The 57,671-nt window shown below is 60.3% G+C and carries 47 protein-coding genes and 1 pseudogene (2 of these 48 running past the window's edge); 23 read left to right on the top strand and 25 right to left on the bottom strand.

The features are described from left to right. Both D3Z90_RS09355 and D3Z90_RS09350 read right to left on the bottom strand, forming a co-directional pair. Nucleotides 1-2,695, bottom strand: partial view of a non-ribosomal peptide synthetase gene (locus tag D3Z90_RS09355; protein ID WP_136475473.1) — the beginning only. 7,562 nt of this gene lie to the left of the window's left edge; only the first 2,695 of its 10,257 coding nucleotides appear in the window; its start codon is at nt 2,693-2,695; its stop codon lies off the left edge, out of view. Further along, nucleotides 2,688-9,284, bottom strand: a complete 6,597-nt coding sequence (locus D3Z90_RS09350) for a non-ribosomal peptide synthetase (protein WP_136475472.1) — start codon at nt 9,282-9,284, stop codon at nt 2,688-2,690. Before D3Z90_RS09350 ends, D3Z90_RS09355 begins: the two co-directional genes overlap by 8 nt. A gap of 224 nt (nt 9,285-9,508) precedes the next feature. Here D3Z90_RS09350 and D3Z90_RS09345 point away from each other — a divergent pair, with 224 nt between their 5' ends. From D3Z90_RS09345 to D3Z90_RS09310, 8 genes are read left to right on the top strand one after another with little or no spacing between them, the layout of a single operon-like run. Further along, nucleotides 9,509-10,714 (top strand): PepSY domain-containing protein, encoded by a 1,206-nt coding sequence (locus tag D3Z90_RS09345; protein WP_136475471.1) that lies wholly within the window; start codon nt 9,509-9,511, stop codon nt 10,712-10,714. Further along, nucleotides 10,711-11,247, top strand: a complete 537-nt coding sequence (locus tag D3Z90_RS09340; protein WP_136475470.1) for a thiamine pyrophosphate-binding protein — start codon at nt 10,711-10,713, stop codon at nt 11,245-11,247. The genes D3Z90_RS09345 and D3Z90_RS09340 overlap by 4 nt, the downstream gene beginning before the upstream one ends. Further along, complete coding sequence (locus tag D3Z90_RS09335) at nt 11,244-11,567, top strand: hypothetical protein (RefSeq protein WP_136475469.1); 324 nt, start codon at nt 11,244-11,246, stop codon at nt 11,565-11,567. Before D3Z90_RS09340 ends, D3Z90_RS09335 begins: the two co-directional genes overlap by 4 nt. Continuing rightward, nucleotides 11,564-12,133 carry a DUF6162 family protein gene (locus D3Z90_RS09330; RefSeq protein WP_136475468.1) on the top strand — a complete coding sequence of 190 codons (570 nt, stop codon included), beginning with the start codon at nt 11,564-11,566 and terminating at the stop codon, nt 12,131-12,133. Before D3Z90_RS09335 ends, D3Z90_RS09330 begins: the two co-directional genes overlap by 4 nt. 14 nt (nt 12,134-12,147) lie before the next feature. Then, complete coding sequence (locus D3Z90_RS09325; RefSeq protein WP_136475467.1) at nt 12,148-13,068, top strand: metal ABC transporter substrate-binding protein; 921 nt, start codon at nt 12,148-12,150, stop codon at nt 13,066-13,068. Then, entirely contained in the window at nt 13,065-13,814 is a 750-nt protein-coding gene (locus D3Z90_RS09320; protein WP_136475466.1) for a metal ABC transporter ATP-binding protein, read from the top strand. The genes D3Z90_RS09325 and D3Z90_RS09320 overlap by 4 nt, the downstream gene beginning before the upstream one ends. Beyond that, a complete protein-coding gene (locus D3Z90_RS09315; protein WP_136475465.1) occupies nt 13,814-14,713 on the top strand; it encodes a metal ABC transporter permease in 900 nt (299 codons plus the stop codon). The genes D3Z90_RS09320 and D3Z90_RS09315 overlap by 1 nt, the downstream gene beginning before the upstream one ends. Next, on the top strand, nt 14,710-15,627 hold the full coding sequence (locus D3Z90_RS09310) for a metal ABC transporter solute-binding protein, Zn/Mn family (protein ID WP_136475464.1): 918 nt from the start codon (nt 14,710-14,712) through the stop codon (nt 15,625-15,627). The genes D3Z90_RS09315 and D3Z90_RS09310 overlap by 4 nt, the downstream gene beginning before the upstream one ends. 44 nt (nt 15,628-15,671) lie before the next feature. Here the strand turns inward: D3Z90_RS09310 and D3Z90_RS09305 are convergent, their stop codons facing one another. The 4 genes from D3Z90_RS09305 to D3Z90_RS09290 form a co-directional block, all read right to left on the bottom strand. After that, nucleotides 15,672-16,751, bottom strand: a complete 1,080-nt coding sequence (locus D3Z90_RS09305) for a DUF1615 domain-containing protein (protein ID WP_136475463.1) — start codon at nt 16,749-16,751, stop codon at nt 15,672-15,674. 68 nt (nt 16,752-16,819) lie between these two features. Then, nucleotides 16,820-17,371, bottom strand: coding sequence for a hydrolase (locus D3Z90_RS09300; RefSeq protein ID WP_136475462.1), 552 nt, complete (start codon nt 17,369-17,371; stop codon nt 16,820-16,822). 82 nt (nt 17,372-17,453) lie between these two features. Next, nucleotides 17,454-18,173 carry a thioesterase II family protein gene (locus D3Z90_RS09295; protein WP_136475461.1) on the bottom strand — a complete coding sequence of 240 codons (720 nt, stop codon included), beginning with the start codon at nt 18,171-18,173 and terminating at the stop codon, nt 17,454-17,456. Nucleotides 18,174-18,183: 10 nt separating this feature from the next. After that, nucleotides 18,184-18,408 (bottom strand): MbtH family protein, encoded by a 225-nt coding sequence (locus tag D3Z90_RS09290; RefSeq protein ID WP_136475460.1) that lies wholly within the window; start codon nt 18,406-18,408, stop codon nt 18,184-18,186. A gap of 215 nt (nt 18,409-18,623) precedes the next feature. On the opposite strand from D3Z90_RS09290, the gene D3Z90_RS09285 reads away from it, so the two are divergent. From D3Z90_RS09285 to D3Z90_RS09275, 3 genes are all read left to right on the top strand, one after another. Further along, nucleotides 18,624-19,178 (top strand): UPF0149 family protein, encoded by a 555-nt coding sequence (locus D3Z90_RS09285; protein WP_136475459.1) that lies wholly within the window; start codon nt 18,624-18,626, stop codon nt 19,176-19,178. A gap of 153 nt (nt 19,179-19,331) precedes the next feature. Continuing rightward, a complete protein-coding gene (locus tag D3Z90_RS09280) occupies nt 19,332-19,721 on the top strand; it encodes a hypothetical protein (RefSeq protein WP_136475458.1) in 390 nt (129 codons plus the stop codon). 45 nt (nt 19,722-19,766) lie between these two features. Continuing rightward, nucleotides 19,767-20,216: an NUDIX domain-containing protein gene (locus D3Z90_RS09275; RefSeq protein WP_136475457.1), complete on the top strand. Its 450-nt coding sequence runs from the start codon at nt 19,767-19,769 to the stop codon at nt 20,214-20,216. A gap of 10 nt (nt 20,217-20,226) precedes the next feature. Here the strand turns inward: D3Z90_RS09275 and D3Z90_RS09270 are convergent, their stop codons facing one another. From D3Z90_RS09270 to D3Z90_RS09205, 14 genes and pseudogenes are all read right to left on the bottom strand, one after another. Next, nucleotides 20,227-21,090, bottom strand: a complete 864-nt coding sequence (locus D3Z90_RS09270; protein ID WP_136475456.1) for a sensor domain-containing diguanylate cyclase — start codon at nt 21,088-21,090, stop codon at nt 20,227-20,229. Between the two features lie 87 nt (nt 21,091-21,177). Then, on the bottom strand, nt 21,178-22,170 hold the full coding sequence (gene lipA / locus D3Z90_RS09265) for a lipoyl synthase (RefSeq protein ID WP_136475455.1): 993 nt from the start codon (nt 22,168-22,170) through the stop codon (nt 21,178-21,180). 23 nt (nt 22,171-22,193) lie between these two features. Beyond that, entirely contained in the window at nt 22,194-23,315 is a 1,122-nt protein-coding gene (gene gcvT / locus D3Z90_RS09260; RefSeq protein WP_136475454.1) for a glycine cleavage system aminomethyltransferase GcvT, read from the bottom strand. A 9-nt stretch (nt 23,316-23,324) separates the two neighbouring features. Further along, nucleotides 23,325-24,701, bottom strand: a complete 1,377-nt coding sequence (locus D3Z90_RS09255) for an L-serine ammonia-lyase (RefSeq protein WP_136475453.1) — start codon at nt 24,699-24,701, stop codon at nt 23,325-23,327. A 25-nt stretch (nt 24,702-24,726) separates the two neighbouring features. Further along, complete coding sequence (gene glyA, locus D3Z90_RS09250; protein WP_136475452.1) at nt 24,727-25,980, bottom strand: serine hydroxymethyltransferase; 1,254 nt, start codon at nt 25,978-25,980, stop codon at nt 24,727-24,729. Between the two features lie 46 nt (nt 25,981-26,026). Next, on the bottom strand, nt 26,027-28,918 hold the full coding sequence (gene gcvP / locus D3Z90_RS09245; protein WP_371922261.1) for an aminomethyl-transferring glycine dehydrogenase: 2,892 nt from the start codon (nt 28,916-28,918) through the stop codon (nt 26,027-26,029). Next, a complete protein-coding gene (gene gcvH, locus D3Z90_RS09240) occupies nt 28,911-29,288 on the bottom strand; it encodes a glycine cleavage system protein GcvH (protein WP_136475450.1) in 378 nt (125 codons plus the stop codon). The genes gcvP and gcvH overlap by 8 nt, the downstream gene beginning before the upstream one ends. 258 nt (nt 29,289-29,546) lie before the next feature. Next, on the bottom strand, nt 29,547-31,079 hold the full coding sequence (locus tag D3Z90_RS09235) for a sigma-54-dependent transcriptional regulator (protein WP_136475449.1): 1,533 nt from the start codon (nt 31,077-31,079) through the stop codon (nt 29,547-29,549). 77 nt (nt 31,080-31,156) lie between these two features. Further along, the gene (cycA, locus tag D3Z90_RS09230; protein WP_136475448.1) at nt 31,157-32,581 is read right to left on the bottom strand and encodes a D-serine/D-alanine/glycine transporter; all 1,425 of its coding nucleotides are present in this window, start codon (nt 32,579-32,581) and stop codon (nt 31,157-31,159) included. A 361-nt stretch (nt 32,582-32,942) separates the two neighbouring features. Beyond that, nucleotides 32,943-34,583 carry a BCCT family transporter gene (locus D3Z90_RS09225; protein ID WP_136475447.1) on the bottom strand — a complete coding sequence of 547 codons (1,641 nt, stop codon included), beginning with the start codon at nt 34,581-34,583 and terminating at the stop codon, nt 32,943-32,945. A 105-nt stretch (nt 34,584-34,688) separates the two neighbouring features. Continuing rightward, nucleotides 34,689-35,825, bottom strand: coding sequence for a M20 family metallopeptidase (locus tag D3Z90_RS09220; protein WP_136475446.1), 1,137 nt, complete (start codon nt 35,823-35,825; stop codon nt 34,689-34,691). Further along, nucleotides 35,822-37,060 (bottom strand): RidA family protein, encoded by a 1,239-nt coding sequence (locus D3Z90_RS09215; RefSeq protein ID WP_136475445.1) that lies wholly within the window; start codon nt 37,058-37,060, stop codon nt 35,822-35,824. The genes D3Z90_RS09220 and D3Z90_RS09215 overlap by 4 nt, the downstream gene beginning before the upstream one ends. Nucleotides 37,061-37,225: 165 nt before the next feature. Further along, on the bottom strand, nt 37,226-38,128 hold the full coding sequence (locus D3Z90_RS09210; protein ID WP_136475444.1) for a LysR family transcriptional regulator: 903 nt from the start codon (nt 38,126-38,128) through the stop codon (nt 37,226-37,228). Between the two features lie 58 nt (nt 38,129-38,186). Then, nucleotides 38,187-38,342, bottom strand: a pseudogene (locus D3Z90_RS09205) (SDR family oxidoreductase); the annotation flags it as partial. Between the two features lie 111 nt (nt 38,343-38,453). Here D3Z90_RS09205 and D3Z90_RS09200 point away from each other — a divergent pair. The 8 genes from D3Z90_RS09200 (at nt 38,454) to D3Z90_RS09165 (ending at nt 48,434) form a co-directional block, all read left to right on the top strand. Beyond that, a complete protein-coding gene (locus tag D3Z90_RS09200; RefSeq protein ID WP_178084179.1) occupies nt 38,454-39,350 on the top strand; it encodes a LysR family transcriptional regulator in 897 nt (298 codons plus the stop codon). Between the two features lie 3 nt (nt 39,351-39,353). Next, nucleotides 39,354-40,256, top strand: a complete 903-nt coding sequence (locus tag D3Z90_RS09195; RefSeq protein WP_136475441.1) for a LysR family transcriptional regulator — start codon at nt 39,354-39,356, stop codon at nt 40,254-40,256. Between the two features lie 162 nt (nt 40,257-40,418). After that, nucleotides 40,419-41,048, top strand: coding sequence for a glutathione S-transferase family protein (locus tag D3Z90_RS09190; RefSeq protein WP_136475440.1), 630 nt, complete (start codon nt 40,419-40,421; stop codon nt 41,046-41,048). A gap of 52 nt (nt 41,049-41,100) precedes the next feature. Then, entirely contained in the window at nt 41,101-43,164 is a 2,064-nt protein-coding gene (locus D3Z90_RS09185; protein ID WP_136475439.1) for a pyridoxamine 5'-phosphate oxidase family protein, read from the top strand. A gap of 85 nt (nt 43,165-43,249) precedes the next feature. After that, on the top strand, nt 43,250-43,726 hold the full coding sequence (locus D3Z90_RS09180; RefSeq protein WP_136475438.1) for a nuclear transport factor 2 family protein: 477 nt from the start codon (nt 43,250-43,252) through the stop codon (nt 43,724-43,726). Nucleotides 43,727-43,807: 81 nt separating this feature from the next. Next, complete coding sequence (locus D3Z90_RS09175) at nt 43,808-45,085, top strand: flavohemoglobin expression-modulating QEGLA motif protein (protein ID WP_136475437.1); 1,278 nt, start codon at nt 43,808-43,810, stop codon at nt 45,083-45,085. A 329-nt stretch (nt 45,086-45,414) separates the two neighbouring features. Beyond that, nucleotides 45,415-47,268 carry an ABC transporter ATP-binding protein gene (locus D3Z90_RS09170; protein WP_136475436.1) on the top strand — a complete coding sequence of 618 codons (1,854 nt, stop codon included), beginning with the start codon at nt 45,415-45,417 and terminating at the stop codon, nt 47,266-47,268. 242 nt (nt 47,269-47,510) lie between these two features. After that, nucleotides 47,511-48,434: a hypothetical protein gene (locus D3Z90_RS09165; protein ID WP_136475435.1), complete on the top strand. Its 924-nt coding sequence runs from the start codon at nt 47,511-47,513 to the stop codon at nt 48,432-48,434. Between the two features lie 222 nt (nt 48,435-48,656). Here D3Z90_RS09165 and D3Z90_RS09160 read toward each other — a convergent pair whose 3' ends face one another. Then, complete coding sequence (locus D3Z90_RS09160) at nt 48,657-49,742, bottom strand: hypothetical protein (RefSeq protein WP_136475434.1); 1,086 nt, start codon at nt 49,740-49,742, stop codon at nt 48,657-48,659. A 357-nt stretch (nt 49,743-50,099) separates the two neighbouring features. Between D3Z90_RS09160 and D3Z90_RS09155 the strand changes: the two genes are divergently transcribed. Together D3Z90_RS09155 and D3Z90_RS09150 are read left to right on the top strand one after the other, a co-directional pair. After that, a complete protein-coding gene (locus tag D3Z90_RS09155; RefSeq protein ID WP_178084178.1) occupies nt 50,100-50,489 on the top strand; it encodes a hypothetical protein in 390 nt (129 codons plus the stop codon). Then, nucleotides 50,473-50,655 carry a DUF1289 domain-containing protein gene (locus D3Z90_RS09150; RefSeq protein ID WP_136475433.1) on the top strand — a complete coding sequence of 61 codons (183 nt, stop codon included), beginning with the start codon at nt 50,473-50,475 and terminating at the stop codon, nt 50,653-50,655. Before D3Z90_RS09155 ends, D3Z90_RS09150 begins: the two co-directional genes overlap by 17 nt. 34 nt (nt 50,656-50,689) lie before the next feature. Here D3Z90_RS09150 and D3Z90_RS09145 read toward each other — a convergent pair whose 3' ends face one another. Both D3Z90_RS09145 and D3Z90_RS09140 read right to left on the bottom strand, forming a co-directional pair. After that, a complete protein-coding gene (locus D3Z90_RS09145; protein ID WP_136475432.1) occupies nt 50,690-51,286 on the bottom strand; it encodes a LysE family translocator in 597 nt (198 codons plus the stop codon). Between the two features lie 48 nt (nt 51,287-51,334). Further along, on the bottom strand, nt 51,335-52,171 hold the full coding sequence (locus D3Z90_RS09140; RefSeq protein ID WP_136475431.1) for an AraC family transcriptional regulator: 837 nt from the start codon (nt 52,169-52,171) through the stop codon (nt 51,335-51,337). 214 nt (nt 52,172-52,385) lie between these two features. Here D3Z90_RS09140 and D3Z90_RS09135 point away from each other — a divergent pair, with 214 nt between their 5' ends. After that, nucleotides 52,386-53,072, top strand: a complete 687-nt coding sequence (locus D3Z90_RS09135) for a nitroreductase (protein ID WP_178084177.1) — start codon at nt 52,386-52,388, stop codon at nt 53,070-53,072. 58 nt (nt 53,073-53,130) lie between these two features. On the opposite strand, the gene D3Z90_RS09130 is transcribed toward D3Z90_RS09135, so the two are convergent. Together D3Z90_RS09130 and D3Z90_RS09125 are read right to left on the bottom strand one after the other, a co-directional pair. Continuing rightward, nucleotides 53,131-54,168, bottom strand: coding sequence for an ABC transporter substrate-binding protein (locus D3Z90_RS09130; protein WP_136475430.1), 1,038 nt, complete (start codon nt 54,166-54,168; stop codon nt 53,131-53,133). A 264-nt stretch (nt 54,169-54,432) separates the two neighbouring features. Next, nucleotides 54,433-55,071: a LysE family translocator gene (locus D3Z90_RS09125; RefSeq protein WP_136475429.1), complete on the bottom strand. Its 639-nt coding sequence runs from the start codon at nt 55,069-55,071 to the stop codon at nt 54,433-54,435. Nucleotides 55,072-55,481: 410 nt separating this feature from the next. On the opposite strand from D3Z90_RS09125, the gene katG reads away from it, so the two are divergent. Continuing rightward, nucleotides 55,482-57,671 carry the 5' portion of a catalase/peroxidase HPI gene (gene katG, locus D3Z90_RS09120; RefSeq protein WP_136475428.1) on the top strand. It continues 69 nt past the right edge of the window, so 2,190 of the gene's 2,259 nt are visible here — the first part of the coding sequence; it begins with the start codon at nt 55,482-55,484; the stop codon falls past the right edge of the window.

Genomic DNA, 57,671 nt, shown 5'->3' with positions numbered 1-57,671 from the left:
ACTCGATTACGCCGTCAGCCCGCTGGCTGGCCAGATCACCGGTGCGGTACAAACGTGCGCCGTTGCCAAACGGGCTGGTGACAAAGCGCTCGGCGGTGAGTGCCGCACGGCGGTGATAACCGCGCGCCAGGCCCATGCCACCCAAGTACAACTCGCCGACCACACCCACTGGCAGCGCGTTCAATTCGGCGTCGAGCACGTAGGTTTGCAGGTTGGCAATCGGCTCACCGATCGGCACGGCATCGCGGCCTTCGTCGCGGCAGGTCCAGTGGGTAACGTCGATGGCCGCTTCGGTCGGGCCATAGAGGTTGTACAAACCGGCATTCGGTAGTTTGGCCAACACTTGAGCTTGAGCGTCCACCGGCAATGCTTCGCCACTGCAAATGATGCGGCGCAAACCGGTGCAACTGGCGACCTGCTCGTCGAGCAGGAACATCTGCAGCATCGACGGTACAAAGTGCAGGGTCGTGACCTGATGGGCATGAATCAGCGCTACCAAGCGTCGTGGGTCACGATGATCACCTGGCGCAGCCATGGCCAGGCGCGCACCGGTCATCAGCGGCCAGAAGAATTCCCATACCGACACGTCGAAGCTGAACGGGGTTTTCTGCAGGACGGTGTCACCTGCGCCCAGGCCGTAGGCCTGTTGCATCCAGCACAGGCGGTTGCTCAGGGCTTTATGGCGGTTGCCGGCCCCTTTCGGCTTGCCGGTGGATCCGGAGGTGTAGATCACATAGGCAAGATGCTCGGGGTCGAGCTGCGGCGCCGGGGCATGCACGGGAAAACGCTCCAACACCAGTTGGTCGAGCGCCAGTACCGGCAGCTCGGCCGGGCATGGCAGGCGCAGGTGCGATTGCGTCAGCAGCAAGGCGATGCGGCTGTCCTCAATCATGTAGGCCAGACGTTCCTCGGGGTATTCCGGGTCGAGCGGTACATAAGCGCCACCTGCCTTGAGAATCGCCAGCAGGCCGATGACCATGTCCATACTGCGCTCGACGGCAATACCGACCAGCACTTCAGGCCCGACGCCCAGCGCGATCAACTGATGGGCCAGCTGGTTGGCGCGCTGGTCCAGCTCGCGGTAGCTCAACTGCTGCGCGCCCATGCACAAGGCAGGCGCGTCGGGGGTGGCTTGCACTTGCTGTTCGATCAGCCTATGCACGGGTGTATCCAGCGGGTATTCGGCGGCGGTGGCGTTCCACTGCTCGACGATCTGCACCGTTTCCTCGGCATCGAGCAGGGCCAGCTCGGCGACCTTGGCCTGCGGACTGGCAACGATAGCGCGCAGCAGGTTGAGCCAATGCCGCGCCATGCGCTCGATACTGCTGTGCTCGAACAAATCGCGGGCGTAGATCAGCGCCGCCGACAGCCCGTGGCCGCTATCCTGGGTTTCCAGGGTCAGGTCCAGTTGAGCCGTGCCGGCATCCCACTCCAAGGCCTCGACGGTAAGCCCCGACAAACTCATTGATAGCGCTTGATGCACGCCATCCTGGTGGTTGTGCATGGCTTGGAACAGGGGGTTATGGCTGAGGCTGCGCGCGACACCCAAGGCCTCGACCAAGTGTTCGAAAGGCAGGTCCTGATGGGTTTGCGCATCACCTACCTGCTGGTCGATACGTTGCAGCAAGACTGCGAAGCTTTCATCACCGCGAAGGCGTGTCGCAAGCACCTGAGTATTGACGAACAGCCCGATCAGCCGTTCGGTCTCCAGGCGGTTACGGTTAGCCACGGGCACACCGACGCGGATGTCGCCCTGGCCGCTGTAGCGTTGCAGTAGCACCATGAACGAGGCCAGCAACAACACGAACAGACTGACCCCGTGCCCTTGCGCCAACTGGCGCAAGGCGCTGTCCAATTCGTCAGGCACGGCAATGGGCAGGCGACCACCGCGATAGCTCATGGTCGGCGGACGCGGATGGTCACTGGGCAGTTCCAGCACATCCTGGATCTCACCCAACTGGCTTTTCCAGTAGGCCAATTGACGCTCGCCTTCGCCCGACTCCATCCACTGGCGCTGCCACGCCGCAAAGTCAACGTACTGGATGGGCAATGCTGTTTGCGCCGGCGCCAGACCTTGGGCGCACGCCGCATAGCAGGCCATCAATTCCTCGACCATCAGGCTCATCGACCAGCCATCGGTGACGATGTGATGCAGCACCAGGACCAGCAGGTGTTCATCATCAGCCAAGCGCACCAGGCGCACGCGCAGCAATGGACCATTGAGCAAGTCGAATGGCTGCGCGCTCAGTTCGGCCACGCAGGCACGCATCAATGCCTCGCGCTGCGCACCTTCGGCGTGCAGATGGGTTTGCTCGATAACGACCTGCGCTGTCGCCTCCACCTGCTGGCTGACTTGCCCTTCGGCTTCGACGAAGCGCGTGCGCAAGCAGGCATGCCGCTCGACCAGAGTCGCAAAACTCTGGCGCAGGTGCTCGACATTCAACACACCGCGCAACAGCAAGGCACTGGGAATGTGATACGCACTGCTGTGCGGTTCCAGTTGCCAGAGAAACCACTGACGCTGCTGGGCATAGGACAGGGGTGCCCGCTCGCCAGGACGGCTGGGGACGATCGGCAGCTTGGCGACATCGATACCCATCTCGTGGAGCTTGGCAAACATCTGCCGACGCTTGTCGGCAGACAGCCCCTTGATACGTTCGACCAGTTGCTGGTTGCGACCTGTTGGCTCAAACATTTTCTGTCTCCAGTTCATCCAGCACGCCGAAGATCTGATCCAGTTCGTCGTCCTGGGCCTGCGTCGAAGCGGCCTGCTCCAGGAACGCCGCCAATTCGCCGAGGCTGCGTAGGCCGTGGAACGCCCTGATCTTCAACTCCACGCCGAGTTCGGCGCGAATGCGTGAAAGCAACATGACCAATTGCAGCGAGTGCCCGCCGAGGGCAAAAAAGTCGTCGTTCAGGCCAACTTGCTCAAGGCTCAGGACGTCCTGCCAGATCAGCGCCAGGCGCTGTTCGAGATCGCTTTGCGGCGCCACATAGTGCTGCTGCAAGAGGCTGGCATCCGGCGCGGGCAGGGCTTTGCGATCCAGTTTGCCGTTGGTGGTCAGCGGCAGTTCGGTCAGCAGCAACAGGTGCGCAGGCACCATGTACTCCGGCAGTGCGCTGCGTAGCGCCGCCTTGAGCTGATCGCGCAGTTGCGCCTGTACCTCGCCGGGCGCATCGAGCAGCGCGCTATCGCGCGGCACCAGATAAGCCACCAGTTGCACGGCGTCGCCCTCCCCCCACGGCAGTACAACCACGCTGGCCACCGCCTCATCGGCCAGCAGACGCGCCTCGATCTCACCCAATTCGATACGGAAGCCGCGAATCTTCAATTGATGGTCGATGCGGCCGATGTACTCGATCACCCCGTCAGCCTGATAGCGAGCCAGGTCGCCGCTGCGATACAGACGTCCGCCATCGTTACCGAACGGGTCGGGCACAAAACGGCTTGCACTGAGGTCACCGCGATTGAGATAGCCGCGCGCCAAACCGGCACGGCCGATGTACAACTCACCGACGCAACCCTTGGGCACTGGATTCAGATCGGCATCGAGCAAGTACCACGACAGGTCGGCGATCGGCTCGCCAATCGGGCTGCTGGCTTCCTGCTCCAGGTCAGCCAACGTCAGCGGCCGGTAGGTCACGTGCACGGTGGTTTCGGTGATACCGTACATGTTCACCAGTTGCGGCGCGCTGTCACCAAAGCGCTCGAACCAGGGGCGCAGGCTCTTCACGTCCAGCGCTTCGCCGCCGAAGATCACTTTGCGCAACAGGTGCTGCGCAGGTTCGGCGCAGGCCACTTGCATCAAGGCCTTGAACGCCGACGGTGTCTGGTTGAGCACCGTCACCCCTTCGGCGCACAGCAGGTGGTAGAACTCACGCGGCGAACGGCTGACCTCATGCGGCACCACCAGCAATCGACCACCGTGCAACAGCGCACCGAAAATCTCCCAGACCGAGAAGTCAAAGCCGTAGGAGTGGAACAGGCTCCAGACATCCTGCGGACCAAAACCAAACCAGTCGTCGGTGGCGGCAAACAGGCGCAGAACGTTGCGATGGGTCAGCAAGGTGCCCTTGGGCTTGCCGGTGGAGCCCGATGTGTAAATGACATAGGCGAGGTTGTCGGGGCTGACGCGGGTAAGCGGATCGTCATCGCGCAGCGCCTCGGCGTGATCCTCCAGCAACAACACCGGCACCCCCGCAGGCACCGACATCCGTGGCTGCAAGCTGGTTTGGGTCAGCAACAGGGCAATGCCGCTGTCGGCGATCATGTAGCCCAGGCGATCGTCTGGATACGCCGGATCGAGCGGCACATAAGCCCCGCCAGCTTTGAGAATCGCCAGCAGCCCCACCAGCATGTCCAGGCTGCGCTCCACCGCCAGCCCGACCAGCACATCCGGGCCGACGCCATGGGCGATCAAGCGATGGGCCAAGGCATTGGCGCGACCGTTGAGCTGGGCGTAGGTCAACTGCTGGGCGCCACAACTCACAGCCACCGCATCGGGTCGTTCACGGGCACGCTCGGCGATGATCGGGTGCAGACAGCGCTCCACCGGAAAGTCGACCAACGCGTTGTTCCACTGCTGGACAATGGCCTGGCGCTCATCGCCCACCAGCATGGGCAGCTCACCGACGCGTTGCTGCGGGGCCTCGACCATTGCCTGCAACAGTACTTGCCAATGGCTGGCGAGACGGTCGATGGTTGAAGCCTCGAATACGTCTGTGGCGTAGGTAAACAGCGCCTCGATACCCTCGACCGACTCAAAGGTGTCGAGCATCAGATCGAATTGGGTGGTTTTGCTCGCCAACGACAAGCCTTCCAGGCTCAACCCGGGCAACTGGCGCGGCAATGCGGCCTGACGCCCCTGGGCCTGATGATTGAACAGCACCTGGAACAGTGGATGATGACTGGCATCACGTTGTGGCTGCAACGCTTCGAGCAGTTGTTCGAACGGCAGGTCCTGGTGCGCTTGCGCCTCCACGGCAGACTGCCTGACCTGGCGCAGCAGCGTCACCACCGACATTTGCGTATCGATACTCGCCTGCATGACCTGGGTGTTGACGAAGAAGCCGATCAGACCTTCGGTTTCCAGGTGCTGACGGTTGGCGACAGGCACACCAACGCGAATCAGAGGCTGGCGACTGTAGCGATGCAGGACGAGTTGCAACGACGCCAACAAGACCATGAACACGGTCGCGCCCTGCGCCTGCGCCAAGGCCTTGAGCTGCGCGCTCAAGGCGGGCGTCAGGCGCCAGGGCAACGTCGCACCGCGCCCGCTGGCCTGGGCCGGCCGTGGACGGTCCAGCGGCAACTCGAGCAGTTCATGCTCAGCGCCCAGATGCGTTGTCCAGTAGGCCAATTGCTGTTCGCGCGCCCCTGCCGCCATGTGCTTGCGTTGCCACTGCGCATAGTCGGCGTACTGCACCGTCAGCGCCGGCAACTGCAACGATTGGCCTTGGCTGAACGCGCTGTAGCACTGCAACAACTCCTCGACCATGCGCTGCATCGACCAGGCATCGGAGACAATATGGTGCTGGGTGAGCGCCAACACATGCTCATCTGCCGCCAGACGCAACAGCCCGACGCGCAGCAACGGCCCTTGCTCCAGGTCGAACAGACGGCTGGCCTGGCGTTCCAGCCATGCTTCGATGTGTCCAGCAGGATCGGTGTGGCCGTTCAACGCTTGCACATCGATGTTCAGCGGCGTCGCAGCGGCAATGGACTGTAAAAGCTGACCATCCTGCTGGATAAAGGTAGTGCGCAAGGTTTCATGGCGGGCGATCAGGGCATCGAAAGCCCGCTGCAGGGCAGTCATGTCCACGGCTCCGCGCAGGCGTAGCGCGGTTGGAATGTGATAGGCGGTGCTCTGTGGATCCATTTGCCAGAGATACCACTGGCGTTCCTGGGCGTAGGACAGCAGCAGCGGTTGCTCACGATCGATCACCAGCAACGGGGCCCGTGGCGTTGACGCAAGGGTGCGCAAGCTGGCAGCAAACGCACGCAGGGTGGCGTGCTCGAACAAGCGCTTGAGCGGTACCTGCATATTCAGCGCCTGGCTGAGTCGCGAAACCACCTGAGTGGCCAGCAGTGAATGCCCACCCAAGGCGAAAAAATCATCCTCGGCGCCAACCTGCGGCAGTTGCAGAAGGTCAGCCCAGATAGCGGCAACGGTTTCCTCCAGCAGGCCCTGCGGCGCCACATAGTGCTGTTGCAAGAGGCTGGCATCTGGCGCTGGCAGGGCTTTGCGATCCAGTTTGCCGTTGGTGGTCAGCGGCAGTTCGGTCAGCAGCAACAGGTGCGCGGGCACCATGTACTCCGGCAGTGCGCTGCGTAACGCCGCCTTGAGCTGATCGCGCAGTTGCGCCTGTACCTCGCCGGGCGCATCGAGCAGCACGCTATCGCGCGGCACCAGGTAAGCCACCAGTTGCACGGCGTCGCCCTCCCCCCACGGCAGTACAACCACGCTGGCCACAGCCTCATCGGCCAGCAGACGCGCTTCGATCTCACCCAATTCGATGCGGAAGCCGCGGATCTTCAATTGATGGTCGATACGGCCGATGTACTCGATCACCCCGTCAGCCTGATAGCGGGCCAGGTCGCCGGTGCGATAGAAGCGCCCGCCATCGTTACCGAACGGATCGGGCACAAAACGGCTTGCACTGAGGTCACCGCGATTGAGGTAGCCGCGCGCCAAACCGGCACGGCCGATGTACAACTCACCGACGCAACCCTTGGGCACTGGATTCAGATCGGCATCGAGCAGGTACCACGACAGGTCGGCAATCGGCTCGCCAATCGGGCTGCTGGCTTCCTGCTCCAGGTCAGCCAAGGTCAGCGGCCGGTAGGTCACGTGCACGGTGGTTTCGGTGATGCCGTACATGTTCACCAGTTGCGGCGCGCTGTCACCAAAGCGCTCGAACCAGGGGCGCAGGCTCTTTACGTCCAGCGCTTCGCCGCCGAAGATCACTTTGCGCAACAGGTGCTGCGCAGGTTCGGCGCAGGCCACTTGCATCAAGGCCTTGAACGCCGACGGTGTCTGGTTGAGCACCGTCACCCCTTCGGCGCACAGCAGGTGGTAGAACTCACGCGGCGAACGGCTGACTTCGTGCGGCACCACCAGCAATCGACCACCGTGCAACAGCGCACCGAAAATCTCCCAGACCGAGAAGTCAAAGCCGTAGGAGTGGAACAGGCTCCAGACATCCTGCGGACCAAAACCAAACCAGTCGTCGGTGGCAGCAAACAGGCGCAGGACGTTGCGATGGGTGAGCAAAGTGCCCTTGGGCATGCCGGTGGAGCCCGATGTGTAAATGACATAGGCGAGGTTGTCGGGGCTGACGCGGGTAAGCGGATCGTCCTCACGCAGCGCTTGAGCAGAGTCTTCCAGCAACAACACCGGCACCACCGCAGGCACCGACATCCGTGCCTGCAAACTGGCCTGGGTCAGCAACAGGGCAATGCCGCTGTCGGCGATCATGTAGGCCAGGCGATCGTCTGGATACGCTGGGTCGAGCGGCACATAAGCACCGCCTGCCTTGAGAATCGCCAGCAGCCCCACCAACATTTCCAGGCTGCGCTCCACCGCCAGCCCGACCAGCACATCCGGCCCGACGCCACGGGCGATCAAGCGATGGGCCAAGGCATTGGCGCGGCCGTTGAGCTGGGCGTAGGTCAACTGCTGGGCGCCACAACTCACAGCCACCGCATCGGGCCATTCACGGGCACGCTCGGCGATGATCTGGTGCAGGCAACGCTCGACCGGGAAGTCGACCAATGCTTTGTTCCACTGCTGGACAATGGCCTGGCGTTCATCGCCCACCAGCATGGGCAACTCACCGATGCGTTGCTGCGGGCTCTGCACCATTGCCTGCAATATCACTTGCCAATGGCTGGCGAGACGGTCGATGGTCGCGGCTTCGAACAGGTCACTGGCGTAAGTCAGTGCGGCACGCAATTCGCCGGCTTGTTCATAGGTATCCAGGGTCAGCTCGAACAGCGTGGTACGCCCCTGCCATTGCACCGGCTCCAGGACCAACCCAGATGCCAGCGAATAATCACCGACATCCGCCACGAGTGGCTGATGGTTGTACATGACCTGGAACAGGGGTGTGCGACTGGCGTCGCGCTCAAGCTTCAGGGCTTCGACCAGTTGCTCGAACGGCAGGTCCTGATGCGCCTGGGCACCTAGCACCAGCGCTTTCACCTGAGCAAGCAAGTTGGCGACACTGAGCTGCCCATCGACATGTGCACTCAATACCTGGGTATTCACAAAGCAGCCAATCAGCCCTTCCACTTCGGCACGGTTGCGGTTTGCGATAGGTGAGCCGACACGGATGGTCGGTTGGCCGCTGTAACGATGCAACAGCACGTTGAAAGCAGTCAGCAGCAGCATGAACAGGGTGACGTTGTGCTGGCGGGCAAAACTGCGTAATTGCTCGACCAACGCCCGATCCAGAGAAAACGCGAGACGTCGACCGCGATAGCTGGCCTGCGCCGGGCGCGGATGATCGAGCGGCAACTCCAGGGCTGGGTGATCGTTGCCCAATTGCTCGAGCCAGTAGTCCAATTGGCGCTGCTGCTCGCCCGCCTCCAGCCAGCGTCGCTGCCACAAGGCGTAGTCACTGTACTGGATAGCCAGAGCGGGCAAGGCCGGCACCTGCTGGTCCAGGTGCGCCGTGTACAACCGAGTGAATTCTTCGATCAGCACGTTCATCGACCAGCCATCAGCGACGATATGGTGCAAGGTCAGCAACAGCACATGCTCGTCGGCCTTGAGCTTGAGCAGGGCTATACGCATCAACGGCCCTTGTGTCAGGTCGAAGGGCTGTAAGGCACGCTGCTGAGTGAGCGCACCCACCTGCTGCTCGCGAGCAGCGTCAGCCAGGTCACTGAGGTCCAGATGCTCCACCTGCGGCCATTGCGCAATCGGCGCCAACACCAGTCGCTCATCGGCCTGCTGAATGAACACGCTGCGCAAGGTTTCGTGACGCTCAACCAGGCTGGTAAAGGCCTGCTCCAGCGCACCAATGTCCAGCGTACCGCGCAGGCGCACCGCACCCAGCAGGTTGTAGGCGGCGCTGGCAGGCTCAAGTTGCCACAACAACCACATACGCTGTTGTGCATACGACAAGCCATCGCGTTCAGCCACCGGCACCTGGGCCGGAATGGGGAACTGGGCAAAGTCGACCCCCTCGCGCGCCAACCCCTGGAGAAAGATGCGGCGCTTTTCCAACGGCAACTCTATGAATCGGCGGGCAAGCTTGCGGGCATCTTCGGCGTTCATCGACTTCATCCATCCAGGGGAACAACGAGCCTCTAGGCCCGGTAGTCAAAGAAAAACGGATGAACGCGAATGAAAATTAACGACAATAGGTATATCGTTCAGCAAAACCGAAACATTTGCTTTCAACTGGATCTGCGGGTTTTACGATTCTCGTTCGTCTTTACTAATGCAGTCCCCAGGCTGAGCATCGGCTCGACCTCAATTTCTCTGAAAAGACACCTGCAATGTCCCAAAAACAGAAAAAATCCAAGTCCAGACTGTGGTTTCTGGTGCACAGCTGGCTCGCCTTGCCGATCTGGTTTTTCGTCCTGATCGTATGCGTTACCGGCACCTTGGCAGTGGTCAGCCAGGAAATCGTCTGGCTGGCCAACCCGGATGTGCGCGCCAGCAAGCCGAGTGACGATGCCCAGCCGTTGAGCTTCCAGCAGGTGCTCGACGCGCTGCACAGGGCCGAGCCGGACATGGCGGTGCGCTTTCTCAGCCAACCGGACGGCTCGCACTTCGCCCTCAACGCCTCGGTCACCTACCCTGATGGCAGCGCCCCGACGCTGTACGTGAACCCCTACACCGGGGCCGTGCAGGGCAAGGTGCCAGACTTCAACTTCGAAGCCTTTACCCGCGCCCTGCATGGGTGGTGGTTGGTGCCCTTTACCAACGGCTACAGCTGGGGCTGGTACTTGGTGTCCTTGCTTGGCCTGCCGATGCTGGCCTCCTTGGTGACCGGACTGGTTGTGTATAAACGCTTCTGGAAAGGCTTCTTCAAGCCCACATTGCGCTTCAACCACGGCGCGCGCATTTTCTGGGGCGACTTCCATCGCTTGAGCGGCATCTGGTCGATCTGGTTCATTGCAGTGATCTCGATCACCGGCACCTGGTTTTTGATCCAGGCAATTCTGGCCGACAACCACGTAACCCTCTCTACCGAGCCTGTGGTACCGGTCATTGCCCGTGAGGATGTGCCACGCACCGAAACCGGCGAACCGGCACCACGCATCAGCCTTGATGACGCCACGCGAATCGCCAAGGAACAAATCGCCGGCCTCGATGTGAGCTTCGTCACCCTGCCCGGCAACGCCTATTCCCACGTATACCTGGGCGGTCGCGGCTGGTATCCGCTGATGTTCCAGACTGTCAACGTCAACCCCTACAACAGCAAGATCGAGGCGCAGTTCCTGCTCAGCGATCGCTCGGCCGTAGAATTTGTCACCGAGTCGATGCGACCGTTGCACACCGGGGACTTCGGCGGCCTGGCTATCAAGCTGATCTGGGCGTTCTTTGGCCTGCTGCTGTCGATGATGGTGCTCAGCGGCCTGCTGATCTGGACCAAACGTACCGCTCAAGCCACTGCCGCAGCCCTCAAACGTAGCGAGCGCGCGCCACGCAAGGGCAGCAAAGCCAGCACCGACACCGCTACGGAGGCCAGCCTATGAGCAAGGCAGCAGTTGCGCCACAAAGCCCATTGAGCCGTTTTTGGCACAAATGGCGTTTTCATTTGAACATTTTGCTGTTGCTGATTCCCCTGGGATTCATGCCCAAGTACTTTGCCGACGCTGCCCTGTTCCGTGGCGACAGTGGCCTGGGTGAGCGAGACCTGGGTGAAATTCAGGTCGGCCCCTGGAGTATCCGCTTGGCCGAACTGCGCGATGAAGCGCCGCTGGCCGACGGCCCGGCAGGCTATTTCAAAACCTTCAACGCCAGCGTGTGCAAGACCTGCATCGACAAGGTCAAGGCTGCCTACCTGCGTATCGGCAAGCCGCGCAGCTTGCGCGCCGCGGGCACCATCTTCTTCGGCCCGCCCTATCGCATGGGCAACAGTCTGCCGATCGCGCCCAAGACCCGTCCGGACGCCGAAATCTGGATCACCCTCGAAGGCTGGGACGGCAGCATGCACCAGGCATCCATCCCGCTGGCCAAGGCATCACCGGCTACCGTTGCCTGGCTGACCAAACAAGGAGGCAAATGATGAAGTCCACCGCGTGCAGGCTGCTCCTGCCCTTGCTGTTGCTGGGCGTTGCCAGCCCCGCCCTGGCCCACAACCCGATGTGTGAGTGCAAGCCGATCGACGGGGAGCAGATCGAATGCACCGGCGGCTTTTCCGATGGCAGCGGCGCCCCGGGGGTAACCCTCGATGTGATTGGCTACAACGAAGAAATCCTGGTGCCTGGCAAGCTTGGGGAAAACTCCAAGCTGACCTTCAAGCGCCCTGAAGGCGAGTTCTACGTGCTGTTCGACGCCGGCCCCGGTCACGTGGTGGAAATCGACTACGCAGATATCGAGCAATGAGCCGGGTCCAGGTAGTACGCCCGGCCGGCGCCGGGCACGAAACCTTGTATGTGCTGCTGGTAAGTCTGTTCATCCTGGCGGTGGCCGCAGGTATTGTCGCGCTGCGCGGCGAGCATCATGACGAAGTCAGCATCGAAGCTCATCAACTCGATGCCCGGCGCGATTTGAACGCTGCTGAGCAAGGTGTGTACGCCGACCTGCGGGTCGCTTTCGATGAAATCCAGCTACGCCACGAAGAAGAGCAGCATCTGCTTGCGGTAGAGGTGCTGGCCGACGAAGGCTTCCCGCCGTTTACCCAGGATGCCAGCAGCGCCAGCCGTGGTGAGCATCAATGGCAACGACTCGGCGAACAGGCCTACCTGGGCTTGAGCCAGTCGCCGACAGTAGCCGGCAGCTTCCTGCTGCTGATACCTGCCACCCATGACGGCGTTGCCGATGTCTGGCTTCAGCGCAAGGCTGATGCCAGCGTCCCTCCTGATCTGAGCGCTGCGGCCCTGATTGCCGCTGGCTGGCAGCAGATCGCCGCCCAATACGACGCCGGCGTCACGCGCCAGCATCGCCACTGACACAAGGACGCCCCATGCTTCGCTCCGCCCTCGCTCGTCGTCTTTTCACGGTGTTCATCGCCTTGGCCCTGCCTACCCTGGCGCAGGCCGAGGTCAACGGCAAGCCGCTGCGTATCGGCATCACCCTGCACCCCTATTACAGTTACGTTGCCAACATCGTCGGTGACAAGGCCGAAGTGGTGCCACTGATTCCTGCGGGCTTCAATCCTCATGCTTACGAGCCACGCGCCGAAGACATCAAGCGCATCGGCAGCCTCGATGTGGTCGTCCTCAATGGCATCGGCCACGATGATTTTGCCGATCGCATGATTGCCGCCAGCGAAAAGCCGCAGATTACCGTGATCGAATCCAACACCAACGTGCCGCTGCTCGCTGCCACCGGTGTTGCCGCGCGCGGTGCGGGCAAAGTAGTCAATCCGCATACCTTCCTGTCTATCAGTGCCAGCATCGCCCAGGTCAACAACATCGCCCGTGAACTGGGCAAGCTCGACCCGGACAACGCCAAGTACTACAGCCAGAACGCCCGTGCCTATGCCAAGCGTCTGCGCAAGCTGCGTGCCGATGCTCTGGCGCAAGTCACTGAAGCGCCGGGAGCCGAGTTCCGCGTCGCCACTATCCATGCGGCCTATGACTACCTGGTACGTGAGTTCGGCCTGGAAGTCACCGCGGTGGTCGAGCCAGCACACGGTATCGAGCCGAGCCCGAGCCAACTGAAGAAGACCATTGACCAACTCAGGGCTCTCGACGTTAAGGTCATTTTCTCGGAGATGGACTTCCCCTCCGCCTACGTCGAGACCATCCAACGTGAGTCCGGGGTGAAGATCTACCCGCTGACGCACATCTCCTATGGCGACTACAGCAAGGAGAAGTACGAGGTCGAGATGAAGCGCAACCTCGATACCGTGGTGCGGGCGATCAAGGAGTCCAAGGCATGACTGTTGCCGAAACCGTCACCCGCCAACCCTGCGGGCCGGATATCGAGTTTGCCGGCATTGACCTGACCTTGGGCCGCACTCGGATTCTCGATCAGGTCAGCTTCAAGGTCGCTGCCGGTAGCGTGCATGCACTGGTGGGCCCTAATGGCGGCGGCAAGAGCTCGCTGGTCAAGACGTTGCTCGGACAGATGCCGCACCAGGGCCAACTGACGTTGACCTGGCCTGGCGATAGCCACGTGATTGGCTATGTTCCCCAGGCCCTGGAATTCGACCGCGGCTTGCCGATGACTGTCGACGACTTCATGGCCGCCATGTGCCAGCGACGCCCGGCCTTTCTTGGTTTGTCGCGCAGGGTAGGTCCGGCGATTGATGCGGCGCTTGAACGCGTTGGCATGCTGGACAAACGCAAGCGGCGCATGGGTGCCCTTTCGGGCGGCGAACGCCAGCGCATCTTGCTGGCCCAGGGCCTGATACCGGCTCCGCAACTGCTGGTACTGGATGAGCCCATGTCAGCGCTGGACGAAGCGGGTATCCAGGTGTTCGAGCGTTTGCTGCTGGACTGGCGCGCCGCTGGCACTACCGTGCTGTGGATCGAGCATGACCTGCAAGCGGTGGCACGCCTGGCCGACAAGGTCACTGGTCTGAGCCGCCGCGTGTTGTTCGATGAACCGCCCAAGCAGGCGCTGACGCCGGATCGCCTGCTCAGTCTGTTCTCCATCCACCCGCGCAGCGAGAGCACCGTCTGATGAACTACGAAGAATTTCGCCTGCTGATCCAGGGCTGGGCCAGCTCCGGCTATCTGCCTGAAGCCCTGGCCTACGGCTTTGTGGTCAACGCCCTGCTCGCCGGCCTGATGATCGGTCCGGTATTGGGCGGGCTCGGCACCCTGGTGGTAGTCAAGCGTTTCGCTTTCTTCTCTGAAGCTGTCGGCCACGCCGCACTCACCGGGGTGGCTATCGGCATTCTGCTCGGCGAGCCCTACACCGGCCCCTATGGCAGCTTGTTCGGCTACTGCCTGCTGTTCGGCATCCTGCTGAACTTTCTGCGCAACCGTACCGGGCTTTCACCCGACACCTTGATTGGCGTATTTCTTTCTGTCTCCCTCGCGTTGGGCGCCAGCCTGCTGCTGATGCTGGCCGGCAAGATCAACGTGCACATCCTTGAAAACGTCCTGTTCGGTTCGGTACTCACCGTCAACGGCCAAGACCTGCTGGTGCTGGGTATCGTCGGCACCCTGGTACTGGCGCTGGCCCTGCCGCTGTACAATCGCATCATGCTGGCCAGCTTCAACCCGCAGTTGGCAGCAGTACGCGGCGTAGCGGTGAAGAGCCTGGATTACCTGTTCGTGATTCTGGTTACCCTGGTCACCGTGGCAGCGGTGAAAGTCATCGGCGCAATCCTGGTCGGTGCCCTGCTGGTGATTCCGGCTGCGGCGGCACGCCTGATCAGCCAATCGCTGAAGGGGTTCTTCTGGGCCTCGGTCGTGATCGCGACCTTGAGCACCCTGGTCGGGATCCTGCTGCCGATTGTCTTTGATCTGCCGGTGCCCTCGGGCGCGGCAATCATTCTCGTCGCGGGCTGCTGCTTCGCCCTCGCCGCCCTCGCCCGCGGCCTTGTTCCACGCCTGCAAGGAAACCCGGCATGACCTTCGACCTCAAGCATCTGTGCCTGGCCCTGGCCCTGGCTGGCCTGCCCGCACTCAGCCAGGCCGAGAACGCCGCGGCTGTCGCGCAGCCACAGGCCGCCGTCAGCGTCCTTGCCTCGCTGCCTGTCACCCATACTTTGGCCAGCGCCTTGCTCGACGGCACCACGGTCAAGCTGGAGCGCGCTGCGCCTGCGAACATTCCGGCATCGCGCCAACCGTCCTACTTCAGCGGCCGCGGCGGCGCCAGCCTGCAGAAAGCGGCCGGCCAAGCCGATGCCGTTGTCGCCTTGCGCTCGATCTGGAGTGACGACCCGCTCTACCCAATCGCCCGGCGCAGTAACATCCGCATTATTGAAATAGATGCTGCACGCCCAGTTGACGGTGCCCTGCCGGGCATCGCGGTACAAGGCAACGATGCCTTCAGCGCCTACCCATGGCTGAACCCGACCAACCTGGGCCGCATGGCCGATGTGCTGGCCCATGACCTTGGCCGCCTGAGCCCGAAAGATCAAACCAAAATCCAGGCCAACCTGGCGAGCGTCAAACGCCAGTTGCTGGAACTTAGCGCCGGCAGCGAATCGCGCCTGGCCGATGCCGACAACCTCAGCGTGATCAACCTCTCGGAGCGCCTGGACTACCTGATCAGCGGCCTGAATCTGGACCTGATCGACCACCCACACGTGGCGGATGACCAATGGAGTGCGGCGGCGCTCAAGCAACTGGGCGATGAACTCAAGGAACAGGAGGTGGCCCTGGTACTGCACCACAAACAACCGAGCAAGGAAGTGGCCGACGTGATCAGCGCCTCCGGCGCCAAGTTGCTCGTGATCGATACCGACCCGCAAGACACCCTGGCCGGGCTCAAGGCAAGTGTCGAGCAAGTCGTGAATGCATTGGCGGCAGGCAACAGCTAACTGTCGCCGGGCAAGCCCGCTGCTGCTACCGGAGTGAATCGTTATCAGCGTTTCATGCAGCGCTGATAACGTTCATCGACCCGATTGGCGAACCAGGCAGTGGTCAATTTACGGGTAATTTTCGGACTCTTCAGCTCGATTCCCGGTAGTTGCGCACGTGGCAGCTGTTTGCCTGACTTGCCTTCTGCCAGCGCATACACACCGCTGTACAAGCGGGTTTCCTCGAAGTCCAGGCTGTCACCCTTTTCCAGCTGCGCACGAATACTCGGATTACGCAGGCCTAACTGCTCACCCACCCGGCGCGCGGCTTTCTCGGTAGAGCCCGGCAGAATCGCCCCGGGCGCGATCAGATCACCGTCCAGGGCCAGTTTCACCCCACTGGCGCGGCTCAGGGCACTCTGGAACGCCGCATTGCGGCTCGCATACCAGCCGGCATTGAAGTCGGCAAAACGGTAGAGCTGACGTTCGTAATGGCTGGGATAGCCCAACAGGTGGGCGATACCGAAGTACATACCGCCACGCCGGCTGAACACTTCCTGACGAATCGTTGCGTTGTGACTGTAGGGATAGTCACGAGCGTTACGCTCGGCAAAGGCAATGCTGACCTGCATCGGCCCACCCGTGCGCACCGGGTTCAAATCGCCCAGCAGGGTTCGGCCCAGGGGCACACTGCCAATAAGGTCGTCAAAAATCGCGCTCAGCTGCTTTTCACTGCGTACGGCATTGAGTCGCTCATTGTAGGTCTTGCCGTTGGGTGAACGCGTTTGCAGTGCAGCATTGACCAACATGTGCGGGATATGCAGGCTGGCGGCGCGGCGGTCTATTTCCTGGCGAGCAATACGGCCCAGACCCGGTACCTGCGGGTCGGCCTGAAAGGTCGACTCCTGCTCGGTCACTGCCAGTACAGCGCAAAGATTAGAGCGACTGGCGCTGATTTTCTGCGTGGTGAAGGCGGTCTGGATATCCCTGGCCCAACCTTCACGGTCTTTGGTAGCGGCAGGCAGCAAACGCAGGATCTGCGCCCGCACCTTGGCCGGATCCGACTCGGATTCTTCGCGCTGGGTAACGCAGCCCTGCACCGTCAACAACACGGCAACAGCAAAAACCAGACCTCTAACGTGCATGCACTGCCCTCGCCTCTTGCGGCAACAGCAGCACAGTAACGAGGGCGGCGCCTGACTGCAATGCGGGTTCAGGGCTGTTCGCCGACCATGTAGGTTTTACTGATATGTCGGAACTGTGGATGCGCAGAGCTTTCCATCAACTCGAACACGACCATCTCACGCGTGACGATCTGCGCCCCGGCATCGCGCATGCGGGCGATACCGGCAGCCTTGCTGGCACTGCTACGGCTGTCGCAGGCATCTTCGACCACGAACACTTGCTTGCCCAGGGCTCTCAGCCCGAGCACGGTTTGCAGCACGCAGATATGGGTTTCCATGCCGCAGACAATGACCTGTTCGCGCGCCAGCAACGATGCCGGCAAGCATTCAGCCGCCACACAGGAGAAATGCAGTTTCTCGACCACCTGGGCATCGGGCGATGCCTCTTTGAGCGCCGCGACAGTTGCGCCAAGACCCTTGGGGTACTGCTCGGAAATCACCGTAGGCAACCCAAGCTCGGCTGTCGAAGCCATCAGCCAGCGCGTGCGGGCCAGGGTACCGGCCGGATCGCTGACCGCACCTATGAGTTTTTCCTGCACATCAATCACCAGCAAGCTGGCCTGATTCGCCTTGATCAACATTCCTTGCACCTGCGTCATGGTTGAGCGACAAGGCTCGCCCAGACGCAGGCATTACGTCAATGCAGCGCTCGCTAATGCAGGACTAGGCCGATAACCGATGCGGCGCCAGCGCGGCACTGAGCACGCCCAGCACCCGCTCTTCATGTTCATGAATGAAGAAATGGCCACCTGGGAACGTTTCCATGAAGAAGTCCCCCTGTGTTTCTCGACGCCAGGCCAGCAGTTGCTCCTCACTGGCGCGATCATCTTCCCCGCCCAGCACATACAGCGGGCAATGCAGCGGTGGGCGCTGTCGGTAGGCATAGCGCCCGCACAGGAGAAAATCGCCACGCAACACCGGCAAGGTCAGGCTCATCAATTCCTGATTGGCCAGCACCTCCTCGGGCGTGCCCTTTAACTTGCGCAGTTCGGCGATCAACTCATCATCGGTTTTCGCTTCGCGCCAATTGCCACCGTCGTAGTCTTCACGGCGAGTCGGCGCCGCCGTGCCGCAGGCAAACAACGCCACCGGCGCTCGGCAGCTCAAAGCCTGCAGCTCATGCGCCAGCTCAAATGCCAGCAAGGCGCCAAGGCTGTGGCCTAGCAACGCATAGGGCTGACTGGCAGCCAGACGCTGTTCATCGGCCAACTGGCGAGCCAACGCCTGCATGTCGGTCTGCACCGGCTCGCCCATGCGCGCACCGCGCCCCGGCAGCTCCACCGGACGCAGGTTCAGCCAGGCTGGCAGCTTGCGCCGCCAGCGGCTGTAGACCATGGCACTGGCACCCGAATACGGCAGGCACAGCAAGTTCAGTGAAGACACTCGCTACCCCTTACTGCGCCGCAGCCGCTTCGGCCATTTTCTGGCGCAGGCTCAAAGGACGCATATCGGTCCAGACCTCATCGATGTAGGCCAGGCATTCTTTCTTCAAACCGCTCTTGCCGACAGTGCGCCAGCCGGTCGGTACCGCTTTGTAATCAGGCCAGATCGAGTACTGCTCCTCGTGGTTGACCACTACTTGGAATACGATGTCTTCGCGGTCGAATACAGATGTCATTGCCTGTCTCCTGAATTGAATGGGCCCGCCACGCAGCTGGCGTACGGTGGCTATCAAGAGAACGAATGAAGCAGGCAGGAAATTAGTAGCGCCTTGGCAACCACCTGCTGCGCGCGCGGGGGTAACATGGTGCGCGAGTGCAGGACTGGATAAATACGCTGTAAAGCGCCATCCTCCCGCCCTTTTTCAAGCTCACCTCGCCAAGGAATCGTTCAATGCAAATCAATCCCCTTACCGCCAGCGAGGTCGAGTTCATCGACGACACCCTGCTCAAGTACGGCGACGATCACTCAGTGCTCAACATGTCCGAGCTCGACGGGTTCTGCACCGCACTGGTTTCCAGCCCTGCGCAAGTCGATATCGGCGATTGGTTCCCGGCCATCTGGGGTGGCCAGCCCCCTCAGTGGGAAACACCTGAAGAGTGCCGACAGTTCATCGACCTGTGCGTGCGTCACCTCAATACCCTGGCCAACCGCTTAAGCACTGATCCGCAAGCATTCAAGGCACGCTTCGACCAGACCGAACACAGCGGCCAACCTTTGACCCTGGCGGAAGAGTGGTGCTTTGGCTACGTGCGCTGCGTAGCCGTCAGCAACTGGCCGCAATTGCCGGAAGGCCTGGCAACCCAATTGCAGAAAATCAGCGACTGCGCCGAGCAGGACAACTATGAATTGCCGGTCGATCTGGATGTTGTTCTGCACCGTCAGCGCGTAGCGGCAATCGAACCGGCAGCGCGGACCTTGCATGACTACTGGGTAAGTCAACGCTGATTGCGATTGAATCGCGAATCTTGCACTACAGTTTTGAGGGGCCGGGCGTTGCCGGCTCCTGCTTAAAAGCTGGACACCAATAGTGGCCAATTAGTAGCATCACCGCCCTCTGCAACGTTTTGTCCTACAAGAATAACCAGCCAGGGAGGCTAAATGAGCAGCATCGTCCACCGCCCGATCCATCTCGCGCCGCGCCCCAGCCTCACCTGGAGCGAAACCTGGCAAGGCCCGGACAACGGCCTGATCCGTTGCTGGGAAATCGGCCGCGAGCGCGCCATCAAACATCCCGACATTGCGCAAAAATGCCTGGCAGGTGAACTCCCGGTACTGGGCTGGAAAGGCGGCGTCGAACGAACCCTGAAAAAGCGGGAAAAATTCGGCTCCCTCAAATACCTGGCCCAATGGCAAGGCCTGCGCGGCGAAGACCTGCAAATCGACACCAGCGTCGAACTGACCCTCAATTGCAGTCGCACCGGCATGGTCGTCACCTTCACCCCAGACCAAAGCAAATACTACAACCCGCAGATTGAAGGTGAGGATTGAAGGCAGGCATGTTGATCCCACTGCGGTATTGCGTTGGCTACCGGCATGACACCTAACAAGGCCTGCCCCCTCATACTCTGTAGTTCTGCGCGACCCAGCATTCTGCTCTTTCATCACCCACTCGCAGGTGTGCAGTTGGTCAAAGGGACAATAGAGAACGGTGAAACAATCGCCCAGGCCGCGCTGCGCGAGTTGAAAGAAGAATCCGGAATCGTCTCGGCCAAGGTTGTCAGCGACCTGGGCTGCTGGGATGCCGGGCACCAAGGTCAGATATGGTCATTTCAACTGTGTGAAACGCAAGAAGCGTTACCGCCGCTATGGACCCACGACACCCTTGATGATCATGGCCATACGTTCAGCTTTTTCTGGGCGCCGCTGGACAACTTGCCGTTTGCTGATTGTCATCCGGTTTTTCAACGTGCGTTGTTGCATCTGAAGTGCATCTTGCCAGAATCAACCAGTACACCATCGGCTCTAGATTCCCTTGCCCGTTAACCGCAAGCCGTTAGCCCGTTGCAGACCTGCGTTTTTTTATTCGGTACATGTCGTCATCCGCGTAGCTGAGCAGCGTATCGGCATCTTGACCATCAGCGGGATAACAGGCCACGCCTATACTGCAGGACGGCATTTCCAACCCACCGAACTCAGCACCCAAGGGTTCGGTCAAGACCAAAAGAATCTGTTCGACCTTCTCGGCAACAGCATGTGGCGAGTGGATGTCAGTCAACAACACGGTGAACTCATCACCGCCCATCCGCGCCACCGTGTCGGTTTCTCGTATGCAGCCTTCCAGGCGCCGTGCGATCACGCTCAGTACCCGATCGCCCATCGCATGCCCGTAGGCATCGTTTATGCCCTTGAAATCATTCAGATCAAGAAACAACAAGGCCAAGGTGCTTTCGTGACGATAAGCCGTGCGCAGGGCCGCTTGCAGGCGATCGTTGAACAACGAGCGGTTGGGCAGTTTGGTCAACGGGTCGTGATGGGCGAGGAAATGCAGTTCCTCTTCAGCTTGCCGCAAGGCCGTGACATCGCGCGCGACACCGATCCGCGCGCCGACTTCCTCCGACCAGGAGGCCGCCCAAAGAATGTGCACCACACTGCCATTCTTGCGCACATACCGGTTGCGGAAGTCGACGTGGGATTGGCCGTTCATCACCCGAATAATCGAGGCCCGAGTGATCGCCAGGTCATCAGGGTGCATGTAGTCGGTGATCAAGGTGCCGACCAGTTCATCGGCTCGGTACCCAAGCAGCGCCATACAGGCATCACTGACGAATACAATCTGGTTGTCCCTGTCGACCACGAAGACCGTGTCCAGCATCAAGTGGATCAGTTTGGGGTACAGCGCTTGGAGGTCAACGGGCATAGGTCAGGAAGTCCGGTTCACATTCGCTGATCATAGCCCGATCCCTATTGCCGTTGCATTGACTCATCGACGACCGACGTGCAATCCCTAGCGCGGCGCCGCCACTGCCTTTAGCGCCTCGGCCATTTGCCTGTCGGCATGATACGAAGAACGCACCAACGGACCGGAAGCCACGTTCCTGAAACCCATGGCCAATGCCTGTTCGGCAAACCAGGCAAAGGTATCGGGATGCACGAAACGCTGTACCGGCAAATGGCTGCGCGAAGGTTGCAGGTACTGGCCCAGGGTCAACATATCGACCTGGTGTTCGCGCATCCGCCGCATCACCTCAAGCACCTCAGCATCGGTCTCGCCCAACCCCAGCATCAAGCCGGACTTAGTCGGCACAGCCCCCACACGTTGCTTGAAGTTCTGCAACAGGTCCAATGACCATTCGAAGTCCGAACCCGGCCGCGCCGCCTTATAGAGGCGTGGCACGGTTTCAAGGTTGTGGTTGAACACATCCGGCGGCTGCTGTTCAGTGATAGCCAGGGCCACGTCCATGCGACCGCGATAATCCGGCACCAGGGTTTCCAGCTGGATTCCCGGCGACATCGTGCGAATCTCGCGCAGGCAATCCGCGAAGTGTTGCGCACCGCCGTCACGCAGGTCGTCGCGGTCGACCGAGGTGATGACCACATACTTCAAACGCAGGTCGGCGATGGCCGTCGCCAGGTGCTTGGGTTCATCGCGATCCAGCGGCTTGGGCCGACCATGGCCCACATCACAGAACGGACAGCGACGGGTGCAAATGTCTCCCATGATCATGAACGTCGCGGTCCCCCCCGAGAAACACTCGCCCAGGTTCGGGCACGAAGCTTCTTCGCAGACGCTGTGCAGCTTGTGCTTGCGCAGCAACGTCTTGACCCGTGCCACTTCCGGTGAGGCGGGGATTTCCACGCGGATCCAGTCAGGCTTGCGCGGCACGTCTTCGGTGGGCAGGATCTTCACCGGTATTCGCGCCACCTTTTCTGCACCGCGCAGCTTTACCCCAGGCGCCAAAGGCGCCAGGCGCGTGGCGACAGACAGTGTTTCGTTCATGCTCATGCTCCAGCTAGAGGGCCTCAGCCGCGGAAATAACGTTGCGCCACGAACGGCATGCGCGACACCACCATCGGCACCAATCTACCGCGCACTTGGGCAAACACCTCGCTGTCCAACGCGGCGAAGTCACTCTGCACATAGCCCATCGCCAGGGGACCACCCAGGCTTGGGCCGAAGCCGCCGCTGGTGACACGACCGATTACATGCTCCTGAGCGTTGACGATCAATGCACCTTCGCGCACCGGCACTCGCTCGGTAGGCAGCAAACCCACACGTTTTTCCGCTACGCCTTCAGAGAGTTGCGCCAGGATGCGCTCGGCACCGGGAAAACCACCCGCACGGGCACCATCGGCACGGCGAACCTTGGATATGGCCCAGGTCAGGCTGGCCTCGATCGGCGTGATGCGTTGTTCCATGTCATGCCCGTACAGGCACAGCCCTGCCTCCAGGCGCAGTGAATCTCGGGCGCCCAGTCCGATGGCTTCAACCTCGGGTTCGGCCAGCAGTGAACGGGCCAGCATTTGTGCTTCCTGTACCGGCACGGAAATCTCGTAACCATCCTCGCCGGTGTAGCCGGAGCGACTGACGTAACAGTCAACGCCAAGCAACCTCACCCGGGCGAACTGCATGAAGGTCATGGCCTTCACCTCCGGCGCCAGGCGTGCCAGCACCGCCGCCGCCGCGGGGCCCTGCAAGGCGAGCAAGGCGCGGCTGTCGAACAGCGATTCGACCTCGCAGCGCCCTTCCAGGTGCTGGCGTAGGTGCGCCAGGTCCTGTTCCTTGCAGCCAGCGTTGACCACCAGAAACAGGTAGTCGCCGGCGTTGGCGACCATCAGGTCATCGAGGATGCCGCCCTGCTCATCGGTGAACAGCGCATAGCGTTGCATACCCACAGGCAGGTCGATGATGTCGACCGGTACCAGTGTCTCCAGGGCCTTGGCGGCATGTGCCCCATGCAAACGGATCTGGCCCATGTGCGAAACGTCGAACAGGCCAGCCTGTTCACGGGTATGCAAATGCTCCTTGAGCACGCCCAGCGGGTATTGCACCGGCATGGCGTAGCCAGCGAACGGCACCATGCGTGCGCCGAGTTGTTGATGCAAAGTGTGCAACGGTGTTTTTTGTAATTGTTCGGTGGACATGGATGACTCCTAGCATTCGATTATGTTGACTGCCAAGCCGCCGCGAGCGGTCTCTTTGTATTTGCTCTTCATATCGGCTCCGGTCTGGCGCATGGTGCGGATAACCTTGTCGAGCGAAACGAAGTGCTGGCCATCGCCACGCAGGGCCATGCGCGCAGCGTTGATGGCCTTCACCGAGCCCATGGCGTTACGCTCGATACACGGCACCTGGACCAGCCCGCCAATCGGATCGCAGGTCAGCCCGAGGTTGTGTTCCATACCAATTTCGGCAGCGTTCTCGACCTGTTGCACGCTGCCGCCAAGCACTTCGCACAAGGCCCCGGCAGCCATCGAGCACGCCACGCCAACCTCACCCTGGCAGCCGACTTCGGCACCGGAAATCGATGCGTTTTCCTTGTAGAGAATGCCAATGGCCGCCGCCGTGAGCAGAAAGCGCACCACGCCCTCATCGTTGGCCCCCGGCACAAAGCGGGTGTAGTAATGCAGCACCGCCGGAATAATTCCGGCCGCGCCATTGGTGGGCGCAGTAACGACGCGCCCGCCGCTGGCATTTTCTTCGTTCACCGCCAGTGCGTAGAGATTGACCCAGTCCAGCACCGAGAGGCTGTCCCTGAGACCCGCCTCGGGAACAGCACTGAGTTGACGCCGCAACGCCGCCGCTCGACGCTTGACCTTGAGCCCCCCGGGCATGATCCCTTCGGTGCGGCAACCGGCCTCCACGCAGTCCTGCATGACTTGCCAGATATGCAGCAAGCCCTGGCGTGTCTGCTCCGGGCTGCGCCAGGCGGTCTCGTTCTCCGCCATCAAGGCGCTGATTGACAGCCCGTGCTGAGCGCACTGTGCCAACAGTTCGCGACCGGTGAGAAACGGGAAACGCAGCGGCGTGCGGTCGGCGACGATTCGGTCGACCCCAGCCGCTTCCTCATCCACGACGAATCCGCCACCCACCGAGTAGTACTCACGGCTGCACAACTGCAGGCCGGCGGCATCGAAGGCCCGCAAGATCATGCCATTGGGGTGGTACGCCAAGGGCTTGCGGATCATCGCCAGGTGTTCTTTCTCGATAAAGCGAATGCGCTTGTGCCCCAGCAGCGACAGCGTCCCGCACTCACGAATCGTGGCCAGGCGCTCAGCCACTTTTGAAGTGTCGACCGTGTCGGGATGCTCACCCTCCAACCCCAGCAACACCGCCTTGTCGCTGCCGTGGCCCTTGCCGGTCGCGCCCAGCGAGCCATACAACTCGGCCCGCACGCTTTGCACTGCGGCCAGCATCCCCTGGGCCTTGAGGCCTTCGACAAAACGCGCCGCCGCACGCATCGGCCCGACCGTGTGCGAGCTGGAAGGCCCAATACCTACCTTGAACAGGTCAAAAACACTTAGCGACATACATGCCTCCAGGGTGCAGACCTACTCAGGCCGAGTAGACCGGGAACAGGGCACACAGCTCGGCCACTTGTTTGGCGACATGCGCTTCCACATCGGCATCACCTAGATGGTCGAGAATGTCGCAGATCCAGGACGCCAACGCCCGGCACTCCGGTTCCTGGAAACCCCGTGTGGTAACGGCCGGGGTACCCAGCCGCAGGCCGGAAGTCACGAACGGCGATTGCGGATCATTGGGCACGGCGTTCTTGTTCACCGTGATGTGGGCACGCCCCAAGGCGGCGTCGGCGTCCTTGCCGGTGATGCCCTGGCGAATCAGGCTGACCAGGAACAAATGGTTGTCGGTGCCACCCGACACCACGTCATAGCCGCGCTGCATGAAAATCGCTGCCATGGCCTGGGCGTTCTTGATGACCTGGGTCTGGTAGGTCTTGAAAGCCGGCTCCAACGCTTCCTTGAAGCACACCGCCTTGGCTGCGATGACATGCATCAGCGGGCCGCCCTGGCCACCTGGGAAGACCGCCGAGTTGAGCTTCTTTTCCAACTCCGGATCTGCCTTGGCCAGAATCAGGCCACCGCGAGGGCCGCGCAGGGTCTTGTGAGTAGTGGTGGTGACGACGTCGGCGTAAGGCAGCGGATCGGGGTATACGCCTGCTGCCACCAAGCCGGCAACATGGGCCATGTCGACGAACAAATAGGCCCCGACCTTGTCGGCGATAGCGCGAAACCGCGGGAAGTCCAACGTCTTGGAGTAGGCCGAGAAGCCGGCGACGATCATTTTCGGTTGGTGCTCGACCGCCAGACGCTCGACTTCGTCGTAATCGATCAGGCCGTTGGCATCGATACCATATTGCACGGCGTTGTAGAGCTTGCCGGATGAGCTGACCTTGGCACCGTGAGTCAGGTGGCCGCCATGAGCCAGGCTCATGCCCAGCAGGGTGTCACCGGCCTTGAGCAGGGCCAGGTAAACCGCGGCGTTGGCCTGCGAGCCTGAGTGCGGCTGGACGTTGGCGTAGCCGGCACCAAACAGCGCCTTGGCGCGATCGATAGCCAGTTGTTCGACCACATCGACGTGCTCGCAACCGCCGTAGTAACGCTTGCCGGGATAGCCCTCGGCGTACTTGTTGGTGAGCTCGGTGCCTTGCGCCTGCATGACCTGCGGGCTGGTGTAGTTCTCCGAGGCGATCAGCTCGATATGGTCTTCCTGGCGTTGTGCCTCGCGGCGAATGGCGGCGAACAGCGCAGGGTCGAAATCGGAAAGTGTCAGGCTTTTATGGAACATGTCGGTTTTCCTTGTTGTGAGTGTCGAACCACTGTTCGGGCAGCCGTCAGGCGTCCTGATACGTCGAAAGCGGTGGGCAGGCGCAGGCCAGGTTGCGATCGCCGTAGACGTTGTCTACCCGACCTACCGGTGGCCAATACTTGCTTTCGCGCAGCGTGTCCTGCGGGTAGACCGCCAGCTCCCGGCTGTAGCGATGGTTCCACTCGCCGACCAACTCGCTGGCGCAGTGGGGGGCGTTTTTCAACGGGTTGTCGTCTTTGTCCAGGCTGCCGTTTTCCACCGCGCGAATTTCATCGCGAATGCAGATCATCGCCTCGCAGAAGCGGTCCAGCTCCTCCTTGGACTCACTCTCGGTCGGCTCGACCATCAAGGTGCCCGCTACCGGAAAGGACATGGTCGGGGCATGGAAGCCAAAATCGATCAGGCGCTTGGCGACGTCCTCGACACTGATGCCGCTGCTGTCCTTGAGCGGGCGCAGGTCGAGAATGCACTCGTGGGCTACCAGGCCGTTTTCGCCGGTGTAGAGCACCGGGTAGTGCTCCTCCAGGCGCCGGGCAATGTAGTTGGCACTGAGGATCGCGACCTGTGAGGCACGCTTGAGCCCTTCCCCGCCCATCATGCGGATATACATCCAGGTAATGGGCAGGATGCTTGCACTACCATAGGGTGCGGCGCTGACTGCGCCTTGCTTGCGCGCCATGTGGCCGTGACCGGGCAGAAACGGCGCAAGGTGCGCCTTGACGCCAATCGGACCCACGCCTGGACCGCCACCGCCATGGGGAATGCAAAACGTCTTGTGCAAGTTGAGGTGCGAGACGTCGCCGCCAAACTTGCCCGGGGCACACAGGCCGACCATCGCGTTCATGTTCGCGCCGTCCAGGTACACCTGGCCGCCGTGCGCATGGATGATGTCGCAGATGCGCGTGATGCCGTCCTCGAATACACCGTGGGTCGAGGGGTAGGTAATCATCAGCGCCGCCAGATGATCCTTGTGCTGTTCGGCCTTGCTCTGCAGGTCGGCGACATCGACGTTGCCACGGGCATCACAATTGACCACCACCACTCGCATACCGGCCATCTGCGCAGTGGCCGGGTTGGTGCCGTGCGCCGAGGAAGGAATAAGGCACACATCGCGCCCCGCTTCGCCACGGCTGGCATGGTAGGCCCGAATCGCCAGCAGCCCTGCGTACTCGCCCTGGGAGCCGGCATTGGGCTGCAGCGACATGGCGTCGTAGCCGGTAGCTGCACAGAGCATCGCTTCCAGCTCGTCAGTCAGTTGCTGGTAACCCTGTGATTGTTCGGCGGGTGCAAAGGGATGCACGGCGCCAAACTCGGGCCAGGTGATGGGGATCATCTCACTGGCAGCATTGAGCTTCATGGTGCAGGAGCCCAAGGCAATCATGCTGCGATCCAGGGCCAGATCCTTGTCAGCCAGGCGCCGCAGGTAGCGCATCAGTTCGGTTTCGCAGTGATAGCGGTTAAATACTTCGTGCTGCAGGAACGCGGTCTGGCGCAGCAATGCCGCGGGCAGACAGTCGTCGCTGCCTGACGCCAGTGCAGCAAAGTCCGGGAGCGGCTGCCCGGCGCCTGCAAAGACTTGCCAAAGAGTCTCGACGCTTTGTTGTTCGCAGGTTTCATCCAACGACAAGCCGACGCGAGCCTCATCGAGGGGGCGCAGGTTGATGCGCGAATTGCTCGCTGCAGCCAGGATATCCGCCGCAGGCCGGGCGGTGACGACACTGACGGTATCGAAGAAACTCGCCTGCTCGATCCGGTGACCGAGCTGCTGCAGCCCCTGCACCAGAATCGAGGTCAGGCGGTGTACGCGCCGCGCGATTTGTCTCAGGCCTTCGGGGCCGTGATACACCGCGTACATGCTGGCGATGTTCGCCAGCAGAACCTGCGCGGTGCAGATGTTGCTGGTGGCTTTCTCGCGGCGGATGTGTTGCTCGCGGGTCTGCATGGCCAGGCGCAGGGCCGGCTTGCCAAAACGGTCGATGGAAACACCGACCAGACGGCCCGGCATGTCGCGTTTGAAACTGTCACGGGTGGCGAAGTACGCCGCATGCGGGCCGCCAAAACCCAGTGGCACGCCGAAGCGCTGGGCGCTGCCGAGCACCACATCGGCACCAAACTCGCCGGGAGGCATCAGTAGCGTCAGGGCCAGCAGATCAGCCGCTACCGCTACCAGGGCGCCGGCGGTATGGGCGCGTTGCACCAGCTCGCGATGGTCGGCGATGTCGCCGTTGCTGGCCGGGTATTGCAGCAGCAAACCGAAGTAGCCATCAAGGCTGTCCTTGGCCAGCTGTGCGTCATCGCCGACGACCACTTCGATGCCCAAAGGCTCGGCACGTGTACGAATCACATCGAGGGTTTGCGGATGGCAGGCAGCGGAGACGAAAAAAGCCGCGGCCTTGTTCTTTGCCAGGCGCTTGCAGAAGGTCATGGCTTCGGCAGCGGCGGTCGCTTCATCGAGCAACGACGCATTGGCGATTTCCATGCCAGTCAGATCGATGACCAGCGTCTGGAAATTCAACAGCGCTTCCAGCCGTCCTTGGGAGATCTCCGGCTGATAAGGGGTGTACGCCGTGTACCAGGCCGGGTTCTCCAAGAGGTTGCGCAAAATCGGCGCTGGCGTATGGCACGGATAATACCCTTGGCCAATGTGGTTGCGAAACAGCTGGTTGTTCGCGGCAATGGCCTTGATTGCCGCCAGCGCTTCACTTTCGCTTTGCCCCTTGGACAGCTCCATCACGCTGCTGCCCTTGATGCTGCTGGGGATCACACTGTCGATCAGGGCATCGAGCGAATCATGCCCGGTCAGCGCCAGCATGGCCTTGATATCGCTTTCGCGCGGTCCGATGTGGCGGGGAATGAACGTATTGTCCGTCCCCAAAGAAATAGATGCTTTGCGCATGTCGCCCCCCGGCTCAGGCATTGTCGGCCAGGAAGCGGTCGTAGCCGTCCTGGTCCATCAAAGTGTCGAGATCGGCGTGGTTGTCGACCTGGATGCGGAAGAACCAACCGTCCTGCATCGGCGAGTCATTGATCAGCTCGGGGTCATCGGCCAAGCTTTGGTTGACCGCCACTACCTGGCCGCTCAGGGGCATGGTGATGTTACTGGCAGCCTTGACCGACTCCAGTACCGCGACTTCACTCCCCTCTGCGTATTGGCCGGGCTCTGGCAATTGCACGAACACCACGTCACCGAGGGCTTGCTGGGCAAAAGCAGTAATGCCAACAGTCAGTTCGCCAGACGTTTCCAGGCGCAGCCACTCGTGTTCGGGGGTAAAACGCAAGATGCTCATGGGTCTTCCTCTTGTTATTAGACGAGTCCCGGTGCGGGACTTCTGTAGACAAGAGCAAGGACAATGCCAGTTTATTTTTATCGTTAAAAATCAATAAGTTATCAAAACTAGCTTGACCTGCAAGGCTGCCGTCGATGGAGCGAAATCGCTCCGCTCGTGGAACACCCTGCCCACCTTTGAGGGTAACCTCCTGCAAACACGCGACGCACGCCACCTGGAGCGCAAACGCTCCAGTGGAGTGAAATCGAACCAACGGTTCTAGACCGCACGATTGGAGATCCCATACTTGCGCAAGCGCTGGCCGATGGCGGTGTGCGAGGTCTGCAAGCGCATCGCCAATTGCCGGGTCGAGGGGTAGGCGGCGTAGAATTTTTCCAGCAGCGATTTTTCGAAACCCTGCACGGCTGCCTCCAGGCTGATGACCTCTTGCGCGTCACCCTGCTGGCTGTTGAGGGCAGTACCGGCCAGCTCCAGGTCGTCGCAGTCGATTACATCCCCCTCGCAGATCGCGGCCGCCCGAAAAATCACGTTCTGCAGTTGGCGGATGTTCCCCGCCCAGCGATTGCGTAATAACAGCGGATGGGTTGTCACGGCCAAGCGACAGGGCGAGCGCTGTATCTGGGCGCAGGCCTGGCGCAGAAAGTGCTCGGCCAGCAGCAAGATATCGGTGCCGCGCTCGCGTAACGGTGGCACCATCAAATTGAGCACGTTGAGGCGGTAATACAGGTCTTCGCGAAAGCCACCTTCGACCACCATGTTCTCCAGATTGCGGTGAGTCGCACAGAGCACCCGTACATTCACCCGTACTTCACCGCCACCACCAACACGTCGGAAGCTGCCGTCATTGAGAAAGCGCAACAGTTTGGCTTGCAGGTAGGGCGACATCTCGCCTACTTCGTCAAGAAACACCGTGCCACCGTCAGCCAGCTCAAGCAGGCCGGGCTTGCCGCCGCGTTGGGCGCCAGTAAACGCACCTGCGGAGTAACCGAACAGTTCACTTTCGGCCAGGCTCTCTGGCAGCGCTGCGCAGTTCAACGCCAGAAAGGACGAGCCGCGGCGAGTACTGAGCTCGTGACAGGCTCGAGCCACCAGCTCTTTACCAGTACCGGTTTCGCCCTGGATCAATAGAGGTGCATCGAGGCTGGCAACCTTGTGCAGGCGGGTCTTGAGGTGCTGCAGCGGCGCCGACTCCCCCAACAGCGCGCTCAAGCCTTCGCCAGGGTCATGCAGCAAGGAAGCCAGGCGTTCGCCGATCCGTCTTGGCGGGTACAGCGTGAGCAGACCGCCGACCAACACATCCGCTCCGCCACTAATGGGCGTGGCCTCAAGCAACAGTGTCTGGTCCTGGAAACTCACCTCGCACATAGGCAAACGAAAGCCCTTGTCGATCAAAGACTGCGCCAGGTGCGGCTCGGCAAACAGGTTGCATAACGGTTCGCCTGCCGGCTCGCGACCCAACAGCTTGACCAGTGTCGGCGTCGCCAGCAGCACATGGCCGTTGGGGTCCACCGCCAGCACCGGGTCACTCATCGCCGCGAGCAAAGCCTCCAACTGCAAGTGCCGACGCTGGCCGGGGAGAAAGTCCACAAGCTCAACGGCCTGAACATCGATGACCCGCAGCAATGCATCGTGAAGCTCGTTCAGCACGACCTGGGACAACGACGGCGCGTCGATGTAAACGTTGGGAGGAATCATTTCCACAGCGTCGAGGTTGAGATTGCGCGCCCCAAGCAAGGCCAGAATTTCCTGGGTAATGCCAACGCGGTCTTTGAAGGTCACGTGAATACGCATCGCAAGTCCTCTCTACAAACGACGACAGGGGGACGGCACAAGTGCGGTCCCCCCGGATGAACATGTGAAGCTGGCGATCAGTCCACTTCGTATGAAAGCTGCACGGCCTGCGCCCTCTTCTGGCGAAGGCTGCGATAGGACACAGCCATCACCGCAAACCACACAGGTACAAACAGCAACGCTTGTCGAGTGTCGTCCTCCAGCGCCAGCAAAGCAGTGATGAACACGAAGAACGCCAGGCAGATCCAGGCCATGGTCGTTCCGCCAGGCATTTTGTACTTCGAGGCACGGTGCAAGGCATCGCGCTTTTTGCGATAGGCCAGATAGGACAGCAGAATCATCGACCATACGCACATGAACAGGATCGCCGACACCGTAGTGATCAAAGTGAACGCATCGAGCATGTTCGGCACCAGGTAGATCACCAGCGCACCTAGCAGCAGGCAGGTGCAGGAGAAAACCAGGCCATTGGAAGGCACCGCACGCTTGGACAAACTGGCAAATTTGTTCGGCGCATCGCCGTCCATTGCCAAGCCATAGAGCATACGGCTGGTAGAGAACACACCGCTGTTGGCAGACGACGCGGCAGAGGTGAGCACAACGAAGTTGATGATCCCCGCCGCCGCAGGCAGACCCGCCAGGACGAAAAGTTCAACGAACGGGCTCTTGTTGGCCACTACCTCGCGCCATGGTGTCACCGCCATGATGGCGATCAGCGCGAGCACGTAAAAGAAGATGATGCGCAGTGGGATCGAGTTGATAGCCCGCGGCAGGTTGCGCTCTGGATTCTTGGTTTCTGCGGCCGTGGTGCCTACCAGCTCAATGCCGACAAAAGCAAAGACAGCAATCTGAAACCCGGCAAAAAAGCCCATGGCGCCATGCGGAAACATGCCATCGTCGTTCCACAGGTTGGCGATCGAGGCGACGCTGCCAGCGGACGATTGATAAGCCGAAGCGACCATGTAGAAACCGGTACAGACCAGTGCACAGATCGCGACGATCTTGATCATCGCGAACCAGAACTCCAGCTCGCCGAACATCTTCACCGTGACCAGATTGAGCGACAGCAACAAACCGACGCAACTGAGCGCGGGCAACCATTGGGGAATATCGGGAAACCAGAACTGTGAATAGGCGGAAATGGCAATAACGTCGGCGATCCCTGTGACAATCCAGCAGAACCAATATGTCCAGCCGGTGAAATAACCCGCCCATGGCCCCAATAAATCTGCCGAAAAATCAATGAAGGATTTGTACTTAAGGTTGGATAGCAGTAGTTCGCCCATTGCCCGCATGACGAAAAACAACATGAAACCAATAATCATGTAGACAAATATTATCGACGGGCCCGCCAGGCTGATGGTCTTGCCAGAGCCCATGAACAGCCCCGTACCGATTGCACCACCGATGGCAATCAACTGAATGTGGCGATTGGACAGATTGCGTTTGAGTTCGTGCGCATCACTGCCAGGCGGACAGTGATCCTGCGTCGAATTGTTCATTCTTTTTCACCTTGTAAGTTGAATTATTTTTATAACGTCACAAGTTCAAACGCCTCAGCCAAACAAACAACTTTCCTTGCCCAGCCGGACATCAAGCAAAGAGCAAGGACTATGCCAGCCCCCGCATGCCGCTTAAACGCCCACCTCAAGCGGCGATGTCGTTTCTGAGCTGTAATGAAGTCGCTCCAGGACAAGTGCCCGGAGCGTAGTTAAATTCGATAAAAGCCAGGTAAACATTGCCCCTACGCTCCATCGGAGCGAAATCGCTCCGATGGAATGCAATCAATCCGCGTGGGCAGTGAAGGTCTGGTCAGACGAACCACACGCACTGATAGATCGGGTCGGTTAGCGCAAGAGATGCTTAGACGACTACTTCATCGTTCCAGTCTTTGTTGCTGGCACCTGGCGCCGCGAACGTCCCGCCTGCCAGACGCCGAGACTCGGTTTCGATGTCTTCGCCGCTGCGATGGCGGTAATCCAGGTAGAGCCAGCGAACAAAACCGTAGGCCATCACCACCAGCAGGAAGAAGAACGGAATAGAGGTGAGGATGACCGAGGTTTTTACCGTTTTGAGCGACAGGTGGTTAGCGATCATGGTCAGCGGCACCAGCGCCAGCATCACACACCAGAACAAGCGCAGGAACGGTGAAGGATCACGACCATCGGCCAGGTTGCGCGTGGTGGCGGCGGCAACGGTGTAAGCCGAGGCATCGACATGCGAAGCGAGGAAAATCACCATGACGAACAGATAGAACGCGGTGGCCAGGCCCGACAGTGGAAAGCCGTTCAACAATTGCGTAATCGCAACCTCACCACCCTGGCTTGCGACTAGCGCAGGAACATCCAGTACGCCATTGAGCAGTTGATCGATGCCATACCCACTGAGGCTGCCGAAGATTGCCCAGCAACTCACGCTGCCGCCGAGCAAAAGCGCCGCAGAGACCTCCTTCAACGTGCGCCCACGGGACACCCGCGCGACGAATATCGACACCGCCGGGGTATAGGAAATCGCCCAGAACCAGTAGAACACCGTCCAATTGCGGGTGAATTCACCATCACCGGCCGGGTCGGTGAACAGGCTCATGTGCAAGAAGTTGGAGAACATCAACCCCACGCCGTTGACAGTGTTCTTGACGATGAACCCGGTCGGCCCCACCACCAGCACTGCCAAGGCGCAGAACAATGCTCCCCAGCAAACCATCGTGGCCAGACGCTGCATGCCGCCTTCGAGGCCGATGTAGGAACTGAGGGAGAAAATGCTGGTGATCAGCAGAACGATGCCAGCCTGCATCGCGAAAGTGTTGGGAAGCCCGGTGAGGTTGGCGAGGCTGTTGGAAAAGGTCTGGGTGGTGACCACCATGGTCACGGTCAGGCCGCCAAAGGTGCCGATCAGAAAAAGGATGTCGATCAGCCGACCGATCGGGCCATTGGCGCGAAAACCGGTTATCGCCTCGATGATGCCGGCCAGGCTGAGCTTGCTGTGTTTACGCACATGGTAGTAATACGCCATGGCCATGCCACCAACCGCGTAACACGCCCACGTGCCGAAACCCCAGTGAAAAAAGGCATAGGCGATGCTCATTTCCAGCGCCTGGGGGCTTTGTGCCGGAATGTTCAGCCCTGGAGTGTTGTAGTAGAAGGCCCACTCCACCAGCCCCCAGTACAGCGTTGCCGAACTGAGCCCGGCGCAGATGAACATGAACACCCAGGGCAGCGTCTTGAACTGCGGCTTGCCACTGCCCAGGCGGATGTTGCCGTACTTGCTGAAGATGATGAACAACGATCCGCCAACAAAGGCCAGGAAAACCAGCAGCACCGGTGCCGAGAGCAAATGGGTGGCGTTCTCGAACAATTGGCTGGCCACCTGCTCCGAACGCGCAGGAAACGCCGCCAGGGCAAAAACCGTAAGGAAGATGGAAACCACACTGACCACAATCAACAGGTAGTCCTTGCTTGGCCGGACCTGCTCGGCCATCGGGCTCGCTTTCGCTGAAATTTTCATGGGATACCTTTCTATTACCGGCTGTATTGATATTGTTTTTTTGCCTTGTTCCAGGCCTGGAATACGCCTGGAGCAGTCATAGAAGTGCTTGAAAGCGCCGCGACGTCAGGCGCCTCGTGTCGACCAGTCGACGATCAGCCGCCGATACAGACGCACTGCCTCGTCGATGCGTGCAACCTCGCAGTACTCATCCGTCTGATGCGCCATAGCGGGTGTACCGGGCCCAAGAATCACGATTGGCACGCCCGGATGGGCCTGTTGCAGCGCGCAGGCGTCGGTGAAGTAACTGGCGCCCCGCGGTTCGGGCCGCACGCCGGTTTCCTCCTCGGTAATGCGGTACACCGCCGCGATCCAGGGATCATCGAGGTCGGTGAACACCGCAGGCAGGTCGAGCACTGCATCGACTTCGCTGATGTCGGGGCGCAGCGCTGCCAGCAAGGTTGCGCAGGTGTCGGCGTGAGACATGCCGGGCAAGCTGCGGATGTCGACGCACAGCTGTGCCAAGTCCGGCACGACGTTGATGCTGGTGCCGCCGTGCAGGGTTCCGGCACTGATGCTGGTGGTACCCAGCACAGGATGCGGCGTTGCCGACACGTGATAATGCTCGATCTTGCCCAGCGCGCGTGCCGCCTTGTAGAGCGCATTGTCGCCGCGCTCCGGCATCGAGCCATGGGCACTTTTGCCACGTGCGACGAGCTTGAGCCAGAGCGCGCCTTTGTGACCGATCAACGGGTAGTTCGCCGTCATCTCGCCAACGACGATGGCCCCTGCATTGTGCTGATCCACCCCGTCGCGCACCAACGCCGCCGCCCCCTGGCAGCCGGTTTCTTCGCTGGCGGTCAGTACCAGGACCACCCCAGGCCCCTCGGCGATAAGGCGACTCTCCTGCAAGGCTGCGCTGATGAACGCCGCAATCCCTGCCTTCATGTCGCTGCTACCTCGGCCGTACAAACGACCGTCGTGGATCTCGCCGGCAAACGGATCGAACGACCAGGGCGCGCTCCCCAGCGGTACGGTATCCAGATGCCCGGTGAAACACAGGGGGCGCCCTCGCCCGTTGCCCAAGTAGGCCACCAGGCTTGCCCGTCCTGGCTCCAATTCGTGGAGAGTGACGCGGTAGCCTGCATCGGCCAATAACTGGGCGAGAAATTCGGCGCAAGGTCGTTCGTTACCGGGCGGGTTAGTGGTGTCGAAGCGCACGAGCGCGCGGGTCAGTTCGAGTGCCTGTTCGAATGCGTTCATACTGACCTCGCATTGGAAGCAAGGCGCGCTGGGGTATCAAGATCAACAGCGACCGCATCTACCTGCAGCGACGCGCCACCTGGCAATCCGTTTACTCTCACCACGGTGAACGGCGGCAGCTCATCACCACAAAGCCCGCGCAGGGCTTCGGCGAACAGCGTTGTTGCCCGCTCCGGTTGCAGATCAGCTTCGCGACAAGCCACCAGCACATGAAGATGAGCGAGCGCCTGGGGGCCACTGCCAACCTTGCGCAAGTGCTCGACAATACGCGCCAGCACCTCGCTGCAGGCGTGCTCCAGCGCCTCATGCTGGACGCTCTGACCGGCGACGTGGATGCTCGCCGCATTGCGGCGCACCGGCGCACAACCGGCCCAGCCACGACCGCCACCCTCGCCAAGCACCGGCTGCGAGCTTTCCCCCACCAGCGCAGTTGCATCGATTTCCAGCAGCAAACCTTGGTACAGCAGGTTGACGCCAAAGGCCGTGACCGGCGGCAGCGGCGCGCCGCATGTCTCCCGCACCACGCTGAGGATTTCCTCCAGGCGTGCCTGCGCAGCGTTGTCATCACCCTCGTGCAAATAGCAGATCTTGAGCTGGGCAAGGTCACACAAGCATGCTCCTGCGTCCTGCAGCACGTGCCTGATGTGTTCCAGCACGTTATGCGTCTGAGCGTACAAATCGTCCAGCGCGACCGCCTTGCCAGACATATCCGCCGAAACTTGCCCGCCCACCCAGACTTGGCTACCCGACTTCCACCCCTGGGACAACGGCACCGGAATGCTCCAGTCCCAGCTTTTCTTCGGCATGATCCGCTGCCGTTGTGCGAGGGGCACGGCCAGCGCCTCGACTTCCAACTGGATCAATGCTCCAGAGCATCCCATGCCGCGCACACGCACGGCCGTCGCTGCTGGACCAGGGTCGGGAAAATACTGCAGGCGTACCCGCGTCATTTTTTCCCAGTAGACAGTTGCCTGGTCTTCCTCGCCATCGAATACGTAGTAGGTGTTCAAACGCACCAGATCGGCCATTTGCAAGCCGGCCTGTTCCAGCGCCGCTTTCAAGTTGCGAAATACCGCATGCGTCTGCGCCTCGATATCGTCAGCCCCGATCAACTTGCCGGCCACATCGACAGGCAGCACGCCGCCGACAAACACATGCGAACCAAAACGGCGAGAACGCGAGGGTTGTATCAACAGCTGTGGAGTGAGAGAAATCGAACGGCTCAGGTCGGACATGGCTTTGCTCCCGTTGCCGGGCCAAACCCCGCAGTCGGGGTTCGCCGGGCACGCTTGAAGTTGGCTTTTTTGTTCTAGAGCCAAACTGTAGAGAACCCGACACTTCGGAAAAATAGCCAGTTCACGAAGTTGACTTCGGCAATCGCCGAAGCATTCACTGCCCCTTCAGCGCAACGCTCCCGCACAGTCCAACAACTGTTGCTGGAAGACTTCGACGGTGCGCGGCGGACTGATGCCGTGACGCAGGATGATGTCGACACTCACGTCGGTAGCGAACTGAGCGGGACACATTCTGCGCAGCTCACCCTTCTCCACCCAGGGTTGCGCATAGTGCAGCGGTAAAAAGCCGATGTACTGGCCGGAAATAATCATCATCGCCCGTGCCTCGACGTTGTCGACACTGCCTGCCGCCCGCTCCACCTGCAGTTGATCAAGGTCGAAGCGGCCTAGAAAGGTACGCGCAGCAACCCTCGCCTGGCTCAGCAATAACGGGGTGATATTGGCGTCGTCCTGCTCGAACAGCGGATCGGCACGCGAGCAGAACAGGCCATGAGCTTCGGTGTACAACGACGTATAGTCCAGCCCTGGCAAGCGGTTGGGAAACGGACCGACCGCCAGGTGCAAGCGACCATCCATCACCCGTTGCTCCAGGGCATTGGGAGTATCGATATGGATTTGCAGGTGAACCTGCGGCGCCATCTGGCCGAACCGGCGAATGGCAAGGGTCAGCGGGCTGCACGGGTCGGTCAAGGTTGCGTCGATCACTCCAACCCGCAGAGCGCCACTCAACTGTTGGCGAAGCGACGCCGCCTCCATCGAGAATGTCTCGACCGCTGCCAGCATGCGTTGCGCTGCGGCATATAGCACTTCGCCCTCATCGGTAAGACGAAAGCCAGAACGGCCGCGTTCACACAGACGCAGCCCCAGCCGGCTTTCCAATAAGCTCATCTGCTCGCTGATCACCGACGCGCTGATGTTCAGAGCCGACTGGGCGGCAGAAAAGCCGCCGCAGCGCACGATTGTCTCGAAAATCCTCAGGGACTTCAGGTCTGCATCTTGTACTCGCATCAATCTACTCCGCGCTTCACCACTACCTTTCCTTGGCCAGGTCCGCGCCCTTTGAGTGCTAGGGAGTGACAGCCGGGCGTGTCTGACTACCCCGCGTCAAACCGTTATCGACGTTGATGTTCTGCCCGCTGACATATGCAGCCCCATCACTGACCATAAAAGCAAGCGTGGCGGCGACTTCTTCGCCTGTGCCGTAGCGCTTGCGCACAATGCTGTGGGCCAGCATGAGGGGCAATGTTGCGCGAAGCCTTGTCCATGTTCCATGCTTTGCAGCTCTGTAGGCGAGTCTCGAAGCTGGACGGTGAATGTGGACAGGTTTCAGGAGATGAAAGTACTGCTGGCCGTTGCCGAGGCGCAAAGCTTTGCCGGTGGCGCCAAGCTGATGAGTATGTCGCCGCCCAGCGTGACCCGGGTGATTGCCGGTCTGGAAAAACGCCTGGGAACGCTGTTGTTGGCACGCAGTACCCGCAGCCTGCGCCTGACCGAAGCAGGCAGGCGCTACGTGGAGGACTGCAAGCGCATTTTGCTCGACCTGGACGAGGCCGAGGAGTTGGCCACCGGCAGCAGCATTCGCGCACGCGGCAACCTGACCGTGACGGCGCCAGTGATGTTCGGCGAGCTTTACATGATCGCGCTGATTACCGAGTACTTGTCTGCTCACCCGCAGGTAGCCATCAATGCCTTGTTGGTGGATCGTCTGGTGAACATGGTCGACGAAGGCGTGGACATCGCGATCCGAATCGGGCAATTGGCCGATACCGGCCTGCAGGCGATCAAGGTCGGACAAATCCGTCCGGTCATTTGCGCTGCCCCGGCCTTTCTCGAACGCTTTGGTCAACCGCAGCATCCCCGCGAGGTAATGGCGGCGCCCATCGTGATGTCCTCTGCCAGTAACCTGCTGACCGGCTGGCAGTTCAATCTGCACGCCAGCACCCTCACCTTGCACCCCAAGCCGCGGCTGCTGGTGAGTTCCAACCAGGCCGCAATCAACGCCGCCCGCCTGGGCTGGGGGCTTACCCGGGTGCTGTCGTATCAGGTCGCCGAACAGGTTGCCAAGGGCGAGTTGGAGATCATTCTCGACGCCTACGAAGCGGCGCCATTGCCTGTGCACGTGCTCTATCAAGGCTCGGGACGGGTGCCCGCGAAAGTACGTACCTTTGTCGATTTTTGCGTCGAGCGCTTACGCCAAGACCCGGCGCTGCAACGGGTCGGGACGGTCTAGCACGTGAGCCGCTATCGTCAGATGCAGGTCTTCGAGGCTGTGGCCCAGGCCGGGAGCCTGGCTGCAGCAGCGCGGCAACTGGATCTTTCGACCGCAACCATCATGCGTACCATCGGCGCGTTGGAAGCACGCTTGAACAACGCCCTGTTCGAACGCGGGCCGCGCGGCGTCAGCCTGAGCCCGGCGGGTGAACAATTTTCCGCCAGCTGTCGGCAGATCCTTGAACAGATTGTCGCTGCCGAACACTCGGCGGCCGGCATCCACGCACGCCCTAGCGGAAGATTGACCGTATCGCTGCCGATGCTGATGGATCAGCAGGTGTTGATGCCCATCGCAGTTGAATACCTGGCGACCTATACCGATGTGCAACTGGTTACTCGCGCCAGCGAGGAAGTGCCAAAGCTGCTTGAAGACGGCATTGATATCGCCCTGGTGGTTGGCAACCTGCCGAACTCATCGGGTTTCGCCATGCCCATTGGCCAGGTTCGACCGATTGTCTGCGGCTCTCCCAGCTACTTGGCAACATGGGGCCGACCGCAGAGCCCCGGGGACCTCAAGGCACACCGCTGTGTGTTGACCACAGCCGGCGGGCAGCAAAACGAGTGGCGCTTTCGCGGCGACGGCACCACGCGCTTGGTCAAACCCCCTCCCACGCTTACCTGCACCACCCAGCGCGCGGCCATTCATGCCGCCACCCTGGGCCAGGGCCTGATCCTGTGCATGAGCTATGAGGCGCACCATGAACTGCAAAGCGGTCTGCTCGTACCGGTACTGGGCAGCTTCGCCAACCACAGCCTGCCTGTGCAGTTGATCTACCGCGACGGGCGCCGTGCCGAGGCCCGAGTACGCACCTTTATCGACTTTGCGACACCAAGGCTACGCGCGCATCCCGCCCTGATCGGCTAGATCGGTGCGCCATCGCATTCTTTTGCAAAACGAAATTATGCATTGCCCTGCATGGTGATTCTGCACAACCGCAAGCAGGAGCAGGATAGCCCAACCAGCGCAAGCGCCGCTCCCAGGCGTGGCGCTGCACTGACTTTTCCTGATCCGCTTCGGAGCCATCCCATGTCACAGCCAGCCATCAAGCTCTACCACCACCCGCTTTCGGGCCATGCCCATCGCGTCGAACTCATGCTTTCGTTGTTGCAACTGCCCATCGAGCGGGTGTTTGTCGACCTGGCCAACGGCGAGCACAAGCAAGCAGCCTTCCTGGCGATCAATGCCTTTGGCCAGGTACCGGTCATCGACGACAACGGCACCCTTCTGAGCGACTCCAATGCCATCCTCGTCTACCTGGCGAAAAAGTATGGCGATGGTGCATGGTTGAGTGATGAGCCGCTTGCTGCAGCGCGTGTTCAGCGCTGGCTTTCGGTAGCGGCCGGCCAAGTAGCCTACGGTCCTGCAGCAGCGCGCCTGATTACCGTGTTTGCTGCCCCGTTGAACGCCGAAGAGGTGATTGCCCGCGCCCACACTCTGCTCAAGGTGATGGACAAAGAGCTTGCCACGACCGCATTCCTGGCCGGTGCTACAGCGACCATCGCTGATGTGGCCAACTATTCGTACATTGCCCACGCCCCGGAAGGCAACGTGTCGCTCGAGCCCTACGTCAATGTCCGTGCCTGGCTACAAAGGGTCGAGGCGCTGCCCGGTTTCGTGCCCATGCAGCGGACTGTCATAGGCCTGCAGACTCACTAAGTCGGCAACACGCTGCCGTCTTACCTGGCAGCTCTCTAGAGGAGCGCGTTTCATGGATCATCTTCCAAAGCACCGTCGCTCTCCTTGGCATGCCGGGGAGAAAGCGCTCCAGGAAATCTATAGCGTCTCCGAGCGCATGGAAGTGCTCGGGCAGAAAGTCATCCGCAACTACATGCCCGACCAGCATCGACAGTTTTACCAACAACTGCCCTTTATGATTGTCGGCGCGGTCGATACCCAGCAACGACCGTGGGCCACCCTGCTCGAGGGCACGGAAGGCTTCGTTACCTCTCCCGACCCACAGCAGTTGCTTGTGGCCGTACAGCCAGACGACCAGGACCCTGCAACTGCAGGCCTGCAACCGGGCCAAGCCGTCGGCTTGCTCGGTATCGAGTTGCACACGCGTCGGCGCAACCGCATCAACGGCGTAATCGAGCAGGTGACTGCGAACGGCTTGGCGATTACGGTCGAGCACGCTTATGGCAACTGCCCAAAGTACATACAAGCCAGGTCGTATCAACGGTCACGGGTGCAGGTTGCAAGCCCGGCAGAGCGCCAGGACTTCACCACCTTGAATGCCGAAACCCGCGAGCTTATTCGTAGCGCAGACACGTTCTTTATCGCCAGCTATTTTGACCATGACTCACACAGTCGCTCGGTTGACGTATCGCACCGCGGCGGCCGCACAGGTTTTGTCAAAGTTGAAGGCAACCGGCTGACCATTCCCGACTACGCCGGAAATCTGTTCTTCAATACACTGGGCAACCTGCAGGCCAACCCGGTCGCCGGGCTGCTGTTCATCGATTTCAGCAGTGGCGACATGCTGCAACTGACCGGTCGCACGGGGCTGATTCTGGAAAGCCCAGTGATTCAGGCATTCGAAGGCGCCGAGCGTTTGTGGACCTTCGACGTCGAGCAGGTGGTGCTGCGTCCGGCTGCCGTGTCACTGCGCTGGGCGTTCAGCGACTTCGCGCCAACCAGCCTGGCCACCGGCACCTGGGCTGAAGCAGACGCGCATCTGCAGCAGATCGAACAGCGGCGTCAATGGCATCAGTGGCAAGTGCTCAAGGTGCAACAAGAGAGCAAGGACATTCGCTCCTTCGTTCTCCGGCCACTGGACGACGCTACGATAACCTTCACTCCCGGACAACACCTCCCGGTGCGCATCCAGACTAATCCTGATCAAGCAGCGTTGATCAGGACCTACAGCATCTCCAGCGCCCCTTGCGACGGGCACATCCGCATCAGCGTCAAGGCACAGGGGCCGGCTTCGCATCATCTGCACAACCATGTGCAGGTTGGTGATCTGGTCGATGTTCGCCCGCCGCTGGGCAGCTTCACCCTGGCCGAAGAGAGCGCACGACCTGTGGTGCTGATCGGCGCCGGCGTTGGCATCACGCCCCTGCTGTCGATGTTCAAGGCATTGGCCACGGAGAATATCCAGCACCAACGGCAACGCGATATCCATCTATTCCAAAGCGCCAGAACACTTGCAGACCTGCCATTTCAGGCAGAGCTCTGGCAATTGCAGCAACGCGACACCGAGCGACTGCACATCCACCGAGTACTGAGCAGCCCAAGTGCTGAAACCGTTTTGGGCCGCGACTACGACATCCCTGGCCGACTCGATTTTGCGCAGGTAAAAGCGCGACTGCCGTTGGATGACTATGATTTTTACCTGTGCGGCCCCAGCAGTTTCCTGCAGAACATGTACGACGGCCTGCGCGGGTTGAACATCAACGACGAGCGCATCCATGCTGAAGCATTCGGGCCCTCGACCTTGCAGCGCTCAGCATCCGAGCAACCTGCCCCGCCCCCACAACTGCCCGCAGCCAGTGCGCCTGTACCGGTTTACTTCTCTGCCTCCAAAACAGAGGTGCGATGGACACCAGGCGCCGGCAGCCTGCTGGAGCTGGCCGAAAGTCGCGGTTTGAACCCCGACTACAGTTGCCGTGGCGGTTCGTGTGGAACCTGCAAGACGCGCCTTGTCAGCGGCAACGTCCACTATCCGAATCCACCGGCACAACTGCCGGCAAACGATACCGTGCTGATTTGCTGCGCCATACCAGCGCAACCGCAAGAAGGCAGTGTCCAGCCCTTGGTCCTCGAGCTTTAGTGAATTCACCATGAGTACCCAGCGATGCTGCGCTACTGAACACTCGGCAATATCACTCGCCTTTATTCAACCAGGAGTCATCGCCATGTCCAGCACCGAGATTCGTCAACCCGTTCCACCCTTTACCCAGGAGTCAGCGATATTGAAAGTCCGCCTCGCCGAAGACGGTTGGAACAGTCGTGACCCCGCGAAAGTGGCCTTGGCCTATACACCGGATACGCAATGGCGCAACCGCGCGGAGTTCGCAAGCAGCCGCGCTGAAGCGCAGGCGTTTTTGCAACGCAAATGGAACAAGGAACTCGAGTACCGCCTGATCAAGGAATTGTGGGCATTTGCCGATAACCGCATCGCCGTGCGCTATGCCTACGAATGGCACGATGACTCCGGAAATTGGTTTCGCTCCTACGGCAACGAGAACTGGGAATTTGCCGAAAACGGGCTGATGGCCCATCGCTTCGCCTGCATCAATGACCTGCCCATCCAAGCGTCCGAGCGTAAATTCCGTTGGCCATTAGGCCGTCGCCCGGATGATCACCCAGGTCTTTCACAATTAGGTTTGTAAACTTGGCTTGACCTGCTGCGCGCCATTGCCTCAGGCAAGGGCTACGCTGGTGCGAAGGTTCTTCGTCTCCAGGTGAATGCCATGAGTGCCCCGTCGCTTTCTGAACTCGATGCCGCGCTGCCCGCGTTGGCCCGCAAGATCCGCGTGCTCGACGCGCTGGCGTGGCCGGAGGGTGTCGAGGAGGTTTTTCTTGCCCAGTGGCGCAGCGGCAAAGCGCAATTGCCCAAGGTCGAGTTGAGCCCGCGTGACCACAGTGCCGAAGTGGCGGCGTTGGACAGCTTTGTCGAGCACTGCGATCAAGCGCATCCGGCAGGCCGTTTTCTTGCTCGTACCGCGCACAGCTATGCCACTGCCGGGCGCATGTTGGGCGCCATTGGCACCCCCGCGTTCACCCAGTTCTCCTCAGCGCTGTACCGCCGCCCGGACTTCTACTACCCCAGGCAAAAGTTGAGCATGCTCGACGCCGCCCACTTCTTTCTGAAAACCACCGATGCCCTGCTCGGTGGCGATTACATTCCCCCAAGTCCCGCTGACATCCCCGCCAATGCGTTCGCAGCCTGGCTACAACCGGAACTGGACGGCTTTTTTGGCGCTGGCCAGGTTTCAATCAAGCTTGACCCCCACCTGGCAGCCAAGGCCATTGCCGGCACCAGCCGCATTCGCTTGCGTGCCAGCGCTTTGTTTACCGAACTGGACAAGCAGCAGCTGCTGCAGCACGAAGCCTTCGTGCATGTCGCTACCGCGCAAAATGGTGCGCGCCAATCCCGACTCAAGTGCCTGGGGCTGGGAGCACCACGCACTACCCAGACCCAAGAAGGCATCGCCACGCTGGCCGAGTTGCTGACCGGCAGCATGGACATCAACCGCTTGCGGCGTCTCGCCTTGCGCGTGCTCGCGGTGCAACAAGCCCTCGATGGCGCTGACTTCATCCAGGTGTTTGAAGGCTTCCTCAAGGCTGGGCAGTCGCAGGAAGAGTCCTTTCGCTCAACCCAGCGCATTTTTCGCGGTGCCAATCTGCGAGGGGGATCGGCGTTCACCAAGGATGCCGCTTACCTCACCGGATTGCTCGGGGTACACACCCTGCTGCGCGTAGCGATCCGCGATAACCGCCCTGAGCTGGTGGGCCACTTGTTCGCCGGGCGCCTGACCCTGGGCGACACCCTGCACCTGGCGCCGCTGTTCGAGTCGGGCTGGCTGGTGGGTCCTACCTACATTCCGGCCTGGGCCAGCGACTTGCGCCGGCTCGCCGCTAACCTGGCATTTTCCGCGTTCATCGCCCGGGTCAAACTAGATGTGCTCGACCTGCAATTGTTCATGGCCTTTGAGGATGAGCAGGAGGTCGATAGCCGATCCCTTTGACGCCGCCGACGTAGCAGCGTCGAAGGTTGCAGTGGCAAACTTTGGAGAGTTCATTGCACCTCGCTCCATCATTCATCAGACTAGGCACTGGGTCGTCAACCACCGCAACGACAGCGCCTTGCCGGACTGTTTGATGTTCACAGCCAAGCGAGTGACCCACTCCCTGACAGACCCTCCGCCTCAAGGCCGTTGATCACCTCTTCGCATCGTTGCGCGACCCGTTGGGTTTTCAGGCGTTTGATTGAAAGCGCCAAACTCTCGAGCCGTGAACCACTCAAAGCAATCGTTAGATGACAGAATCCACTATTTGACCCCCTCAGGAGGCCCTCATGCTTCGTGTGTTTGAACGAAGACTCGACCCCTTTCCACCCGATGAGCTGCCACCTCCACCGGTTGGTCTGGCGCGGTTCCTGTGGGCCTGCACCCGAGGCGCACGCGGCTATATCCTCGCGCTTGCGCTGCTCAGTGCCAGTGTGTCGATTTACGAAGCCTGGTTGTTTGCCTTTCTTGGCCAGGTGGTCGACCTGCTCTCCACCTGGCAGGCAGGCGGTAATACTCAGGGTCAGGAAAGCCGCGTGCTGTGGGGTATCGCCATCGTGTTAGTGACCAGCGTCGGGCTGGTGGCGCTACGCACCATGGTTCAGCACCAGGTCTTGGCGATCAACTTGCCGTTGCGGCTGCGCTGGGACTTCCACCGCCTGATGCTGCGCCAAAGCCTGTCATTTTTTTCCGATGAGTTTTCCGGCCGGGTCACCACCAAGGTGATGCAGACTGCTTTGGCCGTGCGCGAAGTGCTGTTCACCCTGATCGAAATCGCGCCCGGCATTGGTGTGTATTTCATTGCGATCATCGCCCTGGCCGGCGGTTTCGCCCTGAAGTTGATGCTGCCGTTCGTTATCTGGGTCGCACTGTTCGGTCTGGCCATGCTGTACTTTGTGCCGCGCCTGGGCCAGGTCGGACAGGAACAGGCCCACGCGCGCTCATCGATGACCGGGCGAATCTCCGACGCCTACACCAACATCACCACTGTGAAACTGTTCTCGCACTCCAAACGTGAAGCGCATTTCGCACGCGCAGCCATGGAGGATTTCAAACAGACCGGCTTTCGCCAAATGCGCTTGGTCAGTCAATTCGAGATCGTCAATCAGGCACTGGTGGTCGCCCTGATCCTTGGCGCAGGCGGTTACGCCTTGTGGCTGTGGCATCAAGGCGAAGTCGGTACGGGGGCCGTGGCGGCTATCACAGCGATGGCCCTGCGCATCAACGGCATGTCGCACTGGATCATGTGGCAAATGACCTCGCTGTTCGAAAGCATCGGTACTGTCCAGGATGGCATGCAAACCCTGACCCGCGGGCCCAAAGTGCAGGATGCGCCAAACGCCAGTGAGTTGGTGCCTGCCGGCGGCGCAGTGACCTTCGATAACGTGAGCTTCAACTACAACGGTGAGCGACAGGTGCTCGATGGCCTGAGTCTGAAAATCCGTGCCGGGGAAAAAATCGGCCTGGTCGGGCGCTCTGGTGCGGGCAAGTCCACGCTGATCAACCTGCTGCTGCGCTTCTATGACGTCGACAGTGGCGAGATTCGCATTGACGGGCAAAACATCGCTCACGTGACCCAGGACAGCCTGCGCAGCGCCATCGGCATGGTCACCCAGGACACCTCCCTGCTGCACCGCTCGATTCGCGACAACATCGCCTACGGTCGCCCGGAGGCGACTGACGCAGAAATCCGCCGCGCTGCAGCCAACGCCCAGGCCGACGTTTTTATCAGCCAACTGAGCGACCGCCAGGGACATAGCGGTTATGACGCTCTGGTCGGTGAGCGCGGCATCAAGCTGTCCGGTGGCCAGCGCCAACGCATTGCCATCGCCCGGGTGATGCTCAAGAACGCCCCGATCCTGCTGCTGGACGAAGCCACCAGCGCCCTGGACTCTGAGGTGGAAGTGGCTATCCAGGAAAGCCTGGATGAAATGATGCAAGGCAAGACCGTCATCGCCATCGCCCATCGGCTATCGACAATCGCGGCAATGGATCGACTGATCGTCATGGATGATGGGCGCATCATCGAACAAGGCAGCCACGCTGAACTGCTGGCGAAGAACGGTACCTACGCGCGGCTGTGGCAGCACCAGAGTGGTGGATTCCTGGGTGAAGACCAAGGGTTGGCCGAAGCGCTGGAGTAGCCGGCGGCTGAACGGTCTGGAGCGCTGATTTGCCGGCGGCGGCTCACGCCCTGGGCGCCTCAGCCGCCAGACTGTGCAGAACACCCGCCAGCGGTGGGCTGTATCTTGCACTTTGCATGACGTGAATTTTTGCAATTGCGGTAACGCATTGAATTCACACACTTTGCCATTTACCCCTGCTTGGCATAAGGCATGCACCCGTTGTGGTGGACATTGATGTTCACGACGGGAGTTCTAAAACAATGATGACAACAACCGAAGCCCAACTGGCTGTCAGCGCGCAAGTGCAGAACCAGTCTGGCGTGTCATGGGCGGCAATTTTTGCAGGTGCGGCAGGCGCTGCGGCATTGTCGCTGATCCTGGTAATGCTCGGTTTTGGACTGGGCTTTTCAGCAGTTTCTCCGTGGGCCGGCGATGGCATGAGCGCCAAGAGCCTCGGCATCTCCACGATTGTCTGGCTTGCGTTGACGCAGATTATCGCTTCTGGCCTCGGCGGCTACCTGGCAGGTCGCCTGCGAGTCAAATGGGCGCGGGTGCATGGCGATGAGGTGTACTTTCGCGATACCGCCCACGGCTTTCTGGCATGGGCGGTCGCCACGCTGGTGACGGCCACGCTGGTGGTCGGCTCGGTCAGCAGCATCGTCGGGGGTGGGGTACAAGCTGGGGCACACGTTGCAGCGGGGGCCGCAAGCGGCGTGACCTCGGCAGCGTCCACAGCGGCGGGCAGCAAAGACAGCGACGCCTATGGCTATTTTGTCGACACCCTGTTTCGCGGTGATAGCACGGTCATGGTCAATGAGGATGCCGCCAATGCCGCGGTGACCCGGATCATGGCGCGTTCGCTGAGCGACGGCGGGCAACTGAGCGCAGAAGACAGAGCCTATCTGGCGCAACTGGTCAGCCAGCGCACCAACCTTACCCAGGCCCAGGCCGAAAAACGTGTCGACGATGTGTTCGCCAAGGCGCGCCAGGCGTTGGATGAAGCCAAGACCGCTGCCCGTGAAGCCGCCGACGCAGCCAGCAAAGTAGCCGCGATGACTTCCCTGTGGATGTTCATTGCATTGTTGTGCGGCGCGTTTTTCGCAAGCTTTGCCGCAACCTACGGGGGCCGCCGTCGCGACGCCGTGATTCTGGTCGACGACTCTGTCGGCACTCGAGCTCAATAACCGAGGAGAACTACCATGCGTTCGATACTGCTATTCATGCTCGGCGTGCCTATTCCCGTGATCATCCTGATTGCATTGTTCATGCATTGAAGGCTGGAGAAAGGCGTTTGCGCACACCACGCCCGCAGTTGCTCGAATGAGCCCACTGCAATGAACAAGCCCCGCCAGTGCGCACTGCTTGGGTAACCAGCATCATGCGCACTAGCGGGGCTTGTACCTGCCTCAGGAGGCGGCGTTCAGCGCGGCCTGAGCCTTGGCAGCGGAGCGTGCACGCACCCAGCTGAAGGCGATAGCGAGGATCAGGGCAAAGCCGACGTAGCCCAGCAGCGGGTAGACAGTACCAACCAGCTTACTGAAACCGCCCAGGCTCAAGCCCAGACCTACGCACACGGTCACTGCGCTGACCACTTTGAAGCGGCGCGAATCCGGTTTGGCGAAGCGCGCGCTGAAGGCGAAGAACATACCCACTGCGGTGCTATAGATCATGCACACCAGCGCGATGGACATGACTACCGAGAGGATGGGCGAGATGCGCGCCGACAGCGCCAGCGACGGCATTTCGATACCCTGCAACTGGTTGATGTTGGCGAACAGGCCAATGTTCAGCAGCAGAATCAGCGCACCCAGGCCAAGACCACCGAGCACGCCGCCGACCGCGGCAGCCTTGGGTTGCTTGGTCATACCGCCGATAACGGCAAGCATCGGGAAACCTACGGCAATATTGAACGAGGCATAGAGCAAGGCGCCAACGAACCAGTTACCAGTGACCGTCTCGTTGTTCTCGCGGGCAACTGCGTCGAGGGTTTCGACGGAGGCGTTGTAGTTGAAGATCGAGTAGGTGGTGATGATCAGAACCATGGCCAGCAGGAACGGCATCACCGCGCTGATCAGGTTGATAATGCGTGTAACGTGCAGGCACAAAGTGGCAACCACCAGCACAGTCATCAGAACGCCACCGAAGAGCGGCGGCAAGTTGTATTCCTGGGTAAAGATCGAACCGCTGCCGGCCAGCATCACCACGCCGACGCCGTACAGGAAGAACGACAACACCACATCGACCACCAGGCCGATACGCGTACCGAACAACTTGTAAAGAACTTCCTTGTGCGAGTTCGCTTGCATCTGCGAGCTCATCCGGGCGATCTGCATGCCGAGGAAGGCAAACAGTACACCGCTCACCAGAGTGCCGACGATGCCTATCAGCCCATAACCGGTGAAGAACTGCAGGACCTCCTGCCCAGAGGCGAAACCACCCCCAATCACCACAGACATGTAAGCAAGCGCAATCTGGATAGATTGTTTATTCATTACACTATTTCTCGTTCTTAGACTTATTAGTAGCATGGAAAAAAGAGGTGACTCCTGTCCCCTGATTCCCGCATAGCGACTATCTGTATGGCTGTACCACAAGCACCCTGGCTCGTTGAAATGTGCAGCCACGCTGACGCCGAGCGCAGTATAGGAAGTGTTAGGTAGTTGTTTTTACTGAATAAATTGCCATACGCGGCGAAAAGCGCCGTGAAATTCGTTTTGCCGCTACAAGTCTCGTGAAAACGCCAACCCACGGGCGAGCCACCTACCACCGTCCGCGAAGGGGGCTACCCTACTCACGTACTTGCCGGTTTAAAATCAGCCCCTTTGCCATTGCGACTGCGGAACCCATTTATGGCTTCATCGAAACGACAGCATCACGCCATGGAGCGAGAACTGGCCCGTGCGCTGACCCGCGCCTGCGAGTCGGCCAAGGGCCAGATTCTCGGCTTTGAGTGGCTGACTCATCGCGTCAATTACGACAGCTTCCCTGACAGCCTGATTGTCACCTGGGTATTCGATAGCGAAAGCCACTTGACCACTGCCCTATGCAGCCACGACCAAGCCTGGATCCATGACCTTACCCAAGCAGCATTCGAGGACATTGGCATCAACGTCGCCGACATCACCCGGCATCTTGAGTTTGATTGCGAAGAACGTTGCGCAGCTTCGCACCAGGGCAATTGGGCGGTGCGTCTGGGCTCACGGCAACGATCAGGTAGCAAACATGGCAAAGGACATTGAAACCCCCTGCGTTTCGCTGTGCCAATTGAACAGCGACATGTGCGTGAGCTGCGGACGAACAAGGGAAGAAATCCGTAAATGGCGCAGCATGAAACGGCCAGAGAAAATGACGACCGTGCGCAACGCCAGCGCGCGCATGAAAAGCCTCAACAAGAAGAAAAACTAATCGCTCTGGCAGTGCCTGCTCTGTTGCCTCCAGGCTAGACGAATACCGTCAACCAGGCCGACACCAGCAACAACAGAGCCAGCGCGTGGTTCATGCGCTTGAACGCCCGTGGCGAACTCAGTGCCCGGGCGCTGCCCATGCCAAGCAGGGCCCACAGGGTCATGCACGGTAGTGAGACCAACAGAAAGAGCAGTGCCAACAAGACAACCTGCAACGCTCTGTCACTGCCACTGACGAACACGCTGACGACCGCAATCGCCATCATCCAGACCTTGGGATTGACCACTTGCAGCAGCGCGATACTCAGCATCCTGACGCCTTCGTCCTCAGCGCCTGCTTGCTCCAGGGAAGGCGCCGGACTTTGAAAGATCTGCCAGGCAAGCCAGGTCAACCAAAGCACACCGGCCCAGGCCATCGCCTGTTGCACGCGCGGAAACTTCAACAAGGTTTCTCCCACCCCAAGCCCCACGGCAAAGACAATCGAGGCCGCAGCCACGCATGCAGCAACTATGATCGGCCACGTGGCGCCCATACCCCGCCGCGCGCTGTGACTGAACACGAGGATGTTGGTCGGCCCCGGGGTTATCGAAGCAACGAAGGCAAACAACAGAAAAGGCAACAGTGAAGGCATCGATCGGACTCCTGCGAAGAGGCGATCATGGTCACGCAGCAGTGTGATTCAGTCTGGAAGATTTGAGCAACGCTTGCGGTAGTCCGCTGGCGTCAGCCGGTAGGCGCGGCGGAACCAGCGCCCCATATGGCTTTGATCGGCGAAGCCGACAGCACTGGCGACCTGTACGGGTGACACACCGCGCGCCAGCAATTGCCGCGCTTTGGCCAGGCGTAGTTGGATCAGATAAGCATGCGGCGCAAGGCCAAAAGCAGCCTTGAAGGCCCGGGTCAAACGAAAGCGGTCGACGCCACAGGCGCGCGCCAGATCATCCAGGCCAATGTCTTCGCAGCCGTGGGCATGCAAAAAATCACGGGCTATTTGTGCCGACAAGGGTAGGCGCGGATCCGGACTCAGACGCTTGCGCCAGTCCATGTGGCGGGTCAGCGCACCGAGCAAATCATCGACCGCGCTTTGCCGCACAATGCGCAGGTCGCTGTCGTGGAATGCCCGAAATGCGTTTGATATGACCGTAGCCAAACTCCCGTCCTGGCTTAGGGTAGCGGTAAAACCCAGTTGGCAATTGTGCGGTGCGTGCTCGAACAACGTCAGCAACTCACGCTCCAGCCACTGCGGATCGAGGTAGAGCATGGAGTAAGTGAAGCCTTCCTCGGTCGGCGCATGGCCATCGTGGAGTTCCCCCGGCTCCAGCATGAACACTTTGCCGGGCGTACTGAAATGACGAATGCGCCGGCAATTGAACTGCTGCACACCTTGCTCGGTAACCCCGACAAGAAAACTATCGTGCCAGTGCGGGTCGTAGGCATGCCCTTGAAAATGCGCACGAATCGATTCAATCCCGGTTTCGGTATCCTGGGATAGATCGATCCAGTTGCATGTGTCCATTCAGGGTTCCAGTAGCACTGTTCATCAATGTCTGCGTGAACGTACACGCTACCTTGCTTTGGCGCAGGCCGTTTAGAACATTTGTGCAGTTGGCCGTCTCGGCAGCGCCGTGCTGTTCTCGACTGAACGTACTGTGGATTCGAAAGCTGAACCAGTAAGATCCAGATGATCTGGTGAAATTTTTAACTCTATTACAAGAACAAGAGAGACCCAAATGACCTTGGAACACAGTGTCGCCACCCTTAATCAACTGCTGTCGCAACGTTCAAGTTGCCGCGCCTTCACGGCCGAGCCAGTTCCCCAGGCTACGCTCGAAAGCATCCTGACCATGGCACAGCGCTCGGCCTCCTGGTGCAACTCTCAGCCCTGGCAAATTCACCTTACTCAAGGTGATGCGACCGAACAGTTCCGCGACATCATGCAAGCCCCCGCCCATGAAGACGAACCCGGCCCCGACTTTCCATGGCCGAGCGAGTATCGTGGGGTTTATCAGGACCGCCGCCGCGAGTGCGGCCTGGCGCTCTATGACAGCCTGGGTATCGAGCGTGGCGACCGAGTAGCTTCGGCGCGCCAAACCCGGGAAAATTTTCGATTCTTCGGCGCCCCGCATGTGGCGATGATCACCAGCGACCAGGCGCTGGGCGTCTATGGCGCGGTAGATTGTGGTGGATACATCGCCAACCTCTTGCTTGCCGCTGCAAGCCACGGCGTCGCTGCCATTGCGCAAGCGGCGCTAGCAGCCCATCCCCAACGTGTTCGTGACTACTTTGGCCTAGCGCCAGACCGGCTGGTTGTCTGTGGTATCTCGCTGGGTTTTGCCGAGCCCGGCCATCCAGCCAACAACTTTCGCACCACCAGAGCCAATATCACCACCGCGGTGCAATGGAAGGGAAATAGCTGACCAACGCACAGCCATGGGATGTACACCCCATGGCTGGCATTTGTGAACGCTCGGTAAGTTAACGCGACGCCCAGGCGTTGAAGCGCTGTTCCAGGTGTTCACCGTGGTCTGCCCAGAACAGAGCGTCTACAGCCACTTGTTGCGCAAGGTTCTCGGGGGCAGTGGGCAGCTCTGCAATGCGCGCCTTGTCGAGCAGGTCCATGGCCTGCAAGTTGGCGGCGCCATAATCGATATGCTCGGCAAAGCTCTTCTGTTGCTGCGGTTCGAGCGAGAAGGCAATGAACTCGCGGGTTTTTTCCTGACGCGAAGCGCCCCGTGGAATCGCCCAGGAGTCGAATTCGTAGAGCCCACCCGACCAGACGATTTTCAGGTCATAGGTTTTGCGCTGCTCGGCCGAAAGACGACCGTTATACACCGAGCTCATCACCACATCCCCTGCCGCCAGGTATTGAGGTGGCTGCGCGCCGGCCTCCCACCACTGAATGTGCGGCTTGATCTGGTCGAGTTTGGCAAAGGCGCGATCCTGCCCCGCCTCGGTCGCCAGCAGTGAGTAAACCTCCCCAGGTTCAACACCGTCGGCGATCAGCGCGAACTCCAGGGTCGACTTGGCCAGCTTGCGCAGGCCACGCTTACCCGGGAATCGCTCGACATCCCAGAAATCTTTCCAACCGGTGGGCGCTTCCTTCAGCTTGCTGGCGTTGTAGGCCAGCACTGTCGAATACACCAGAAAGCCAATGCCGCACGGCTGGATGGCACCGGGAACGAAGTTTTTACTGTCCAGGCCGATCTGCGCAGGGTCGAGGGTCTCGAACATGCCTTCGTCACAACCACGGGCCAGTTCGGCGGACTCGACCTCCACGGCGTCCCAAGAGACGCTGCGGGTGTCGACCATGGCTTTGACCTTGGCCATTTCACCGTTGTATTCACCGGAAATAATCTTGCTGCCGCTGGCTTGCTGCCAGGGTTTGTAAAAAGCCTTTACTTGCGCCTCTTTATTGGCGCCGCCGAAGGAGACGACGGTGAGATCGGCGGCAAGGCCGTGACTGGCAGTAACTATCCCCGTTGCCAGCACTGCGAATTTCAGAGTCTTGATCATTATTGTTATCTCCTACTGTTCAAGGGTGATTGCAAATCACTCAAGACACCGGGATAAATCAGCCTTCCCAGGCGAGAGACATCCGGGTCTCGATGCGTTCGTGGGAGATAGGCCATACGACCCACTCGGCAACGAACAATGGTGTTCCTGGCTCCATTTTTCTCGCCGAGTAAGGTGGCACGTATGTAACGGTGGTTAGACTCTACTTTTCTGATTTTCAGATTGGTGCTGACTAAACATATGCAGCAGCAACTGCGTGTGAGATCAAGCTTGTCTGCGCAGGGTGAGAATCGCAGCCCCAAAGAAGATGAACGTCGAACCGACCACCCTGCTCACCCACAGCGAAAAGCGCGGCCGCGTCAGTACGCCCTTGGCCCGTGAAGCAAGCGCTGCATAGAGGCTCAAGGAGGTCAGCGACAAGCCCATGAAAATCGAGGTCAGCAACAGAAACTGCGGCAGCAGTGCTGCACTCTGGTCGAGAAACTGCGGGAACAGCGCGGAGAAAAACATCGTGGCCTTGGGATTGGTCGCGGCGGTCAGGAAGGCTGATTTGAATAGTTTCTGACGCGAAGGCCGGCCTGTTTTCTGGTGTTGCGCAACATCGCTGGCAAGCATGGAGGTTTTCTTGAACAGCTGCTTGGCACCCAGGTAAAAGAGATAACCGGCGCCAGCGATCTTGACGACGTTGAACATCCATTCAGAACTGGCAAGCAAGGCACCCAGGCCGAGCATCGCCGCCGCCGACAAGCAGAACAAACCACAGGCATTGCCCAAGGATGACCACACCGCAGCACGCTGACCATAGGCGACGCTGTTGTTGATCGCCATCAGTGTGGCAGGACCGGGGCTGGCAATGGCAATGGCAGCAACCAGGACATACGCGAGAATCGAGTGAGCATCCATTTTTCGAACTCGAAGTAGATAGGAAGCCATGCATCTTACAGAGCTGGTCGAGCGTATTCATCTGCTCATGGGGCAAATACCGAGATGGCTGAGAGAGACACGCTATCAACCCACAAGACTGCCACTATTAGCCCTCGCAGTTGGCCACGTCTAGCCTATATTTATCGCTGCACCGATCCGGCTGGATGGCGTTTGGGAAAGCGGCAACACAGCGGCTACCGCCGCGTTTCCCGCAGTGGTCCACCTGTCGATAACGAGATTGCCGCTACGCTTAACCGTCCGTGATGGCCATCACCGATTCGTTGTCTGAACCGCTGGCCTTGAACCTATGCCATTGATTTCACTCATCTCTACTCGGTTGGCACAACGGGTCAGATTGTGGGGTGAGTCCATCCAGAGGTGAAACAGTCATGTCAAACGAGTCAAAATGCCCGTTCAATCATGCCGCTGGCGGCGGCACCACCAACCGCGATTGGTGGCCCGACCAGTTGAACCTGAGAATACTCCACCAACATTCGTGCCTGTCCGATCCGATGGACGAGGACTTCGACTACGCCAAGGCTTTCAAGAGCCTGGACTTTGCCGCGGTGAAACGTGACCTGACGGCACTGATGACCGACTCCCAGGATTGGTGGCCGGCCGACTTCGGTCATTACGGCCCGCTGTTCGTACGTATGGCCTGGCACAGCGCCGGCACTTATCGCACCAGTGACGGCCGTGGTGGCGCGGGGTCCGGTCAACAGCGCTTCGCCCCCCTCAATAGTTGGCCCGACAACGTCAGCCTCGACAAAGCCCGGCGTCTGCTGTGGCCGATCAAGCAGAAATACGGGAAGAACATTTCCTGGGCCGACCTGATTGTGCTCACCGGCAACGTCGCACTGGAATCAATGGGCTTTAAAACTTTCGGTTTCTCCGGCGGCCGTGCCGATGTCTGGGAACCTGATGAGGATGTCTACTGGGGCTCGGAAACCGTCTGGCTGGGCGGTGATACCCGCTATGGCAAGGCACAGCCACCGGGCGACGTACCGCTAGTCGCAGAACCCTCCAAGCATGGTCAGGAAGAAAGCCGTACCGACCCACCTGGGCGCAACCTGGAAAATCCATTGGCCGCCGTGCAGATGGGCCTGATTTACGTGAATCCGGAGGGCCCGGAAGGCAACCCCGACCCGATCGCTTCGGCCAAGGACATTCGCGAAACCTTTGGCCGCATGGCCATGAATGACGAAGAAACCGTGGCGCTGATCGCCGGTGGCCACGCCTTCGGCAAAACCCATGGCGCCGGCCCCGCCGATCATGTCGGCGCAGAACCTGAGGCCGCTGGCCTTGAGCAACAAGGCCTCGGCTGGCATAACACCTTCGGCACCGGCAAAGGCCCGGACACTATCACCAGCGGCCTGGAAGTAACCTGGACCTCCACCCCGACCCGCTGGAGCAACGAGTACCTGGAGAACCTGTTCAACTTCGAGTGGGAGCTGACCAAAAGCCCGGCCGGCGCCCACCAATGGAAGCCGAAGGGCGGCGCGGGCGCCGATAAAATCCCGCACGCCTTCGATCCGGCGAAGCGCCAGGAGCCGCGAATGCTGACTTCGGACCTGGCCTTGCGCCTTGATCCGATCTACGAGCCAATTTCTCGACGCTTCAAGGAAAACCCCGAACAGTTGGCCGACGCCTTCGCGCGTGCCTGGTACAAGCTCATCCACCGTGACATGGGCCCGCTATCGCGCTACCTCGGCCCGGAAATGCCAAGTGAGGAATTGCTTTGGCAAGACCCGATTCCGGCGCTCGACCATGCGCTAGTCAACGATGCGGATGTATCCGCGCTCAAAGCCAAGGTGCTGGCCTCGGGGTTGTCGGTATCGCAACTGGTCTCTACCGCCTGGGCAGCCGCTTCGAGCTTTCGCGGATCGGACAAACGCGGAGGTGCCAACGGTGGTCGGCTGCGCTTGGCGCCGCAGAAGGATTGGGAAGCCAACCAGCCTGCGCAACTGACCGAGGTACTGGGCAAGCTGCAAAGCATTCAGAACGACTTCAATGCCCAAGGGGGCGGCAAGAAAATCTCCCTGGCTGACTTGATTGTGCTGGGTGGTGCCGCCGGCGTAGAGCAGGCGGCGAAAAATGCCGGTCACAACGTCAACGTGCCCTTCTCTCCTGGACGGGCTGACGCCTCGCAAGAACAGACCGATGTCGAGTCCTTCAGCCTGCTGGAGCCTGTAGCCGATGGCTTTCGCAACTTTGCCAAAGCCGGACTCAAGATCAAACCCGAGAAGCTACTGGTGGATAAGGCCCAGTTGCTGACCTTGAGCGCACCGGAAATGACCGTTCTTGTCGGTGGCCTGCGGGTGCTGGGCAACAATGTCGGACAAGGCACCCAGGGGGTGTTCACTCAGCGGCCGGGTCAGTTGACCAATGACTTCTTCCACAACCTGCTGGACATGAGCGTGGAATGGAAGCCGACCTCCAGTGCCAACGACAGCTATGAAGCCCGCGACCGCAAGAGCGGCGAGCTGAAATGGACGGCCAGCCGCGTCGACCTAGTGTTTGGCTCTAATGCCCAGCTACGGGCATTGGCTGAGGTGTACGGCAGCGACGATGGCAAGGAC

It is taken from the genome of Pseudomonas sp. DG56-2, assembly GCF_004803755.1.
GTDB lineage: Bacteria > Pseudomonadota > Gammaproteobacteria > Pseudomonadales > Pseudomonadaceae > Aquipseudomonas > Aquipseudomonas auratipiscis.
This window is presented reverse-complemented; position numbering and strand designations above follow the sequence as displayed.

What these genes read in the sequence shown, in the direction of transcription:
- D3Z90_RS09350 (WP_136475472.1), bottom strand. Translation starts at nt 9,284, where the DNA reads ATGAACGCCGAAGATGCCCGCAAGCTTGCCCGCCGATTCATAGAGTTG.
- D3Z90_RS09345 (WP_136475471.1), top strand. Translation starts at nt 9,509, where the DNA reads ATGTCCCAAAAACAGAAAAAATCCAAGTCCAGACTGTGGTTTCTGGTG.
- D3Z90_RS09340 (WP_136475470.1), top strand. Translation starts at nt 10,711, where the DNA reads ATGAGCAAGGCAGCAGTTGCGCCACAAAGCCCATTGAGCCGTTTTTGG.
- D3Z90_RS09335 (WP_136475469.1), top strand. Translation starts at nt 11,244, where the DNA reads ATGATGAAGTCCACCGCGTGCAGGCTGCTCCTGCCCTTGCTGTTGCTG.
- D3Z90_RS09330 (WP_136475468.1), top strand. Translation starts at nt 11,564, where the DNA reads ATGAGCCGGGTCCAGGTAGTACGCCCGGCCGGCGCCGGGCACGAAACC.
- D3Z90_RS09325 (WP_136475467.1), top strand. Translation starts at nt 12,148, where the DNA reads ATGCTTCGCTCCGCCCTCGCTCGTCGTCTTTTCACGGTGTTCATCGCC.
- D3Z90_RS09320 (WP_136475466.1), top strand. Translation starts at nt 13,065, where the DNA reads ATGACTGTTGCCGAAACCGTCACCCGCCAACCCTGCGGGCCGGATATC.
- D3Z90_RS09315 (WP_136475465.1), top strand. Translation starts at nt 13,814, where the DNA reads ATGAACTACGAAGAATTTCGCCTGCTGATCCAGGGCTGGGCCAGCTCC.
- D3Z90_RS09310 (WP_136475464.1), top strand. Translation starts at nt 14,710, where the DNA reads ATGACCTTCGACCTCAAGCATCTGTGCCTGGCCCTGGCCCTGGCTGGC.
- D3Z90_RS09305 (WP_136475463.1), bottom strand. Translation starts at nt 16,751, where the DNA reads ATGCACGTTAGAGGTCTGGTTTTTGCTGTTGCCGTGTTGTTGACGGTG.
- D3Z90_RS09300 (WP_136475462.1), bottom strand. Translation starts at nt 17,371, where the DNA reads ATGTTGATCAAGGCGAATCAGGCCAGCTTGCTGGTGATTGATGTGCAG.
- D3Z90_RS09290 (WP_136475460.1), bottom strand. Translation starts at nt 18,408, where the DNA reads ATGACATCTGTATTCGACCGCGAAGACATCGTATTCCAAGTAGTGGTC.
- D3Z90_RS09285 (WP_136475459.1), top strand. Translation starts at nt 18,624, where the DNA reads ATGCAAATCAATCCCCTTACCGCCAGCGAGGTCGAGTTCATCGACGAC.
- D3Z90_RS09280 (WP_136475458.1), top strand. Translation starts at nt 19,332, where the DNA reads ATGAGCAGCATCGTCCACCGCCCGATCCATCTCGCGCCGCGCCCCAGC.
- D3Z90_RS09275 (WP_136475457.1), top strand. Translation starts at nt 19,767, where the DNA reads ATGACACCTAACAAGGCCTGCCCCCTCATACTCTGTAGTTCTGCGCGA.
- D3Z90_RS09270 (WP_136475456.1), bottom strand. Translation starts at nt 21,090, where the DNA reads ATGCCCGTTGACCTCCAAGCGCTGTACCCCAAACTGATCCACTTGATG.
- lipA (WP_136475455.1), bottom strand. Translation starts at nt 22,170, where the DNA reads ATGAACGAAACACTGTCTGTCGCCACGCGCCTGGCGCCTTTGGCGCCT.
- gcvT (WP_136475454.1), bottom strand. Translation starts at nt 23,315, where the DNA reads ATGTCCACCGAACAATTACAAAAAACACCGTTGCACACTTTGCATCAA.
- D3Z90_RS09255 (WP_136475453.1), bottom strand. Translation starts at nt 24,701, where the DNA reads ATGTCGCTAAGTGTTTTTGACCTGTTCAAGGTAGGTATTGGGCCTTCC.
- glyA (WP_136475452.1), bottom strand. Translation starts at nt 25,980, where the DNA reads ATGTTCCATAAAAGCCTGACACTTTCCGATTTCGACCCTGCGCTGTTC.
- gcvP (WP_371922261.1), bottom strand. Translation starts at nt 28,918, where the DNA reads ATGCCTGAGCCGGGGGGCGACATGCGCAAAGCATCTATTTCTTTGGGG.
- gcvH (WP_136475450.1), bottom strand. Translation starts at nt 29,288, where the DNA reads ATGAGCATCTTGCGTTTTACCCCCGAACACGAGTGGCTGCGCCTGGAA.
- D3Z90_RS09235 (WP_136475449.1), bottom strand. Translation starts at nt 31,079, where the DNA reads ATGCGTATTCACGTGACCTTCAAAGACCGCGTTGGCATTACCCAGGAA.
- cycA (WP_136475448.1), bottom strand. Translation starts at nt 32,581, where the DNA reads ATGAACAATTCGACGCAGGATCACTGTCCGCCTGGCAGTGATGCGCAC.
- D3Z90_RS09225 (WP_136475447.1), bottom strand. Translation starts at nt 34,583, where the DNA reads ATGAAAATTTCAGCGAAAGCGAGCCCGATGGCCGAGCAGGTCCGGCCA.
- D3Z90_RS09220 (WP_136475446.1), bottom strand. Translation starts at nt 35,825, where the DNA reads ATGAACGCATTCGAACAGGCACTCGAACTGACCCGCGCGCTCGTGCGC.
- D3Z90_RS09215 (WP_136475445.1), bottom strand. Translation starts at nt 37,060, where the DNA reads ATGTCCGACCTGAGCCGTTCGATTTCTCTCACTCCACAGCTGTTGATA.
- D3Z90_RS09210 (WP_136475444.1), bottom strand. Translation starts at nt 38,128, where the DNA reads ATGCGAGTACAAGATGCAGACCTGAAGTCCCTGAGGATTTTCGAGACA.
- D3Z90_RS09200 (WP_178084179.1), top strand. Translation starts at nt 38,454, where the DNA reads ATGAAAGTACTGCTGGCCGTTGCCGAGGCGCAAAGCTTTGCCGGTGGC.
- D3Z90_RS09190 (WP_136475440.1), top strand. Translation starts at nt 40,419, where the DNA reads ATGTCACAGCCAGCCATCAAGCTCTACCACCACCCGCTTTCGGGCCAT.
- D3Z90_RS09185 (WP_136475439.1), top strand. Translation starts at nt 41,101, where the DNA reads ATGGATCATCTTCCAAAGCACCGTCGCTCTCCTTGGCATGCCGGGGAG.
- D3Z90_RS09180 (WP_136475438.1), top strand. Translation starts at nt 43,250, where the DNA reads ATGTCCAGCACCGAGATTCGTCAACCCGTTCCACCCTTTACCCAGGAG.
- D3Z90_RS09175 (WP_136475437.1), top strand. Translation starts at nt 43,808, where the DNA reads ATGAGTGCCCCGTCGCTTTCTGAACTCGATGCCGCGCTGCCCGCGTTG.
- D3Z90_RS09170 (WP_136475436.1), top strand. Translation starts at nt 45,415, where the DNA reads ATGCTTCGTGTGTTTGAACGAAGACTCGACCCCTTTCCACCCGATGAG.
- D3Z90_RS09165 (WP_136475435.1), top strand. Translation starts at nt 47,511, where the DNA reads ATGATGACAACAACCGAAGCCCAACTGGCTGTCAGCGCGCAAGTGCAG.
- D3Z90_RS09160 (WP_136475434.1), bottom strand. Translation starts at nt 49,742, where the DNA reads ATGAATAAACAATCTATCCAGATTGCGCTTGCTTACATGTCTGTGGTG.
- D3Z90_RS09155 (WP_178084178.1), top strand. Translation starts at nt 50,100, where the DNA reads ATGGCTTCATCGAAACGACAGCATCACGCCATGGAGCGAGAACTGGCC.
- D3Z90_RS09150 (WP_136475433.1), top strand. Translation starts at nt 50,473, where the DNA reads ATGGCAAAGGACATTGAAACCCCCTGCGTTTCGCTGTGCCAATTGAAC.
- D3Z90_RS09145 (WP_136475432.1), bottom strand. Translation starts at nt 51,286, where the DNA reads ATGCCTTCACTGTTGCCTTTTCTGTTGTTTGCCTTCGTTGCTTCGATA.
- D3Z90_RS09140 (WP_136475431.1), bottom strand. Translation starts at nt 52,171, where the DNA reads ATGGACACATGCAACTGGATCGATCTATCCCAGGATACCGAAACCGGG.
- D3Z90_RS09135 (WP_178084177.1), top strand. Translation starts at nt 52,386, where the DNA reads ATGACCTTGGAACACAGTGTCGCCACCCTTAATCAACTGCTGTCGCAA.
- D3Z90_RS09130 (WP_136475430.1), bottom strand. Translation starts at nt 54,168, where the DNA reads ATGATCAAGACTCTGAAATTCGCAGTGCTGGCAACGGGGATAGTTACT.
- D3Z90_RS09125 (WP_136475429.1), bottom strand. Translation starts at nt 55,071, where the DNA reads ATGGATGCTCACTCGATTCTCGCGTATGTCCTGGTTGCTGCCATTGCC.